This window comes from Bifidobacterium sp. MSK.17.10 (assembly GCF_019129655.1).
In the GTDB taxonomy this organism is placed as follows: domain Bacteria; phylum Actinomycetota; class Actinomycetes; order Actinomycetales; family Bifidobacteriaceae; genus Bifidobacterium; species Bifidobacterium adolescentis.
Genome location: NZ_JAHOJD010000004.1, coordinates 172,592 through 230,262, shown reverse-complemented (window position 1 = coordinate 230,262; position 57,671 = coordinate 172,592). Strand labels below are relative to the sequence as shown.

48 protein-coding genes, 1 pseudogene and 1 riboswitch (1 of these 50 cut by a window edge) are annotated in these 57,671 nt (G+C 59.3%); of the genes and pseudogenes, 42 read left to right on the top strand and 7 right to left on the bottom strand.

Features of this window, described 5'->3' with window-relative positions:
* From KSX58_RS05015 to KSX58_RS04990, 6 genes are all read left to right on the top strand, one after another.
* On the top strand, positions 1-883 hold the 3' portion of the coding sequence (locus KSX58_RS05015; RefSeq protein WP_003809448.1) for an NAD(P) transhydrogenase subunit alpha. It extends 263 nt beyond the left edge of the window; 883 of the gene's 1,146 nt are visible here — the last part of the coding sequence; its start codon lies beyond the left edge, outside the window; the stop codon is at positions 881-883.
* Between the two features lie 4 nt (positions 884-887).
* Complete coding sequence (locus KSX58_RS05010) at positions 888-1,193, top strand: NAD(P) transhydrogenase subunit alpha (RefSeq protein ID WP_003809446.1); 306 nt, start codon at positions 888-890, stop codon at positions 1,191-1,193.
* A gap of 18 nt (positions 1,194-1,211) precedes the next feature.
* Positions 1,212-2,639 carry an NAD(P)(+) transhydrogenase (Re/Si-specific) subunit beta gene (locus tag KSX58_RS05005; protein ID WP_171024944.1) on the top strand — a complete coding sequence of 476 codons (1,428 nt, stop codon included), beginning with the start codon at positions 1,212-1,214 and terminating at the stop codon, positions 2,637-2,639.
* Between the two features lie 206 nt (positions 2,640-2,845).
* A complete protein-coding gene (locus tag KSX58_RS05000) occupies positions 2,846-4,213 on the top strand; it encodes a hypothetical protein (RefSeq protein WP_003809428.1) in 1,368 nt (455 codons plus the stop codon).
* A 145-nt stretch (positions 4,214-4,358) separates the two neighbouring features.
* Positions 4,359-5,681 carry an MATE family efflux transporter gene (locus KSX58_RS04995; protein ID WP_231837109.1) on the top strand — a complete coding sequence of 441 codons (1,323 nt, stop codon included), beginning with the start codon at positions 4,359-4,361 and terminating at the stop codon, positions 5,679-5,681.
* Positions 5,678-6,538, top strand: coding sequence for a MerR family transcriptional regulator (locus KSX58_RS04990; RefSeq protein WP_217735722.1), 861 nt, complete (start codon positions 5,678-5,680; stop codon positions 6,536-6,538). Before KSX58_RS04995 ends, KSX58_RS04990 begins: the two co-directional genes overlap by 4 nt.
* A gap of 23 nt (positions 6,539-6,561) precedes the next feature.
* Here KSX58_RS04990 and KSX58_RS04985 read toward each other — a convergent pair whose 3' ends face one another.
* On the bottom strand, positions 6,562-6,960 hold the full coding sequence (locus tag KSX58_RS04985; RefSeq protein ID WP_003809420.1) for an aldo/keto reductase: 399 nt from the start codon (positions 6,958-6,960) through the stop codon (positions 6,562-6,564).
* A gap of 365 nt (positions 6,961-7,325) precedes the next feature.
* Between KSX58_RS04985 and KSX58_RS04980 the strand changes: the two genes are divergently transcribed.
* From KSX58_RS04980 to KSX58_RS04940, 9 genes are all read left to right on the top strand, one after another.
* Complete coding sequence (locus KSX58_RS04980) at positions 7,326-7,733, top strand: cupin domain-containing protein (RefSeq protein WP_003809418.1); 408 nt, start codon at positions 7,326-7,328, stop codon at positions 7,731-7,733.
* 175 nt (positions 7,734-7,908) lie between these two features.
* A complete protein-coding gene (locus tag KSX58_RS04975) occupies positions 7,909-8,385 on the top strand; it encodes a MarR family winged helix-turn-helix transcriptional regulator (protein WP_003809417.1) in 477 nt (158 codons plus the stop codon).
* Positions 8,382-9,488, top strand: a complete 1,107-nt coding sequence (locus KSX58_RS04970; RefSeq protein WP_237976422.1) for an MFS transporter — start codon at positions 8,382-8,384, stop codon at positions 9,486-9,488. Before KSX58_RS04975 ends, KSX58_RS04970 begins: the two co-directional genes overlap by 4 nt.
* A 331-nt stretch (positions 9,489-9,819) precedes the next feature.
* Positions 9,820-9,897, top strand: a riboswitch (Fluoride riboswitch).
* 94 nt (positions 9,898-9,991) lie between these two features.
* Positions 9,992-10,447, top strand: a complete 456-nt coding sequence (locus KSX58_RS04965; RefSeq protein WP_003809413.1) for a CrcB family protein — start codon at positions 9,992-9,994, stop codon at positions 10,445-10,447.
* A complete protein-coding gene (locus tag KSX58_RS04960; RefSeq protein WP_003809412.1) occupies positions 10,447-10,821 on the top strand; it encodes a CrcB family protein in 375 nt (124 codons plus the stop codon). Before KSX58_RS04965 ends, KSX58_RS04960 begins: the two co-directional genes overlap by 1 nt.
* A gap of 180 nt (positions 10,822-11,001) precedes the next feature.
* A complete protein-coding gene (locus tag KSX58_RS04955; protein ID WP_041777291.1) occupies positions 11,002-11,619 on the top strand; it encodes an MptD family putative ECF transporter S component in 618 nt (205 codons plus the stop codon).
* Between the two features lie 37 nt (positions 11,620-11,656).
* The gene (locus tag KSX58_RS04950) at positions 11,657-12,304 is read left to right on the top strand and encodes an energy-coupling factor transporter transmembrane component T (RefSeq protein WP_229089182.1); all 648 of its coding nucleotides are present in this window, start codon (positions 11,657-11,659) and stop codon (positions 12,302-12,304) included.
* Complete coding sequence (locus tag KSX58_RS04945; protein ID WP_217735723.1) at positions 12,298-13,845, top strand: ABC transporter ATP-binding protein; 1,548 nt, start codon at positions 12,298-12,300, stop codon at positions 13,843-13,845. The genes KSX58_RS04950 and KSX58_RS04945 overlap by 7 nt, the downstream gene beginning before the upstream one ends.
* Positions 13,830-14,498 carry a hypothetical protein gene (locus KSX58_RS04940; RefSeq protein ID WP_003809407.1) on the top strand — a complete coding sequence of 223 codons (669 nt, stop codon included), beginning with the start codon at positions 13,830-13,832 and terminating at the stop codon, positions 14,496-14,498. The genes KSX58_RS04945 and KSX58_RS04940 overlap by 16 nt, the downstream gene beginning before the upstream one ends.
* Before the next feature lie 27 nt (positions 14,499-14,525).
* Here KSX58_RS04940 and KSX58_RS04935 read toward each other — a convergent pair whose 3' ends face one another.
* Positions 14,526-16,724 (bottom strand): excinuclease ABC subunit A, encoded by a 2,199-nt coding sequence (locus KSX58_RS04935; RefSeq protein WP_237976428.1) that lies wholly within the window; start codon positions 16,722-16,724, stop codon positions 14,526-14,528.
* Positions 16,725-17,101: 377 nt separating this feature from the next.
* On the opposite strand from KSX58_RS04935, the gene KSX58_RS04930 reads away from it, so the two are divergent.
* Positions 17,102-17,515: a GNAT family N-acetyltransferase gene (locus KSX58_RS04930; RefSeq protein WP_003809404.1), complete on the top strand. Its 414-nt coding sequence runs from the start codon at positions 17,102-17,104 to the stop codon at positions 17,513-17,515.
* Between the two features lie 103 nt (positions 17,516-17,618).
* Here the strand turns inward: KSX58_RS04930 and KSX58_RS04925 are convergent, their stop codons facing one another.
* A complete protein-coding gene (locus KSX58_RS04925) occupies positions 17,619-18,620 on the bottom strand; it encodes an alpha/beta hydrolase (RefSeq protein WP_003809402.1) in 1,002 nt (333 codons plus the stop codon).
* A gap of 260 nt (positions 18,621-18,880) precedes the next feature.
* Between KSX58_RS04925 and KSX58_RS04920 the strand changes: the two genes are divergently transcribed.
* From KSX58_RS04920 to KSX58_RS04910, 3 genes are all read left to right on the top strand, one after another.
* Positions 18,881-19,489: a 50S ribosomal protein L25/general stress protein Ctc gene (locus KSX58_RS04920; protein ID WP_033499439.1), complete on the top strand. Its 609-nt coding sequence runs from the start codon at positions 18,881-18,883 to the stop codon at positions 19,487-19,489.
* Between the two features lie 233 nt (positions 19,490-19,722).
* A complete protein-coding gene (locus KSX58_RS04915; RefSeq protein ID WP_042990829.1) occupies positions 19,723-20,850 on the top strand; it encodes a branched-chain amino acid aminotransferase in 1,128 nt (375 codons plus the stop codon).
* 194 nt (positions 20,851-21,044) lie between these two features.
* The gene (locus KSX58_RS04910) at positions 21,045-21,785 is read left to right on the top strand and encodes a trimeric intracellular cation channel family protein (RefSeq protein ID WP_003809397.1); all 741 of its coding nucleotides are present in this window, start codon (positions 21,045-21,047) and stop codon (positions 21,783-21,785) included.
* Positions 21,786-21,873: 88 nt separating this feature from the next.
* Here the strand turns inward: KSX58_RS04910 and rpsT are convergent, their stop codons facing one another.
* Complete coding sequence (rpsT, locus tag KSX58_RS04905) at positions 21,874-22,134, bottom strand: 30S ribosomal protein S20 (protein ID WP_003809394.1); 261 nt, start codon at positions 22,132-22,134, stop codon at positions 21,874-21,876.
* A gap of 156 nt (positions 22,135-22,290) precedes the next feature.
* Here rpsT and lepA point away from each other — a divergent pair, with 156 nt between their 5' ends.
* The 20 genes from lepA (at position 22,291) to pyrE (ending at position 50,185) form a co-directional block, all read left to right on the top strand.
* Positions 22,291-24,171, top strand: a complete 1,881-nt coding sequence (gene lepA / locus KSX58_RS04900) for a translation elongation factor 4 (protein ID WP_021912880.1) — start codon at positions 22,291-22,293, stop codon at positions 24,169-24,171.
* A 7-nt stretch (positions 24,172-24,178) separates the two neighbouring features.
* The gene (hemW, locus tag KSX58_RS04895) at positions 24,179-25,342 is read left to right on the top strand and encodes a radical SAM family heme chaperone HemW (RefSeq protein ID WP_021912879.1); all 1,164 of its coding nucleotides are present in this window, start codon (positions 24,179-24,181) and stop codon (positions 25,340-25,342) included.
* A 211-nt stretch (positions 25,343-25,553) separates the two neighbouring features.
* Positions 25,554-30,125, top strand: a complete 4,572-nt coding sequence (gltB, locus tag KSX58_RS04890) for a glutamate synthase large subunit (protein ID WP_217735725.1) — start codon at positions 25,554-25,556, stop codon at positions 30,123-30,125.
* Between the two features lies 1 nt (position 30,126).
* Positions 30,127-31,674 carry a glutamate synthase subunit beta gene (locus tag KSX58_RS04885; RefSeq protein ID WP_217735726.1) on the top strand — a complete coding sequence of 516 codons (1,548 nt, stop codon included), beginning with the start codon at positions 30,127-30,129 and terminating at the stop codon, positions 31,672-31,674.
* A 121-nt stretch (positions 31,675-31,795) separates the two neighbouring features.
* A complete protein-coding gene (locus KSX58_RS04880) occupies positions 31,796-32,257 on the top strand; it encodes a membrane protein (RefSeq protein ID WP_033499444.1) in 462 nt (153 codons plus the stop codon).
* A 247-nt stretch (positions 32,258-32,504) separates the two neighbouring features.
* Positions 32,505-33,749 carry a glycogen synthase gene (gene glgA / locus KSX58_RS04875; protein WP_217735727.1) on the top strand — a complete coding sequence of 415 codons (1,245 nt, stop codon included), beginning with the start codon at positions 32,505-32,507 and terminating at the stop codon, positions 33,747-33,749.
* A 136-nt stretch (positions 33,750-33,885) separates the two neighbouring features.
* Positions 33,886-34,737: an ABC transporter ATP-binding protein gene (locus KSX58_RS04870; RefSeq protein ID WP_085379514.1), complete on the top strand. Its 852-nt coding sequence runs from the start codon at positions 33,886-33,888 to the stop codon at positions 34,735-34,737.
* 160 nt (positions 34,738-34,897) lie between these two features.
* The gene (locus KSX58_RS04865) at positions 34,898-35,953 is read left to right on the top strand and encodes a tRNA (adenine-N1)-methyltransferase (RefSeq protein WP_217735728.1); all 1,056 of its coding nucleotides are present in this window, start codon (positions 34,898-34,900) and stop codon (positions 35,951-35,953) included.
* Positions 35,954-36,051: 98 nt separating this feature from the next.
* Positions 36,052-36,612 carry a histidine phosphatase family protein gene (locus tag KSX58_RS04860; RefSeq protein ID WP_217735729.1) on the top strand — a complete coding sequence of 187 codons (561 nt, stop codon included), beginning with the start codon at positions 36,052-36,054 and terminating at the stop codon, positions 36,610-36,612.
* A gap of 130 nt (positions 36,613-36,742) precedes the next feature.
* Positions 36,743-37,147 carry a cupin domain-containing protein gene (locus KSX58_RS04855; RefSeq protein WP_070122548.1) on the top strand — a complete coding sequence of 135 codons (405 nt, stop codon included), beginning with the start codon at positions 36,743-36,745 and terminating at the stop codon, positions 37,145-37,147.
* A 181-nt stretch (positions 37,148-37,328) separates the two neighbouring features.
* Positions 37,329-39,635 (top strand): 5-methyltetrahydropteroyltriglutamate--homocysteine S-methyltransferase, encoded by a 2,307-nt coding sequence (gene metE / locus KSX58_RS04850; protein ID WP_011743157.1) that lies wholly within the window; start codon positions 37,329-37,331, stop codon positions 39,633-39,635.
* Positions 39,636-39,677: 42 nt separating this feature from the next.
* Positions 39,678-40,517, top strand: coding sequence for a methylenetetrahydrofolate reductase [NAD(P)H] (gene metF, locus KSX58_RS04845; RefSeq protein ID WP_003809372.1), 840 nt, complete (start codon positions 39,678-39,680; stop codon positions 40,515-40,517).
* 100 nt (positions 40,518-40,617) lie between these two features.
* Positions 40,618-43,719, top strand: a complete 3,102-nt coding sequence (locus tag KSX58_RS04840; RefSeq protein ID WP_055054694.1) for a bifunctional [glutamine synthetase] adenylyltransferase/[glutamine synthetase]-adenylyl-L-tyrosine phosphorylase — start codon at positions 40,618-40,620, stop codon at positions 43,717-43,719.
* 159 nt (positions 43,720-43,878) lie between these two features.
* A complete protein-coding gene (gene pyrB, locus KSX58_RS04835; protein WP_171024943.1) occupies positions 43,879-44,841 on the top strand; it encodes an aspartate carbamoyltransferase in 963 nt (320 codons plus the stop codon).
* Positions 44,841-45,260: an aspartate carbamoyltransferase regulatory subunit gene (locus tag KSX58_RS04830; RefSeq protein WP_003809368.1), complete on the top strand. Its 420-nt coding sequence runs from the start codon at positions 44,841-44,843 to the stop codon at positions 45,258-45,260. The genes pyrB and KSX58_RS04830 overlap by 1 nt, the downstream gene beginning before the upstream one ends.
* Positions 45,261-45,264: 4 nt before the next feature.
* Entirely contained in the window at positions 45,265-46,683 is a 1,419-nt protein-coding gene (locus tag KSX58_RS04825; RefSeq protein ID WP_003809366.1) for a dihydroorotase, read from the top strand.
* Complete coding sequence (gene pyrF / locus KSX58_RS04820) at positions 46,683-47,645, top strand: orotidine-5'-phosphate decarboxylase (protein ID WP_021912865.1); 963 nt, start codon at positions 46,683-46,685, stop codon at positions 47,643-47,645. Before KSX58_RS04825 ends, pyrF begins: the two co-directional genes overlap by 1 nt.
* Positions 47,646-47,684: 39 nt before the next feature.
* Complete coding sequence (locus KSX58_RS04815; RefSeq protein ID WP_055054487.1) at positions 47,685-48,503, top strand: dihydroorotate dehydrogenase electron transfer subunit; 819 nt, start codon at positions 47,685-47,687, stop codon at positions 48,501-48,503.
* Positions 48,504-48,505: 2 nt separating this feature from the next.
* A complete protein-coding gene (locus tag KSX58_RS04810; RefSeq protein WP_011743304.1) occupies positions 48,506-49,453 on the top strand; it encodes a dihydroorotate dehydrogenase in 948 nt (315 codons plus the stop codon).
* Between the two features lie 36 nt (positions 49,454-49,489).
* The gene (gene pyrE, locus KSX58_RS04805) at positions 49,490-50,185 is read left to right on the top strand and encodes an orotate phosphoribosyltransferase (protein ID WP_003809359.1); all 696 of its coding nucleotides are present in this window, start codon (positions 49,490-49,492) and stop codon (positions 50,183-50,185) included.
* 119 nt (positions 50,186-50,304) lie between these two features.
* Here the strand turns inward: pyrE and KSX58_RS04800 are convergent, their stop codons facing one another.
* Positions 50,305-51,228: a LysR family transcriptional regulator gene (locus KSX58_RS04800; protein ID WP_033499525.1), complete on the bottom strand. Its 924-nt coding sequence runs from the start codon at positions 51,226-51,228 to the stop codon at positions 50,305-50,307.
* Positions 51,229-51,389: 161 nt separating this feature from the next.
* A complete protein-coding gene (locus KSX58_RS04795; RefSeq protein WP_033499454.1) occupies positions 51,390-52,025 on the bottom strand; it encodes an HAD family phosphatase in 636 nt (211 codons plus the stop codon).
* A 274-nt stretch (positions 52,026-52,299) separates the two neighbouring features.
* On the opposite strand from KSX58_RS04795, the pseudogene KSX58_RS10425 reads away from it, so the two are divergent.
* A pseudogene (locus tag KSX58_RS10425) lies at positions 52,300-52,593 on the top strand (ATP-binding cassette domain-containing protein); the annotation flags it as partial.
* Between the two features lie 79 nt (positions 52,594-52,672).
* Positions 52,673-55,036 (top strand): FtsX-like permease family protein, encoded by a 2,364-nt coding sequence (locus KSX58_RS10600; RefSeq protein WP_369597717.1) that lies wholly within the window; start codon positions 52,673-52,675, stop codon positions 55,034-55,036.
* Positions 55,037-55,051: 15 nt separating this feature from the next.
* On the opposite strand, the gene KSX58_RS04785 is transcribed toward KSX58_RS10600, so the two are convergent.
* Positions 55,052-56,827 carry a bifunctional ADP-dependent NAD(P)H-hydrate dehydratase/NAD(P)H-hydrate epimerase gene (locus tag KSX58_RS04785; protein ID WP_217735730.1) on the bottom strand — a complete coding sequence of 592 codons (1,776 nt, stop codon included), beginning with the start codon at positions 56,825-56,827 and terminating at the stop codon, positions 55,052-55,054.
* Positions 56,828-56,933: 106 nt separating this feature from the next.
* Here KSX58_RS04785 and KSX58_RS04780 point away from each other — a divergent pair, with 106 nt between their 5' ends.
* Positions 56,934-57,635, top strand: a complete 702-nt coding sequence (locus KSX58_RS04780) for an ABC transporter ATP-binding protein (RefSeq protein WP_003809341.1) — start codon at positions 56,934-56,936, stop codon at positions 57,633-57,635.
* The last annotated feature ends 36 nt before the right edge of the window (positions 57,636-57,671 follow it).

Below are 57,671 nucleotides of genomic sequence, written 5' to 3'. Positions count from 1 at the left end.
GCTCGCCCGCGTCAAGCAGGGCACATGGATCATTGGCATGTTGGGATCGTTCACCGATGCCGATTACGTCGCCGCGATCGAGAAGGCCGGTCTGGTCGGCGTCGCCATGGAAAAGCTGCCGCGTCAGCTGAGCTCCGCGCAGTCCATGGACGAAATGACGTCGCAGAACTCCGTGATGGGCTACAAGGCCGCCATCGTGGCAGCCAACGCGTACGGTTCCTTCCTGCCGATGATGACCACCGCCGCTGGCACCATCCGCCCGGCCAAGGTGCTTATTCTGGGCGCCGGTATCGCCGGCCTGCAGGCCATCGGCACCGCCAAGCGTCTCGGCGCCGTCGTCACCGCGTACGACGTGCGTCCGGCATCCAAGGGCGAAGTCGAATCCTTGGGCGCCAAGTTCCTCGACCTTGGTCTTGACTTCTCCAAGGGCCAGGGCGAAGGCGGCTACGCACGCGCGCTGAGCGCCGAAGAGCAGGCCCAGCAACAGGCCGCGGTCGATCAGAAGGCCGCCGGCTTCGACATCGTCATCACCACCGCCAAAGTGCCGGGACGCAAGCCTCCGGTCCTTCTGACCAAGGCCGGTGTGGCCGGTCTGCATCGTGGCGCCGTCATCGTCGATTGCGCGGCAAGCGACCTTGGCGGCAACGTCGAAGGCTCCTCCGTCGGCACCCAGGTCACCGACAACGGCGTGACCATCATCGGCGCCCCGTATCTGGCCAGCGGCGTGTCCACCACCGCATCCAACCTGCTGAGCCGCAACGTGGCCGACGTGCTGGCGCATTTCGTGCGTGACGGCAAGCTCGCCATCGACCTGAACGAAGAGCTCGACAACGCCATGGTCGTGGCCGGCCGCGGCGAGGAAGCCAAGAAGGAAGAGGAGTAAAGCAATGGATATCGTCGTTGCGATCACACTGTTCGTCCTCGCGCTGCTCATCGGCGTCGAGGTCATCGGCAAGGTGCCCGCCACCCTGCACACCCCGCTGATGTCGGGCGCCAACTCCATCCACGGCATCGTCATCGCGGGCGTCGTCATCGTCGCCGCGCACGCCACCAGTCCGCTCGCCTGGGTGTTCATCTTCCTGGCCGCCGTGCTGGGCACGATGAACGTCGTCGGCGGCTACGTCGTCACCGACCGCATGCTGGAGATGTTCAAGTCCGACAAGGGCAAGAAGAAGGAAGAGGAGGCCAAGTAAATGGGTACCCTGGCCGAAATGCTGAGCACGCCGCTCGGCGTCATCGAATGGTTCGTCTATCTGCTGGCCGCAGTGATGTTCGTCATCGGCCTGCACCTGATGAACTCCCCGAAGACCGCCCGCAAGGGCAACATGGTCTCCGCCATCGGCATGGTGTTCGCCGTGGCCATGGCCTTCATCGTGCTGTTCGCAGGTGAGGCCTCCAACGGTTTCAAGCATGGCGTCGCAGTCATCGTGCTGATTGTCGGCATCGTCATCGGCGCCGTGGCGGGCGTGGTCTCCGCCAAGAAGGTCAAGATGACCGACATGCCGCAGCTGGTCTCCGTGTTCAACACCGTGGGCGGTGGCGCCGCCGCGCTCGTGGCATTGAACGACATCCTGACCTCCGCCGAAACCCCATCCATCGTGGTGCTCATCACCGCGGGTCTGGGCATCATGATCGGCTCCGTCACCTTCTCCGGCTCGCTGATCGCAGCCGGCAAGCTGCAGGGCATCAAGTGGGTCAAGAAGCTGAGCCTGCCGGGCAAGGGTTTCTGGAACATCCTGTTCGTCGTGCTCACCATCGTGTCCTTCGTGATGTTGTGCGTGCAGCCGAACCAGCGTCTGCTCTGGTCGATCCTGACCACCGTGTTCGCCCTGTGCTACGGCCTCGTGTTCGTCATCCCGATCGGCGGCGCTGATATGCCGGTCGTCATCTCCGTGTTGAACGCCTGCACCGGCACCGCAGTGGCCATGTCCGGTCTGGCCATCAACAACATCGCCCTGATCGTGGCCGGCGCGCTCGTCGGTGCGGCGGGCGTGACCCTGTCCATCGCCATGTCCAAGGCTATGAACCGTCCGCTGCTGTCCGTCTTGGCTGGTGGCTTCGGCGGCTCCAATTCTGCGGCGGGCGCCGGAGAGGGGCTGGAGGGCACCATGAAGGAAACCTCCGCCGACGATCTGGCCGTCCAGCTCGTCTACGCAGAGAAGGTCATCTTCGTGCCGGGCTTCGGTCTGGCCCAGGCCCAGGCCCAGCGTGAGCTCGCTGACCTTGGCACCCTGCTCAAGGACCATGGTGTCGAAGTCTCCTACGCCATCCATCCGGTGGCAGGCCGTATGCCTGGCCATATGAACGTGCTACTCGCCGAGGCCAACGTCCCGTATGAGGAGCTCGTCGACCTGGATGACATCAATCCGCAGTTCCCGCAGGCCAACGTGGCTCTGGTGGTCGGCGCCAACGACGTGACCAATCCGGCCGCCCGCAAGCCGGGCACCCCGGTTTCCGGCATGCCGATTCTCGACGTCGACAAGGCGCAGAACGTGGTGGTCATGAAGCGTGGCCGTGGCACCGGTTATGCCGGCATCCAGAACGAGCTGTACTTCGAAGACAACACGCAGATGCTGTTTGGTGACGCCAAGGCGAGTCTGCAGGCCGTCATCGCAGCGGTCAAGGAACTCATCAACTGACGGACCGGCTCGTCGCCTACGCGAAGATCAGGCCCTTCCTCTTTTTGGAGGAAGGGCCTTTTGTTATTGCGCAAGTTGTCCACAGACAGGTATGGGGGTGTGGATAGGTGGAAATTGTCCACTTATTCACTTTTTTCAAAGGATTGTGACGGAGAGGTGGACGGATATGCGACAGTAGGTGCATCTCTACGACGAAGGAGTTGCATATGACAGTTGCCGTGGCCACGCCATTCAATATGGACGAACAGGCTTTCCTGCAAACGATGGATCGGCTGATCGAGCGCTTCGACCGGTACAGCTCGGGGCGTTGTTTCGCGGACCTTGATCGGATACGTCTCGAACACGATATGGAAGGTCCGCTTTCCCTGTTCGATGACGTGGTGCACGAGCTTGCGGATGACTTGTTCGGCGGCACGTCATGGCCGGTGAACCTCGACATGGATATGATCATATTGGATCGGTTCCAAATAGGCTATGATGCCGAATTCCTGACCGGATGCCGCAATGTGGTTCGTAAATACGGCATGAGCGCATGGCTGTATGAAATGATTAATGATGCTTCCGTCGCGGTGGCGACGCATCGGCCGAGCAACAGGATGCCGTTCCAGCTTGGTCTGTTCGATACACGTGAGGTGTTCCGAAGGAAAAAGACCAAGGGGAAGAAGAGCGGAGGCGGAAGGAGGAAACGGCTCGAATGCATGATGGAATACCTGCGACAGACCTACCGTCTGGCCGCATACACTCTGTTGCGATGGGGAGGGGGCGAGCCTAGGGCCGCTGATGCGGCGCTGATGGTTCTCGCTTATGGGGGATTGGGTATGTGTATGCTCCGCGATGATCCGAAAGTGGTCGAATTGGGATGTGATCCCGATTTCCGATACAGGCATGTATGCGCCCAGTTGCAGGATATGCGGATCAAGGCGGATCTGGAATATGCCTGTTCTGTGGATCTGAGCGTCACCAGCTCATTGGAATATCCGGCTTGCCTCGATGCCAGATATCTGTATGACGCCGAACACATTGTGGAGGCATATCGGAATCTGTGGGATGAGAACACTAAGCCCGTCGCCCAACTACTGGCCGAGATCGAGGACAATGGCGTATATGAAGTGGAGGATATATGGAAAGACCCGCTCTATCTGCATGACCTTGCCATCTCCCTTATGGGGCCGTCGGCTTCGGGTCTTCTCCAGGAAGGCTTCAGACTGCGTGATCGAACCATGTTCGAGAATGGTGTCAAAGAACTTGACAGCCAGGCACGCAATGTGAGGAAGGCTGGTCTGCTGCTTACCCTTGCCGGATATATCTTTTTCGCCGAACCGGAGGATCGCATGGATGCGATGCTCGCTTCGCACAAGGATCGCAAACGCATGTTGGACAACTATGAAAAGCTTGGCGAAATGGCCGCGACCATCGCCTTGTACCGTCTTCCTCGGGATCGCGAATCGCTTCGGGCAGTGCGGGCCCTGCTCATGCATGAGACGGGCGTGTACGCGGACAAGATGGGAGAGCTCATGGGTCTCGCCGACGAGCCGGACGGGGAAGACGAAGCCACCGCTCCGGTCATGGGGTGAAAGACGGTTTTCCGCATATTGGACATGACAATGCTTTGGGATTGACTCTACAACCATTGTAAGGTTTAGCCTTCCTGCTGGAAGACATAGGCCGAAACGGGAGGATAAGAGACAACCCATGGGAAAGAACCTGACAACGGGAAGCGTGTTCAGAACGATCGTCACCTTCGCGTTGCCGTATCTGCTGTCGTATTTCCTGCAGACGCTGTACGGCATGGCCGATCTGTTCATCGCCGGACAGTTCATCGGCATCGACGGCATCACCGCGGTGGCGAACGGCAGCCAGGTGCTGTACATGCTCACCGTGGTCATCGTGGGTCTTGCCATGGGCGCGACCGTCACCATCGGCCGTGCGGTCGGCGCGAACAGGCTCGACCGTGCGGCCAAGGCCATCGGCAACGTCATCACGCTGTTCGCAGGAATCGCGTTGGCGCTGACGGTCGTTCTGCTGTTGAACGTGCACAACATCATCTCGCTGATCGGCGTGCCAGTCGAAGCCGTCGAGGGAACCGCGCAGTATCTGACCATCTGCTATATCGGCATCCCGTTCATCGTCGCGTACAACATTATCAGCTCGGTGTTCCGTGGGATGGGCGATTCGAAAAGCCCCATGTATTTCATTGCGGTTGCATGCTTCTGCAACATCGTGTTCGACTACCTGTTTATGGGCTGGCTGCGTCTTGGTCCCTCGGGCGCGGCATTGGGCACCACACTGGCGCAGGCCATCAGTGTGACCGTGACATTGGTGGCGATTCGCCGCCGGCGTACGGGCATCAGACTGAAGTTCGGCGATCTTCGCCCCGATAGGGCCATGCTCCGCGGCATTCTCGGCATCGGAGTGCCGACGGCGGTTCAGGACGGCTGCATCCAGATCGCCTTCATCATCATCACGGTCATCGCCAACTACCGTGGCCTGAACGATGCGGCAGCTGTCGGCGTCGTCGAAAAGGTGATCAGCGCGTTGTTCCTGGTACCGTCGTCCATGCTGGCCACGGTATCCGCCGTCTCGGCGCAGAACATCGGTGCCGGCAGGATGGAGCGAGCGACGAAGACACTGCGATACGCCACCGCGATCACCGTCGTCTACGGCATCGTCATATCGATTGTGGTGGAACTGACGGCGGGCTCCATCGTCGGCCTGTTCACCACCGATGCGACGGTAATCCTGCTGGGAACACAGTACATCCGCAGCTACATCGTCGACAGCATCTTCGCGGGCATCCACTTCTGCTTCAGCGGCTTCTTCGCCGCATGCGGGCGCTCCTATATCGGATTCATCCACAATATCGTGGCCATCACCCTGGTCCGTGTGCCCGGGGCGTATCTGGCATCCAAGCTGTTCCCGAACACCTTGTTCCCCATGGGCGTCGCCGCGCCCGCCGGATCGCTGCTTTCCGTGCTGATCTGTCTTGGCTTCTACGCGTGGCTCAAGCGTCACGGCGTAATTTCGGAGAAGGCGCGTGCATGACGGCGAGTGAGCGAAGTGGAGGGCGCGACGCTTTGCCGGGTGACGGCAGACTGTTCCGTATAGGCAAGGTTGCAGATATGTTCAATGTGTCGCTGGGCACGCTTCGGCATTATGAGCGTTGCGGCTTGCTGGAACCCGAATATATCGACCCGCGCACCGGGTACCGGTATTACGGTGCCAAGCAGTTCGAGGTGCTGAACACAATCCGGTACCTGCGTGTGCTGGATATGCCGTTGACGCAGATAGCCGAGTTCCTGCACAATCGCGACGTGCATGTCATCGAGGACAAGCTTGTTGCACAGAAAGCCCTGATCGAGCGCAAACAGCATGGGCTGGAAATGGTCCAGCGGAAGATCGACCATCGCTTGGAGCGGCTGCGGGACGCTGAGCAGTCCGAATTCGACGTGATACGTGTTGTGCGGCAACCCGCCTGCAGGATCGTCTGGATCAGGGATTCACCGAAGGTCGACTCGTATCTCGGCCTGGAATATTCGATCCGCAAGCTGGAGCAGCATCAGAAGGATTCGCTGGTCTTCCTCGGCAAGGTCGGCGTCGGCATTGACAAGGAATCGTTGGAACAGGGCGGATATGCCGATTACGGGTTGGTGTTCCTATTGCTTGACGACGAGGACGAATATGAGGGCGACACCGTGGCATTGCCGGAGACCGATTGCGTGCGCATCCGGTTCCGGGGGAGTCATGGCGATGCCCCCGACCGGTATCGCGAGCTGATATGGTACACCGCAGAGCAGGGTCTCGACATCACCGGGTTCTCACGTGAGATCGCGTTGATCGATGAAGGGTTGACATCGGATCCCGCCCAGTTCGTGACCGAGATCTGCATCCCGGTGCGCTAGCCACTTTCCGGCGACGTGTGGCGCTACTTGGCTTTCTCCTTCAGAGTCGGCGCAAGGGTGCCGGCCAGCGCGCGCTCGCCCGGCCTGGCCAATGGGCCGACCAGTTCATGCGCCGTGTACGGCTCCTCAAGATAGGCGATGTCGGATTCGCTGAGTTTTACTCCAAGTGCTTCGATGACATCATCCACGCGCTCCGTCTTCGAGCAGCCGACGATCGGTGCCGTGACGTCCTTGGCCCAATGCCAGGCGAGGGCGATCCGCGCCATCGGCACGCCGAGCCGTTCCGCGAGCCCGTGCACGCGTTCGATGATCGGCATATCCTGCGCACGTGCCTGATCGTACTTGTTGCGCATGGTGCCGTCGGTGGTGCCGCGTTTGGAATCGGAATCCCAGGACGGATGGGTCAGATGGCCGGATGCCATGGGGAGTATGGGGTGAGCGCCATGTTGTACTGACGGCTGTTCGGTGGCGTCGGCATCGATGGTCCACTGATGGAATTACGGGGAGGTCTTGCCGAAACTCATACCGCCAAGGCAGACCTTGGAAACTTGGATGCCGGACCATCCCAGTGGGGCGTAGCTCATGTCAGTCATACTGAAGCTCTTCTGCCGTTGATGTTCGGAAGGTCAGCATATCCCGTTTCGATTGGCAGAACCAATACCTCGCATGAATGGTTTGATATGCAATCGACGCATGGAACGATATACCATACTCACATTGGACATTCTTTTTCGCCGGGCGTTGAATAGGGAACGGTACAGAGCATAAATGAAAGGACGGGTCGACAATGGAAAATCCGAGCGCATTCCCGATGGGAGAACCGAACGACGGCTTCGCGCAGTACTTCGTGGGACAGAGCTACCTTGCTCCGGTGCTCGAGACTCCGCAGATTGCCATCCATAACGTGACCTTCGAGCCGGGTTGCCGCAACAACTGGCACATCCATCACAACGCGGCGCAGGTACTCATCGCGGTCGGCGGTTGCGGCTACTACCAGATCGAGGGACAGGAGCCAAAGGAGCTCAAGGCCGGGCAGGCCGTCTGCATCCCCGCGGATACGAAGCACTGGCATGGCGCCGCCCCCGGCGAATCATGCTCGCATCTAGCCTTCATGGTCCCTGCGGGCGATCCGGCATCCATGAGCAACGAATGGCTCGAGCCGGTGGATGCCGAAGCCTACGGCAAACTTGCCTGAGGTCTGTTGTTCTTATATGGAGGGCCATCCTGCAAAAGTGGGATGGCCCTTTTTGTTGTTCAGGGCGATAACGGTTTGAAGCCTTGCGGCGAGTGGCGTCATGCGAGGAAATCCGCAAGCAGATTGCACAAGTAGCTTGTGTAAGTGCTATGGTGGCCAGCTGGAGGCAATCGAAATGGATACGAAAGACGAATATTCGACATCGGATGTCGCCATGGAATTGGCGATTGCGGTCAGCAGGCTGCAAGCTCGGATGAAGCATGAGGCCGGCATCGCGGAACGGGGCATCACCGCTTCGCAGCTTGCCATGTTGAAGCGGCTGGATACCGAGGGAGAACTGTCGGTATCGACTTTGGCCGCGTACGAACACGTATCGCAACAAGCCATCACCCAGCGTCTTGAACTACTGAGGTCCACAGGGTATGTCACACAGCATGCCGATTCGAAAGATCGTCGTCGTCGACTGGTCGGCTTGACCGATGAAGGACATGCGTTCCTCGCCCACGTAACCGCTAGCCAAACAACTTGGCTGGCGCATGCCATCGAATATGCATTGGATGACGGCGAGCGCGGGGACCTCGCCGCTGCGACCACATTGATCGAACGCATCGCCGCCACGGAATCGCTGCCGACGGGAGGCGACACGCGATGAAGACGGCTGATAAGACAAGAGAAACTCCCGCGTTTCCCAAGACCTTCATCATGGCGATGATATTTGGGGTCGGTCTCAACCCTGTCAACAGCACGCTTATCTCGACGGCGCTCGCACCGATTTCACATGATTTGCGGATTGATGCCGGAAGGGCGACCCTGCTGATATCTGCGCTGTACCTGACATGTGCCATCGCGCAGCCGACGGCGGGCAAGCTTTCTGAGATCATTGGTCCTCGCTCGGTGTTCATGGCCGGTGCGGCATTGGTCATGATTGGAGGACTACTGGGTGGTTTCGCCCCGAATCTCGGCGTGCTGCTGACGTCGCGTGTGCTTATTGGTGCGGGCACATCCTGTGGCTATCCTGCTGCCATGCTGCTGGTTCGCAGACGGGCTGATCGCATGGGATTGGCGGAACCGCCTTCGTTGGTCCTTTCCATTCTCGCTATGGTGGGACTGGTGCTCATCGCTGTCGGTCCACCGTTGGGCGGCCTGTTGGTCACCTTTTTGGGATGGCGCTCCACCTTCTTCGTCAACGTGTTGGTCGGCATCATCACGATTGTGCTGGGATTGGCAAGCATCGAGCCCGATGCGAAGCATGAACATCGCATGACCGTATCCTTCTTCATCGCGCATCTCGATGTCATGGGTCTGTTGCTATTCTCCATCACAATCAGCGCGCTGCTGATTGTTCTTATGAGTTTGCCTACTTTCGACAAGGTGTCCGGTTGCGTCACTGTCATCGCTTTGTTGGCTTTTGTCGCGTGGGAGTTGCATGCGGCAACGCCTTTCGTCGATGTGCGTTCACTCGCGGCGGATAATGCGATGACGTTGAATTTTCTGCGTGCGATGCTCACCATGCTTGGCGTTTATGTGGTCATGTACGCCTTGCCCCAGTGGTTGGAGGATGCCTGCCATATGAACGCCGGTGTTTCCGGCATGTTCATCATTCCGATGGGGGTGGTGGCGACAGTGGCTTCGTTATCCATCGCGAAGAAGCCGATAGTGCGCCTGCCGTTGATGGTGTGCTGTTCGGCGATGGTGGCGGTGGGCATGTTGTTGGCTTGCACGTCATCCGCTGGCATGGTCGTATTGTGCCGTTGACCGCCTCCGCTGTCGCGGGACTGGTGTTGGGACTCAGCATGTCGACCAGTCAGACCGTGCTATATCGCCGAGCGGCATCCGAGCATATTGGCACGTCGTCTGGTCTGCTGCGCACGTCCATCTATATCGGGTCTATCGGTGCGTCCTCATTGAGTGGCGTGTTCTTCGGTGAGACGGTCACTGATGGAGGGCTCCACGGCATTGGCATCACAGTTGCGGTTTTGGGGGTCGCCGCGCTATTGGCGACGGTTATGGATCGTACGTTGCGGTAGTCCGGGGAAGTTGTCCGCATCGTGAATGATGGTACGGACGGCCTCGCGTGCCGGATATACTGGACTGCGGTGATGGGACTCGCCTGAAGCCGTTACAGGCTTCGAACCGCAAACCCGCTGATGGTTCCTACGACATAGGGTGTGCTGTACCTTATGGCTTTCAGCGGTTGTGGCATCGCCATTCTTCCATGTCTGTCATATTGGTTCGGCACCTCGCTGGAAAGAAGATACATGGCACGACAACATATCATTCGAGTCGATCTCATATGCGTGGTGTTCCTTGGGGGATGCATCGGAACCGCATTACGCTACGCTTGTTCGGTCATTCCCGACTGCGGCGCATTCCATATCGGCACATTCGCGGCGAATATGGCCGCCTGCTTCGTATACGCGGCGCTTTCGGCATGGCTGGGAGGAACCCGCAGAACCGTGGGACGCGCGAAGGAATATGTGAACCGTGGATGTGGCATGGGCATGTGTGGAGGATTGTCCACCATGTCCACTCTCGCCCTCGAGGAATTCACTATGCTGCATGACGGCAAAGCCATGGATTGTGCGGCGTATTGTTGCACGACCTTCATCGTGGGCTGTCTGCTGGCATACGTTGGCGCGCATGTCGGGCTGCGGTTTGCCGGTACTGAGCATAACGATGGTGATCGCCATGCCATGGGCAAGGAGGCGGACTGATGAATAATGCGGTCATCGCCGTATCGGTGTGCCTGTGTGGTGGTCTCGGCGCCGCCGCAAGGTATGTTTGTGATTCCGTTATCAAAGCTTCTTGGCATAAGGCATTTCCTTTGTCGACCTTTGTGATCAACAGTATTGCCGGATTCCTGGCAGGCGTGATTGCAGGTCTGTACTCACGCCGGTTTCTGTCGGATCCCGCGCATGTGATGTTGGCGACCGGCTTCCTTGGTGGATTCTCCACATTCTCCACCATGATGAACGAATCCGTGACGTTGTTGCGCGGTGGGCGGATCACCGTGTTCGTGGGATATGTGCTGACGTCGGTGGTGGTTCCTGTGATGGCCGCGGCATTGGGATATTGCCTTGTCGTCTGAGACTGGAGCGAGGACGTTGACTCGGGGCGTCGTTTCATTGTCTCTGGGTATGGATGGTTTATGGATTACCGCGACGCGGATTGGATAGTTTTCCATGAAAACGAGGAAAAACTATTGTCTTTTCCGTGTTTCCTCGATACATTGGTGGCTGGCCGCCCATGACAATCGAAAGGACTGACCATGACGCAGCAGGGCATGTCGACCAAGTCGAGGCATCTGACCATTCCCGATCTCATCACGATAGGTGTGTTCACTGCCTTGTATTTCGTGCTGGTCGCCGTGGCCACGCTGTTCAGTTCCGTGGCTTTGATGGGATTCGGCATGATTCTTCTGCCTGCGGTCGCCGCATTGATCTGTGGTTGCGTATATATGCTCCTGGTTGCCAAGGTCGGAAAATTCGGCGCGATTAGCGTGATGGGCATCGTCGTCGGATTGTTCTTGTTCGTATCCGGACATTTCATCCTTTCCCTTGCTGCGAGCATCGTGTTTCCGGTCATCGCTGATGCCATCGCTCGCGCCGGGGACTATCGGAGCAAGACAGGTATCCTGGCGAGTTATGTCGTGTTCTGCTATGGGCTGACCGGTCCGATTCTGCCGTTGTGGTTCATGAAGGATGCCTATGTGGCCAGTCTGCAGGCCCGTGGCAAGGACTCGTCCTATATCGATGGTGTGTTCGCACATGTCAATACCGGCACGTTTTTCATTGCCATGATAGCGGTACTGGTATGTGCGTTGCTCGGAGGCTGGTTTGGGCAGCGTATGCTGAAGAAGCATTTTGCGAAGACCGGCATCATCTGATGGCCCTGGACCCAAGAACCAAACTGTACCTAGTGGCATGGCCAACCTGTTGCTGTTTTTCCATGTCGACGTGGTTGTGGAGTCGCTTACGGTGTTGCTGCTTCTTCTGCCACTGCTCGGCGCGGGACGATGGGCGGCTGCGGTACGCTTCGGTTGCATCTATGTATTGCTACTAGTGGGGACTTGGGCATCGACGCTTGACGATGGCGGCAGCTGGTTGCATATGCTTGGTTTGCTTTGTGTCGGCATCCGGATGATGATGCCTTGTCTGATTGCCGGCATATACGCATTCACCACGACTACGGCCAGTCAATTCGTGTGTGCCCTGCGGCGCATGCGCATTCCGGAGACGATTGTGATTCCATGTGTGGTGTGCATCCGGTTCTTCCCGACAATCCATGACGATTACCATCAGATTCGTGACGCGATGGCATTACGTGGCATCGCCCAGGGGACATTCGCCCTGCTCCGTCATCCGGCTCAGTCTTTGGAATACATCCTGATGCCGTTGTTGATGAACGCTACGGGGGTCGCCCAGGATTTGTCCGTAGCCGCACTGGCCAAAGGAATCGGCATTCGCGGGCCTCATACATGTCATACCGAAATCCGCATGCATGGCATTGATTGGGCATGGATGGTCATCTGCACGGTTCCTCTGGCATTGGGCATTGGAGGAGCATGGTGAGTATCGGAAGTGATATCAATCGGATAGTCGCATGGACGCAACGGTGCTCATTCGCATATCATGCTGATGAAGCTGCTGAGGTCGATGCGCTGAATGACATCAGCTGTGCCATACCGCAAGGCGAGATTGCCATCTTATGTGGACAAAGCGGCTGTGGCAAAACCACGTACACACGTTTGCTCAATGGTCTGATACCTGGTTTCTATTCCGGCGATTTGCAGGGCATCCATATGACGTGCGGAATCCGCGCCGGATTGGCTCCTGTGGAAAGCTATGTGGGACAGGTGGGCAGCGTATTCCAGAATCCGAAGACGCAGTATTTCAATGCTGATTCCACCGATGAGCTGGCATTCCCCTGCGAGAATACGGGCATGTCTCCCGCGCGGATTCGGCAACGCGTGCATGATGTCGCGGAGCAGTTTCACATCAGGCATCTATTAGGTCGTAGGATCATGACGCTTTCAGGTGGCCAGAAGCAACAGCTTGCTGTCGCGGCATCGACCATGCTGGCTCCTGGACTCATCGTTATGGATGAGCCGACAAGTAATTTAGATATGGTGGCGATTCGCAGGCTGCATGACATGGTCTCCCGATTGAGAGCTGATGGAATGACCATCGTCATTGCCGAACACCGTCTTGCATGGTGCGCGGATTTAGCGGACCGTTTCATAGTGTTCGATCACGGTACGATTCTCGGTGAATATGAGGCGTCCGATTTTCTGGCGATGTCCGAACAGCGCGTCGCGGCATTAGGATTGCGCGCCCTCGATGACAGACCATACAGGCTTGCCGTGCATCGTAAACTCCAACATGGAGGCATTGCGCCCGACGAGGACAAGCGACAGGTCGTCATTGGTGTGCGCGGCCTGAGTGTAGGCCATACAAAGCGGGGACTTCTAGGCCGCAAGACACCCGTATTCGCACGTGATATTCCCGATTTCGACATTCACGAGGGTGAGATTCTTGGCCTTATGGGGTCGAACGGGGTTGGCAAAAGCACTTTGGCACGTACGCTATGCGGTCTTGCCGCTCCGTTGAACGGCATGGTGCTATTGAATGGGACGAAAGCGAGCCGCGGCGCTTTGACTCGTGCCGGATTTCTCGTCATGCAGGACGTCAATTACCAGCTCTTCTCCGATAGTGTTCGGGAAGAGGCATTACTGGGACTTGATGGGATGGATGACGCTGTGCGTGACCGATGCGATGCTGTGCTACGAGACCTCGACCTATTGGATTCCGTGCAGCGCCACCCGATGAGTTTATCCGGCGGTCAAAAGCAGAGGCTGGCTATAGCCTGCGCTTTGATGAGCGATAAGCGATTCATTGTTTTGGACGAACCGACCAGCGGACTGGACCGGTTGCATATGACCCAAGTCGGCGGACTTCTGCGAAAGCTCGCGGACCGTGGCAAAGCGGTGTTGGTCGTAACACATGATTATGAGCTTGCAGCGCTATGGTGCGACCGCATCATAGCGCTGGAAGACGAACTGCATAACGAACAGGGAGAAGAAGAGGATTGTCTGGCATGGACTTCAATGTGAACGATTGGCTGGGAGACTGGATTAGCTTCGAACATTTGATCAACAATCATGACCCGAACCTTGACCGGGCTTGGAAGGATTCGACGAAAGCCATGCGATCCAAGCCGCTGTTCGCGATCATGATGCTCGGCGATGCGCGACGCTTCTGGGCAAAAGCCTGCAAAACCTCGGGCAAGGAGTGGCGATTCCGCATTGGTGGATGGCATATCGAGCAGCCGTCCGCAGTTGGCGACGATGATGCTGTCGCAGGCTTTAACCTGACTTGGCTGGACGAAAAACGCACCCCCATCACAACACATGAATATCGGCTCGATCATGTGCACGACAAGGGGCTGGAAGGCAAACCCTGCTATGTGTTCCACGCTAGCGATGCCGGTGCCTCCGATCCCTTCGCCGTACTCATCGCGATGGAGCCCATGCCTGAACGCTCCGTGCTCAGACACGGGGGACTGCTCAGTCATCTGCATTTTCAATATGCCTCTGATGAAGGCGAACTCATCAAAGGTACTGGCAAACAAGCCACGCTCCGCCATCGCATGTGGTATCCCACCATGTGCGCCGCTGAAGGGACGTTACTTGATCAATGCAACATCGTACGTGCGCTGCATCATCTTCAAGCATGGCGGGAACTGCCTGTCCCATCATCAGACTGACTGCAGATGCCCGAAGATGGGACAATATCAGCATTGCGACGATTGTAGGTATCGTCCAGTGACGCTTTCCGGACATGCGGCGATCCGAGAAGGCGCTCCCTCGCATACTACGCGTCCGCCTGCTTCACCGCCGCCCGGTCCCATATCCACCACATAGTCCGCATTGGCAATCACGTCCAAATCATGTTCGATGACGACCACCGTCGCGCCATTCGCTACAAGTTCATCAAACACGTGCAGCAGCACGCGAACATCAAGCGGATGCAAGCCGATTGTCGGCTCATCGAACACGAATACCGCATCATGCTGTTTCCGCCCCATCTCGCTGGCCAATTTCAAACGCTGGGCCTCACCGCCCGACAGCGCGGGAGTTGGCTCGCCCAACGCAAGATAGCCCAAACCCAATTCATGCAACGTGGCAAGCTTCGTTTGGATCGGTTTGACATCTCGTAAGACAGGCATGGCATCGTCGACGGTCATTATCATTAACTGCGGCATCGAATACGCCACTCCGTCGGTGCAGGGGAGCTTCAGCTCGGCGATTGCATCGGAATACCGCGAGCCATGGCATGCCGGGCATTCGATATCGACGTCAGGCAGGAACTGCACGTCGAGCGAAATCGATCCCGTGCCGTCGCACGTCGCGCAACGCAGCTTGCCAGTGTTATAGGAGAATGCCCCCGCTTTCAGACCGATGGTCCGCGCAGCATCTGTTTTTGCGAACGCGCGTCGAAGATCGTCATGGACGCCGCAATATGTAGCGACGGTGGAACGTATGTTCGCGCCGATAGGCGTGGCATCGATAAGATGTGCCTTGGACACACCGTCCGCCTCGAGGAGCCGCACCTGCGTCGGCTGCGGCGACCTGTCGATCCGCGACTGCAAAGCGGGCATCAACATCTCCAGTACCATCGTCGTCTTGCCGGAACCGGATACCCCTGTTACGGCGGTCAGCCGTCCACGGGGAATATCTACCGATAACGGGCCGACGGTATGCAGACGGTCGGTTTCCATATGAATTCGTCCTGCGGAGAAGATTTCATGGGCGTCAATGTTGTCACGCACACGGTCATGAACGTTGCCACCCTGGGCAAGGAACGGCGCGATGCGCGATTCGCGGGTATCAATCACCTGCGGCACCGTTCCCTGCGCAATCACCTGACCGCCCTTTGCGCCGGCACCTGGCCCCATCTCGATGAGATAATCGGTTTCGGCCAGCACCCGAGTGTCATGATCGACCACTACCACGGAATTGCCATCAGCCACCAGGTCACGCATGACACCGAGCAGTCCGTCGACATTCGCGGGATGCAACCCAATCGACGGCTCATCCAGCACATATAACACGCCTGTGGTGCGATTGCGCACGGCGCGGGCAAGCTGCACGCGTTGGCGCTCGCCGGTGGACAGCGTGGCTCCGGCGCGGTCCAAGGACAGATACCCGAGACCGAGTTCCAATAAACGCCGTGACGTATTGAGGAACGATTCACAGATGGCGCTCGCCATGGTGTGCATATGTGGTTCCAGCGATTCCGGCACGGACCCTACCCAGGAAACGAGTGCGTCCAGAGACATCGCGGTTGCCTGAGCCAGATTGATGTCTCTGATACGTGGCTGGCGGGCGCGTTCGGAAAGTCTGGTCCCTCCGCAATCGCTGCAGGGACGCTCTTTGAGGAACCTCGCAACACGTTTAAGCCCTTTTTCGTCCTTGGCTTTGGTGAGGGCGTTCTCCACGGTGTATACGGCGTTGTAGTACGTGAAGTCGAGTTCGGCGAAATCGTCGCCTTTTTTCGGCTTGTATAGGATGTGCTTCTTGATGGCTGGGCCGGCGAACACGATATCTCGTTCTTGTTCGGTGAGTTGGTTGAACGGTACGTTGGTACGTACTCCCATGGCCCCGCATACTTGCTTCATCAAATCCCACATCAACGATCCCCACGGCAGCACGGCTCCCTCGTCAATGCTTTTCGACTCATCCGGTACCAAGGCGGAACGGTCGACTTCCCTCATGATTCCGGTGCCTGAGCATGTCGGACACGCGCCCGCGGCGTTGAATGCGAGATCCTCCGCTGATGGCGGATGCATGAGTCCGCCGCAGAACGTGCAATGCATCGGAAGCTCGGCGGCAACGTTCATCGTGGGTTGGTTGCGTGCTCCGCAGTGTTCGCACACGTGCGATCCGATCCGGGAGAACAGGAGGCGCAGACTGTTGAGCAGTTCGCTCATTGTGCCGAACGTGGAACGGACTCCAGGCACTGATGGACGCTGATGCAGTGCCAATGCCGCCGGAATATGACGCACCTCGTCGACGGTTGCGCGGCTTGCCTGGGTCATACGTCTTCTTGTATAGGTCGATAGCGCTTCCAGATAGCGTCGTGATCCCTCCGCGTACAGCACGCCAAGCGCGAGGGAGCTTTTTCCTGAGCCTGAGATTCCGGCTATGCCGACCATGCTGTTGAGCGGGATGTCGATGTCGACGTCTTTCAGATTATGTACGTGGGCTCCGCGCACTTCGATACATGAGGGGAGTGGCCGAGACACTTGTGTTTCGTATGCAAAGATAGAAGGAGACGGTTTCATACCGGCAATTCTATGCTTGCCATATGGTTATCACATATACGGATGAAAAGAAATTCACCAAGGAACAGACCCAGCGACTGTTTCTTTCAGTCGGCTGGGTGTCCGGTCAATATCCTGAACGGTTGCATAAGGCGTTGATGGGGTCATCCACCGTATTCAGCGCATGGGATGGCGAACGTCTGGTGGGTCTGGTGCGAGTGCTTGATGACACGGAGATGGTGGCATACATGCACTATGTGCTGGTCGATCCTGAATACCAAGGGCGCGGCATTGCCGGACATCTTGTCGGCATGGTCAAGCAGCGGTACCACGATTACCTGTATATCGAGGTTATGCCTGAGGAAAGCAAGAATGCCACGTTCTATGAGAAGCATGGATTCCATATTATGGAGGATGGCGTCGCCATGCAGATATGCAATCCGGGAGAACGGCACTGACGGAACGGGCATCGGGCATGTCTTGAGAACTTCGGGCGGTGAGGGGCGCCATCTTTCGCCGGAGGCGTTTCCATTACCGCTTATATTTTTTGGGGTTCGGCTGTCAGATCTTGAATGAACGACGGATGAATCCGTATACGGTGTCCCAGTAGCGTTTCGGATCCACGGCGGAGCTTTCCATATGATCGGCGTCCGGAACCAGCAGACGTTCGCGGTCGATGCTGGAGCAGGCGTTGTAGTTCATGTCGAGGAAACGTGGGCTGACCATGCGGTCCTTTCCTCCATGGATGAACAGCATCGGAATGACCGTATGCCGCAATGACGGTATGCAGGACGCTTCGGTGAAATCATAGCCGGCACGGCGCTTGCAGATCAGACCCGCCGCGTCCACACATGCCGAGGCGAGAAGCTTTGGCATGTGGAACATGCCTCGCGCGCTGTCTATGAATTCCATGCGGGCGGAAGTGTATCCGCTTTCGGCGATTGCCGCGATGACATTGCGTGGCAGTTCCGGCGTGCCGGTCGTCATCATCACCGTCGTGGCTCCCATGGATCCTCCGAATAGGAGAATGCGTGCTTGATCGTCGCTATCCACAATCAGCCGTATCCAATCAAGCAGATCATTGCGCTCCAACCATCCCATGCCTACATATCGTCCTTCGCTCAGATCCTGGGCCCGTTGGGATGGTGCGAGGACGGTGAAGCCCATGCGGGCATAGCGGTGTGCCCATTTGGCTTGTTCTTCAGGGGCTCCGGTATAGCCATGCACGCAGATGGCATATATATGCGGCGTCGGGTCGATGCAATCCGGATCGAAGAGCCAGCCATGCAGCTTAAGCCCATCGCGGCTGGTGATGGATACCGGCTGTTTCGTTTCGGAAAACCATTGCTCGGCCTCTTTGGCCTCGCCTTGGTTCATCTTTCCCTCGCGATCCGGAGCGATCAGCGCCTGATGGAAAATGGAATGCTTCCACTGCGTGTCGATGGCAAAGCGGAACAGCATATGTGCTGACGCCGCGAGCAATCCCGTCGCTGCGACGGTCGTGACGCCAGTCGCGAGCTGAATGTTGCGGATGAGCGCGGAATGGTCATGCGTCGTTGCCATTTTCTGATTCCTTACCACTGGTTGGTGCTTGTCTGACTACGATTGTACGTGGGTTTGCGCATAGTCCGCGTTTTATGCACCTTGCTCCTCTGATTGCAGGGAAATGTCAGCCCACCATGTATACTAGATAACTGTTGTCTTGGCGAGGGAGGTTCCGCCTCCGTTATCGACTTGGCGTATGATATGAAACTCCTTGGGTTTTTTATGCGGCTCGTCGGTGCGCCGAAACATAAGAACGATGTATCAAGGAGATATTGATTATGGCTACCACCATCACTCTTGAAGGTGCTGCTCGTACCGAGTTCGGCAAGGGTGCTGCCCGCCGCATGCGCGTCGCGAACCTCATCCCGGCCACCGTTTACGCCGGCGGCGAGGATCCGACCTTCGTGCAGCTGCCGATGAAGGAGACCACTCTGGCTCTGCGTCACACCAACGCCCTGTTCACCATCAAGTATGGTGACGAGACCAAGATGGCCGTCGTCAAGGACGTCCAGCGCAACCCGGTGAAGCGCATCGTCGAGCACGTCGATTTCTACGAGGTCAAGGCCGGCGAGAAGATCGACGTCGAGGTGCCGGTGTTCGTCGAAGGCACCCCGAAGGGCGCTGCTGTCGCATTCGTCGACATCCAGGAGCTCAAGGTCCGCGCCGATGTCGCCAACCTGCCGGAGAAGATCGTGGTCAACGTTGATGGCCTGACCGATGGTTCCAAGGTCTTCGCCAAGGACGTCGTGCTGCCGGAAGGCGTCGTACTCGATGTCGAGGATCCGGAAGAATCCGTCGTCACCGTCGAGGTGCCGGAAGATGCCGCACCGGTTGAGGCCGCTCCGGCTGCTGACGCCGCTGCCGCTCCGGCTGCTGACGCTGAGTGAGCCGTATCGTTGTCTATACTGGCTGCTCCACAAGCATGAGGTAGCCGGTGAGGAAGGGGTCCGTATGGGCCCCTTCCTGCTTTATGAGGATCGTTATCTCATATCGCGAACGCCGGTTATCGAAAGCGTTTATGGTGTGAGAGAGTACATACCAGAACCCGGCGCCACAAGCGCCGGAGACCAATAACCGCTGGCCGCCTTTGGGTGGCTGATGCAACTAGAAGAAGTAAAGAATGACTGAACAGAATCATCACGATTCGGCGGAGCTTGACAAGCTCGCCGAGAAGTTCACCGTGCTCCCGAACGACAACCCGGCATCCGACGCCAAGCGCGCCGAACTCATCGACAAGCCGGCTTTCGGTCAGGTCTTCTCCGACAACATGGCCCACATGACCTGGACCAAGGGTGAAGGCTGGTCGGACCGCCGCATCGAGCCGTACGCGCCGCTGAAGATGGATCCGGGCGCATCTGTTCTGCATTACGCCCAGGAATGCTTCGAAGGTCTGAAGGCCTATCGTCACGCCGACGGCTCCACTTGGCTGTTCCGTCCGGATGCGAACGCCGAGCGTTTCCAGAACTCCGCCAAGCGTCTGTACCTGCCGGAGCTGCCGATCGACGACTTCATCGGCTCTGTCGCCGCCCTCGTCAAGCGCGATGTGAATTGGGTTCCGTCCCGTCGCGAATACACGCTGTACATGCGTCCGTTCATGTTCGCTTCCGAGCCGTTCCTTGGCGTGCGCGCTCCGCAGGAAGTGGATTATTGCGTGATTGCCTCCCCGTCCGGACCGTACTTCCCGGGCGGTGTGAAGCCGGTCAGCATCTGGGTTGAAGACAAGTGGTTCCGCACCGGCCCTGGCGGCACTGGTTTCGCCAAGTGCGGTGGCAACTACGCCGCATCCCTGCTTGGTGAGTACACCGGCATCGACCACGGCTGCCAGCAGGTGTGCTTCGTCGACGCCGCCACCAAGACCTACCTTGAGGAGCTTGGCGGCATGAACATGATGGTCGTGCACAAGGACGGCCACGTGGAAACCCCGTCCCTGACCGGCAACATCCTGCCGGGCGTGACCCGCCGCTCCCTGATCCAGCTCATCCAGGACAACGGCCACGACGTGGTCGAGACCATGATCGCTCTGGACCAGCTGCTTGAGGACATCAAGTCCGGCGAAGTCACCGAGGTGTTCGCCTGCGGTACCGCCGCCATCATCACCCCGATCGGTCGCTTCAAGTCCGAGAAGTTCGATGTGACCGTCGCCGACGGCGGTTCCGGCGAGTTCACCCTCGCACTGCGCAACCAGCTGCTCGGCATCCAGCTTGGCGAGATCGAAGACCCACACAACTGGATGTGGAAGGTCTGCTGATTTTCCCGTTAGCGATTATTAGCTGACATATAGCTGTAATGGCCGCCGGAGGGTGGCGCGTGCTTCAGGCCAATTCACATGGTCTGACAATGTACGTGCCGCCCTCCGGCTCTTTTATTGCAGCTCTTGCCCCATATTGTGCTATTTTTAACAGCTGGTTGGAAAAGAAAATATGTGAGGGAAGGGGAGTGGCCATGGAAGTGGCGCTGGAAAGCAACGGCTTCTTCATAGGTATCGAATATCTGGCGACCTTCTGCTGCGGCATGGTCGGCGGGCTCGCCGCCGTACGCAAAGGCTATGATATTTTTGCGATTCTCGTCACCACATGGCTCACCGCATTGGGTGGTGGCATCATTCGTGATGTGCTGCTCGGAGCGCTTCCTCCCGCAGGCGTCTCCGACAAAGGGCTGGTGATCACCGCACTGCTCGCAGCTGTGGCCGTAGCCATCATTTATCCCGAAGTCGACAAGCTCAAATGGTCCATGCTGTCATTGGACGCGCTGGCATTGGGCCTTTACGCCGTCAACGGCACATCCAAAGCCATGATGTACCACATGTCCGGCACCACGGCAGTGTTCCTGGGCATGTTCACGGCACTTGGCGGCGGACTCATCCGTGACATGCTCATCAACGAGGTGCCCATGGTGATCCGCGACAAGCATTGGTACGCGGTGCCTTCAGCCGTTGGATGCGTATTGACGGTACTCGTATGTAAAGGAGTGAACGAGGGAATCGTCAGTTTTCCCGCCGAAGTCTTGCTTGATGTGCTGATTGTGGTGCTGATGGTGGCCATGCGGCTTATCTCCGTGTTTTTCGACATTCAATTGCCGGGGGCTTTGGCCAGGCATAACACCTACCTGCCGAGCGAAGCCAAATATCTCAAACGTCCGGTCATCCATCCCGATCGGAATGATGACGATATCAAGCGTAAGTGAGCATTTTCAACAGAGTACGAAATGTAAAAAAGAAGAAGCCCCGCAGGTTTTCCTGCGGGGCTTCTTACAAGCTGTGAGTTACGAAAACTCAGAGAGCGTTGATGGCCACAGCGAGACCGGACTTGCGGTTGGCAGCCTGGTTCTTGTGGATCACGCCAGCGCCGGCGGCCTTGTCGAGCTTCTGGGCTGCGACCTTGTAGGCGGCTTCGGCGGCGGCCTTATCGCCAGCGGCGATGGCTTCGCGGGTGGCGCGAACGGCAGTCTTCAGGCTGGACTTCACGGCCACGTTACGCTTGTGCGCCTTCTCGTTGGTGAGAACGCGCTTCTTCTGCGACTTGATGTTTGCCACTATTTCTCCAAACGACGTTTGCTATAAGGACATACAAACGATGATGATAACATGGCACGCGGATAAATCGCCAATGCGTATAAGAGTGTCGCGGAAGGACATGCCGACACTACCAGTTAGAATCGTTTGCGTCGAATATTTCCAGAGGAGGATGGCGTGGGCCAACAGCATAATCAGCCCGGGTACACCGATCAGTCGTTGATCCGCAACTTTTGCATCATCGCGCATATCGATCACGGCAAATCAACGGTGGCGGACCGTATTCTGCAGTTGAGTGGCATCGTGCCGGAGCGCGAGATGCGCGATCGCTTCCTCGACCGCATGGATATCGAGCAGGAACGCGGCATCACCATCAAATCGCAGGCCGTGCGCGTGCCGTGGACGGTTGACGGCACCGAATACACACTCGGCATGATTGATACCCCCGGCCATGTGGACTTCACATACGAGGTGTCCCGAGCGTTGGCCGCATGCGAGGGTGCGGTGCTGCTTGTCGACGCCACGCAGGGCATTGAAGCGCAGACGCTGTCCAACCTGTATATGGCCATCGACCATGATCTGGCCATTATCCCCGTGCTCAACAAAATCGACCTGCCCAGCGCCGAACCCGACAAGCATGCCGAGGAAATCGCCGGCCTGATTGGTTGTGACCCGTCCGACGTGTTGCGCGTCTCCGGCAAAACCGGAGAAGGCGTCGCCGAACTGCTCGACCGTATCGTCGCCGAAGTGCCCGCGCCGGCGGGCAACCCGGACGCGCCTGCCCGCGCGCTCATTTTCGACTCCGTATACGACTCCTATCGTGGCATCGTCACTTACATTCGTATGGTCGACGGTGAACTGAAATCGCGCGAGAAACTGCACATGATGGGTATCGGCATGACGCATGACCCCATCGAAATCGGCGTGATCAGCCCCGACATGATGCCCACCAAGGCGCTTGGCGCAGGAGAGGTCGGCTATGTGATCACCGGAGCGAAGGACGTCAGCCAGTCCAAGGTGGGCGACACCATCACCTCCGCCATAAATCCGGCTACCGAGCCGCTCGAAGGCTACCGTGATCCGCAACCAATGGTCTACGCCGGCCTGTTCCCAATCGACAACGCGCAATATCCGGAACTGCGCGAGGCGCTTGACAAGCTCAAGCTCAACGACGCGGCCCTCATCTACGAACCGGAAACCTCCGTGGCGTTGGGCTTCGGCTTCCGTTGCGGCTTCCTGGGCTTACTGCACATGGAGATCGTCACCGAACGTTTGAGCCGCGAATTCGACCTTGACCTGATCTCCACCGCGCCGAACGTGCCGTACGAGGTCACCGCGGAAGACAATTCCGTGCATCGCGTCACCAATCCGAGCGAATTCCCCGAAGGCAAGATCAAGAAGATCGTCGAACCGATGGTTGCCGCCGACATCATCACGCCGAAGGATTTCATCGGTGCGGTGATGGACCTGTGCCAAGACCACCGTGGCCAGATGGGCACCATGGAATACATTTCCGCCGACCGTGTGGAAATGCATTACCGTATTCCACTCGCCGAAATCGTCTTCGACTTCTTCGACCAGCTGAAGAGCCGTACCAAGGGGTATGCGTCGCTCGACTACCACGAGGATGGCGAACAGTCCGCCGATCTGGTGAAGGTCGACATCCTTATTCAAGGCGAGAAAGTCGATGCGTTCAGCGCCATCGTGCACCGTGACAAGGCGTACAGCTATGGCGTGATGATGACCAAGAAGCTGCGTGAGCTCATTCCGCGCCAGCAGTTCGAGATTCCCATCCAGGCTGCCATCGGTTCTCGAATCATCGCACGCGAAACCATCCGCGCCCTGCGTAAGGACGTGCTCGCCAAGTGTTACGGCGGCGACATCTCCCGTAAGCGTAAGCTGCTCGAAAAGCAGAAGGCCGGCAAGAAGCGTATGAAGATGCTCGGCCATGTGGAAGTGCCGCAGGAGGCGTTCATCGCAGCCCTGTCCACCGGCGGAGCGGGCAACGACCGCGACACCAAGGACAAGATTCGCGCCGCGCAGAAGTCCGAAGGTTGAGCCTTTCGTGACGTTCGAAATCTACATTCATGTTCCGTTTTGCTTACGTCGCTGCGGCTATTGCGACTTCAACACCTACACGGCCGTGGACATGGGCGCGGGCGCGTCACGCGGCAACTACGCGAACATGGTTATCCGCGAAATGGCGATTGTCCGCGATTGGCAGACAACGCACGGTATCAACGAGCCGAAGGTGGCAACCGTCTTCTTCGGCGGCGGTACGCCGACCACACTCAAGGCAAGCGATTTGGTCGCCATGCTGGATGCGGTACGCGCCACATGGGGCATCGCCGATGACGCGGAAATCACCACCGAAGCGAATCCCGACACGGTGAATGCCGACTATGTGAAAGAACTCGCAGACGGCGGTTTCAATCGTATTTCCTTCGGCATGCAATCCGCGGTACCGCATGTGCTTGCAACGCTCGACCGTACGCATACGCCGGAAAACGTCGCCGCCGGAATCGCAGCGGCCAATGCAGCAGGCATGCGTTCCAGCGTCGATCTGATCTACGGCGCGCCGGGGGAGAGCCTTGACGATTGGCGCACATCCGTCCGCACCGCCATCGATTTGGGCGTCAACCATATTTCCGCATATGCGCTCACCATCGCGCCGAATACGAAAATGGGACGACGGATCGCGGCGGGCACGTTGTCGAGACCGGACGATGACGACGAAGCGAACAAATACGAAATCGCCGACACGATGTTCACCGAAGCCGGCCTCGAATGGTATGAGATTAGCAATTGGGCTCGTCCCGGATACGAGTCGCAACACAACCTTGGCTATTGGAGGAACGTCGATTGGGCCGGTCTCGGTCCCGGTGCGCATTCGCATTATGGCGATTGCGAAGACGGCAAAGGATTGCGCTCCTGGGATATCGCGCATCCGCGATTGTGGGGCACCGCCATCAATGAGGGCAATGTGCCATGGGCCGGCAGTGAACGCATCACTGCCGCCGAGGACATCGAAGAGACCATCATGTTGGGCCTGCGCATTCGTGAAGGACTCGACACCAGACAATTCAGCCACTTGATTCCTGAACAAAAATGGATTGAGCTTGAACACGACGGGCTGATCACAATGCTTGATGGCCGCGCCATACCCACTTTGCGAGGCCGACTGCTCAACGACACCATCATCACGGAGCTGTTGGAAACACTGGACTGACCGGGTTAATGAGCATAAGTGAAGTGCGTGCGCATGAGCATGACATGCGAAGTATGCGTTCATGGGCTAAATCCTCTGCGAGGCATTGACAAAAATAGCCATTCGTTATATGGACACGTGCAACGTTGCTGACATACTGGCGCGGTATTCTAAACCACGCATTAAAGAACCGCAAGACTTTTCTTGCCCAAAAACATTGAAGGTGGTTTCGGTGACTTTCCACGCCCCGTTAGATCTGACGATCCATGATTCCCAAGGTATGTACGATCCTGGAGCCGAGCATGATGCTTGCGGCGTGGGTATGGTCACCACCCTCAACAAGCGTCCGGAACGCAAGATCGTCGATGACGCCATCGAGGTGCTGGTCAATCTGAACCATCGTGGCGCCGTGGGCGCCGAGGAGAACACGGGCGACGGCGCAGGCATTCTCATGAGTATGCCCGACGAATTCATGCGTGCCACCGCCGGTGTGGAGCTTCCTGAAGAAGGCCATTACGCCGCGGGCATCGCCTTCTTGGATCGCGACATCGCCACTTCCGGCCAGCAGGAGCAGGCCATTTCCAAGATCGTGCGCGAAGAGGGCCTCGAAGTGCTCGCATGGCGCGTCGTACCCACCAATCCGGACGGACTCGGCCTGCAGGCGTTGGCCAGCATGCCGGCGTTCAAGACGCTGGTCGTGGCCGATCCGGAAGGCGAACTCGGTGGCATCGAGCTCGATCGCAAGACCTTCCGCATCCGCAAGCGTGTGGAACATGAGGTGGGCATCTACTTCGCGTCCCTGTCCGCACGCACCATCACCTACAAGGGCATGCTCACCACCATGCAGCTCAAGCCCTTCTTCCTGGACCTGTCCGACGAGCGCATGAAGGCGAAAATCGCCATCGTGCATTCCCGCTTCTCCACCAACACGTTCCCAAGCTGGCCGCTGGCACAGCCGTTCCGCCAGCTGGCGCACAACGGCGAGATCAACACCATCCAAGGCAACCGCAACTGGCTGTCCGCACGTGAAGGCCGACTGAGTTCCGAACTGCTCGGTGAATTCAAGCCGCTGCTGCCGATCGCCACCTCCGGCTATTCCGATTCCGGCACTTTCGACGAATGCCTCGAACTGCTGCACCTCGCCGGCCGTTCCATGCCGCACGCCATCTCCATGATGCTGCCGCCGGCATGGGAGAACAACGACCAGCTCGATCCGGACGTCAAGGCTTTCTACGAATACAACAACACGCTGATCGAACCATGGGATGGCCCGGCGCACATCATCTTCACCGACGGCACCCAGGTCGGCGCACTGCTCGACCGCAACGGCTTCCGCCCGGGACGTTGGCAGGTCACCGATGACGGCTACGTCGTGCTCGCGTCCGAAACCGGTGTGCTGCCGGAAGTCGCCGAGGAGCATATCGTCACCAAGGGCCGTCTGGAACCGGGCAAGATGTTCCTCGTCGACACCGACGAGGGTCGCATCATCCCCGACGAGGAAATCAAGAAGACTCTTGCCAGCCAGCACCCCTACCGCAAGTGGGTGGAAGGCAACTCCGTGGAATTGAGTCAGCTGCCCAAGCGCGAGCACGTCAACCACTCCGGTCAGTCCGTGCAGCGTCGTCAGCGCGCCTTCGGCTACACCGAGGAAGATCTGAAGCTGCTGCTCGCCCCAATGGCCAACACCGGCAAGGAGCCGCTCGGCTCCATGGGCAACGATACGCCGCTCGCCGCGCTGTCCAAGCACAGCCGCATGCTGTTCGATTACTTCACCCAGAAGTTCGCGCAAGTCACCAACCCGCCGCTCGACTGGGAACGTGAGAAGATCGTGACCAGCCTCGAATCCGCCATCGGTCCCGAGCCGAACCTGCTGGCCGATTCCGAACTGCACGCCAAGAAGATCCTCATCCCGCTGCCGGTGCTCAACTCCGACGAGATGGCACAGCTCAAGCGCCTCGACCGCGCCAAGATTCTCGGTGGCTATTACAAGCCGTTCATCGTCAAGGGCCTTTACCAGGTGGCCGGCGGCGGACGGGCACTGAAGGACCGTCTTGACGAGATCTTCCAGGAGATCGACGAGGCGATTGAGAACGGTGCCAACTTCCTGGTGCTGTCCGACCGCGATTCCAACTATGCGTGGGGTCCGATTCCATCGTTGCTGCTCACTTCCGCAGTGCAGCACCATCTGCTGCGCCGCCACACGCGTACGCAGATCTCCATGGTGGTCGAAGCCGGCGATGTGCGCGAAATCCACCATGTGGCACTGCTGATCGCCTATGGCGCTGCCGCGGTGAACCCGTATCTGGCATTCGAATCCGTCGAAGACCTCTCCCGCAAGGGCTACCTCAAGGTCGACGCGGAAACCGCCGTGAAGAACCTGACCCGCGCGCTGTCCACCGGCGTGCTCAAGATCATGGCCAAGATGGGCGTTTCCACCATCATGAGCTACCGTGGCGCGCAGCTGTTCGAAGCGGTCGGCCTCAACAAGGACGTCATCGACGAGTACTTCACCGGCACCACGTCCCGCGTGGGCGGCGTCGGCCTCGACGAGCTCGCCGAGGAAGTCGCCAGCCGCCATCGCGTGGCGTATCCGACCCAATGGACCGCCCGCCCGCACCGCAACCTGCGTACCGGCGGCGACTACAAGTGGCGTCGTACCGGCGAGGACCATCTGAACGATCCGGAAGCCATCTTCCTGCTGCAGCAGTCCACCCAGCGCGGCGACTACAACCTGTTCAAGAAGTACTCGAACCACATCAACGACACCTCCAACCGTCTGATGACGCTGCGTGGCCTGATGAAGTTCAAGTCCACTCGCAAGCCGATCGACATTTCCGAAGTCGAGCCGGCCAGCGAAATCGTCAAGCGTTTCTCCACCGGCGCCATGAGCTACGGCTCCATCTCCCAGGAGGCGCATGAGACGCTCGCCATTGCCATGAACACGATTGGCGCACGCTCCAACTCCGGTGAAGGCGGCGAATCCGAGGATCGTATCAACGATCCGCTGCGCTACAGCAAGATCAAGCAGATTGCTTCGGCCCGCTTCGGTGTGACCAGCGACTATCTGGTGCATGCCACCGACCTGCAGATCAAGCTCGCCCAGGGCGCGAAGCCTGGCGAAGGTGGCCACCTGCCGGGAGCCAAGGTTCCGCCGTGGATCGCCAAGGTACGTCACGCCACCCCGGGCGTGGAGCTCATCTCCCCACCGCCGCACCACGACATCTACTCCATCGAGGATCTGAAGCAGCTGATCAACGATGCGAAGATGGCCAATCCGAAGGCCCGCATCCACGTCAAGCTCGTCTCCGAATTCGGCGTCGGCACCATCGCTGCCGGCGTGGCCAAGTGCCATGCCGATGTGGTGCTGATTTCCGGCTATGACGGTGGCACCGGCGCGGCTCCGCTCAACGCCATCAAGCATGCCGGCACCCCGTGGGAGATCGGCCTGTCCGAAACCCAGCAAACGCTGGTTCTGAACGGCCTGCGTTCCCGCATCACCGTGCAGTGCGACGGCGAGCTCAAGACCGGTCGCGACGTGGTGATCGCCGCGCTGCTTGGCGCCGAGGAATTCGGCTTCGCCACCGCCGCGCTGATCGTCGAAGGCTGCGTCATGATGCGCGCCTGCCAGAAGAACACCTGCCCGCAGGGCATCGCCACCCAGGATCCGGAGCTCCGAGCACGCTTCAAGGGCAAGCCGGAACATGTCGTCAACTTCTTCATGTTCATCGCCGAGGAAGTCCGCGAACTGCTCGCGCAGCTCGGCTTCCGCACGCTGGAAGAGGCCGTCGGCCATGTCGAATGCCTCGACCAGGACGAAGCCATCAAGCGTTGGAAGTCCGACGGCATCGACCTGAGCAACGTGCTCATGCAGCCGGGTCCGGTTCCGGGAACCATCCTGCACAAGACGATCGATCAGAACCATGAGCTCGACAAGGCGCTCGACAACAAGCTCATCGAGCTTGCCCAGCCAGCCCTTGACAAGAAGGAGCCCGTGCGTATCGAAATGCCGATCCGCAACGTGTACCGTACGCTCGGCACCATGCTCGGCTATGAGATCACCAAGCGTTACGGCGAGGAAGGTCTGCCGGACGACACCATCGACATGACGTTCCATGGTGCCGGCGGCCAGTCCATCGGCGCGTTCATTCCGCGTGGCGAAACCATCCGCGTCTACGGCGAAGTCAACGACTACGCGGGCAAGGGCCTGTCCGGCGGCCGCATGGTGGTCCGTCCAGAGGACGGCATCACCTTCGATCCGCACGAGAACGTGATCGCAGGCAATGTCACCGGCTTCGGCGCGACTTCCGGCCAAATGTTCGTGGCCGGCCGCGCAGGCGAACGTTTCGCCGTACGTAACGGCGGCGCCACCTTCGTGGTGGAAGGCGTGGGCGACCACGGCTGCGAATACATGACCGGCGGTACGGTCGTGATTCTCGGCTCCACCGGCCGTAACCTCGGCGCGGGCTTCTCCGGCGGCAACGTGTACGTGCTCGACCTCGACATGAAGCAGGTCAACCCGGCGGCCGCCACCAACGGCGCGCTGCTGTTCGAGCCGCTTGACACCGATGCCGACAAGCTGGTGCACGGTCTCGTCAAGCAGCATGCCGAAGAGACCGGCTCCGCCTTCGCGAAGGCCCTGCTTGACGACTGGGAAAACAGCGCCAAGCGATTCACCCACATCGTTCCGAAGCACTTCCTCGCCATGCAGAAGGCGATGAAGGAAGCCGAGGAGAAGAACATCGATTTCAATACGCCCGGCGTCTGGGAACAGGTGTACGAGCAGGTTATGGAAGGAGCGCGCTGACATGGGAGATCCTCGTGGATTCCTGAAGGTCCGTACCCGTCGCGAACTGGCCGAACGCCCCGTTGAAGAGCGAATCAAGGACTGGTTCGACGTTCACACCGAATCCGGCCTGCAGTCCTGGACCACCGAGCAGGCGGCCCGCTGCATGGATTGCGGCACTCCGTTCTGCATGAGCGGATGCCCGCTCGGCAACATCATTCCGGAGTTCAACGATCTGGTCCGTCAGGAGAAGTGGGAGGACGCGTACAACCGTCTGTCCGAAACCAACAACTTCCCCGAAGTGACCGGTCGCATCTGCCCGGCATTGTGCGAAGCCGCCTGCGTGCTTGGCATCCATCAGCCGGCCACGATGATTCAGAACGACGAACGCACCATCATCGATCGGGCATGGAGCCTTGACTACGTCAAGCCTCTGCCGCCGCAGCGTCTGACCGACCAGACCGTTGCCGTGGTCGGTTCCGGCCCATCCGGTCTCGCCTGCGCCCAGCAGCTCACCCGTGCCGGCCACACCGTGGTCGTATACGAGCGTGATGACGCCATCGGTGGTCTGATGCGTTACGGCATTCCGAACTTCAAACTCGACAAGCGCCTCATCGACCGCCGAGTCGAGCAGATGGAAGCCGAAGGCACCGTGTTCCGTACCGGCGTGGAAATCGGCAAGGACATCTCCTGGGATGACCTGCGTTCCCGCTACGACGCAGTGGTGGTTGCCATCGGCTCCACCGTGCCGCGTGACATGAAGATTCCAGGCCGCGAGCTCAAGGGTATCCATTTCGCCATGGAGTTCCTGCCGGACGCCACACGTCGCGTGTACGGTGTCAAGCCGGTCAACGACATCACCGCCGAAGGCAAGCATGTGGTGATCATCGGCGGCGGCGACACCGGTTCCGACTGCCTCGGCACGTCCCTGCGCCAAGGCGCTAAGGACGTCACCGTGCTGCAGATCATGCCGCAGGAACCGAAGGAGCGTCCGGCCAACCAGCCATGGCCGACCTTCGCCCGCCTGTACAAGGAAACCTCCTCCATGGAGGAAGGTTTCGAAACGCAGCGCGCCGAATACGTGTACAACACCGACTCGGTCAACTTCGAGGGCTCCGATGAGGACAAGGCCAAGGTGAAGGTGGAGAACTCTACCGCCACCGAAGGCTTCGTCGCCGACGAGAACGGACATGTCACCGGTCTGAAGGTCGTCAACGTCGCTCCAGGAGAGAACGGGCCGTTCACCCGCCAGCCAGGCACCGAACGAGTGATTCCCGCCGATCTGGTGCTCATCTCCGTGGGCTTCCTGCACCCTGACACCACCACGTTGGTGGATCAGCTGCCGGTCGACCTTGACGGTCGAGGCAATGTGGCGCGTAACGACAAGTTCGCCACCTCCCAGGACGGCGTCTTCGCCTGCGGTGACGCCGGACGTGGCCAGAGCCTCGTCGTGTGGGCCATCTCCGAAGGTCGCTCCTGCGCTGCCGCGGTCGACGAGTACCTTACCGGCTCCACCGAACTGCCGGCACCGATCGTCGCTTCCAAGCGTCCGATGATGCTGCCGCGATAGACAACACTGTTGTAAGGGTATGAACGAGGTAGCCCGGTTCGCGAATAGTGAGCCGGGCTACCTGTTTTTCACCCGAAATGCGGTAAAGTAATCCCAGCACCATGCAACAAAGGAGTGACTAATGCCAAATCGCGCAGAACGACGTGCCCAGGCCAAGCGCAATCGCAGGGGAGTGCCACAGCAATACGACCAAACCCAAGGCCGCGCACGTTCCGGCATGTTGGACGAGTATCAGCTGCAGGAAAAGTCACGTCGTCTGCAGGACGGCACCGATGGGCCATGGAAGCCGAGTGCCAGTACGATCACGGAAACGGAAAACGTGCTGAACACCAATCCTGATTACAAGAATCCGAAGATGTTCAAGGCACCCCATTCCGTCCGCCAATGGTTCCGTGTGGCCAGCTGGGTGCTGATTGCGCTGTCGGCCATCGCCTTCCTCGTGGTCATGTGGCTGCCGTCGCATCCGATGTGGCTCATCTCCACAGTCGCCATCGTCTTCGCAGTCGGTGTGCTGAGCCTGTTCTTCACGGCCGGCAACCCGAAGCACAATCCGAATCTCGACCAAAACGGAACAGCCGTCTGATCACAAAAACGATGGAAAGCGGTGAGACAACCAGAAGCATTTGTCTCACCGCTTTTTCTATCGGATTTTAGGTATGCGCTACTTGACTTCGACTAACCGTAAAGGGTATGCGAGAATGCTGTTTCATCGTTTTTCAGAAAAAGAATGGAACTTTCTGAAAAACGATGAAAACAATGAGTGTTTTTCGTGTCTGATGTTTTACAGTAGAACAGGAAACGCTGGAAGACTCGAGGAGGAGATTACAGACATGAAGGTTGACATTCTATCGCGTGAATACCCGCCCAAGGTGTATGGCGGCGCGGGGGTGCATGCCGAAGAGCTTTCCAAGGTGCTGGCGGAACGTGTCGATGTGACGGTCCGCGCATTCGACGGGCCGCGCACGGCCACCGACATTCCCGCGATTCCCGGAACCGACCCGAAAGGGTCGCTCACGGTCGTCGGCTACGACGTGCCGAAGGAGCTTGAGGATGCGAACGGTGCGCTGAAGGCGTTTGGTGTCGATTTGCAAATCGCCAACGACGTTGATGCCGACATCATCCATGCGCATACATGGTATGCATGTCTTGCCGGCTATCTTGCCAAAATGCTGCATGACACCCCATTGGTCATCACCGCGCACTCGCTTGAACCGTTCCGTCCATGGAAACGTGAACAGTTGGGCGGCGGCTACAATCTGAGCTCTTGGGCTGAGAAAGACGCCTACGAGCATGCCGACCGCGTGATCGCCGTATCCGCGGGCATGCGTGAGGATATCCTCACCGCCTATCCGAACCTTGACCCGGACAAGGTGGTCGTAGTGCACAACGGCATCACCATGAGCCAGTTTGAAACCCCGGCGGATGACGATCCGGGCTGGAAGGTCTTCGAACGTTACAACATCGACCGCAGCAAACCGACCTTGCTGTTCGTCGGACGCATCACCCGTCAAAAGGGTCTGCCGTACCTGCTTCAGGCACTGCACTTCGTGGACCCGAACATCCAGGTCGTTCTGTGCGCCGGCGCTCCCGACACGCCGGAAATCATGGAAGAGGTCAAAACCGCCTTCGCCAAGCTCGACGAGGAACGCGGCAACATCATCTGGATCGAGGAGATGCTGCCGAAGCCGGAGCTCAACGCACTCGAACATGGCTGCGACGCATTCATCTGCCCATCCATCTACGAGCCGCTCGGCATCGTGAATCTGGAAGCCATGGCATGTGGTCTGCCGGTGGTCGCCTCTGCGACCGGTGGCATTCCGGAAGTCGTCGTCGACGGCGAGACCGGATATCTGGTGCCGGTCGACCAACTGCATGACGGCACTGGCACCCCAACCAACCCTGACAAATTCGTGCACGATATGGCCGACGCCATCAACCGCATCATGGCTGACCCTGAAAAGGCGAAGCGGATGGGACAGGCCGGTTACGAGCGCGCCCGCGACCACTTCAGCTGGGAGTCCATCGCAGACAAGACCGTCAAAGTCTACGAGGACGTGCTTGCCGAACGGAAGTAGAACCGAACCTGTCTGATCGCGGATAACCGATCCGGCTGATCGACAGCCAGAATAATCCTGAAATGCCTCCTGCCGACACACTATGCTGGCAGGAGGCATCATCGTATCCAAGTGGTTTGTGAAAATGGAGGATACCATGAACGAACAGAACATCGCGTTGAAACTGGACGATGTGGAATTCCGTCGCCGCAGGCGCGTAATTCTCACCAAAGTCAATCTGGAAGTCAAAAAAGGCGAGAAATGGGTGCTGTTCGGTCCCAACGGCATCGGCAAATCCACGTTGGTGCAGATGATGAGCACCCGTGGATTCCCATCCGAAGGCACAGTCGACATTCTGGGAAACCGTCTGGGCAAAGTGAACGTGTTCTCCTACCGCAACCGCATCGGTTTGAGCTCGGCCGAACTCGGACGCGCGTTCCCACCGCAGGAAGATCCTCTTGACGCCATCGTGACGGCTCTGACCGCAACCACCGGCCGTTGGCGCGACACCTATACTGACGAGGATTACGCCAAAGCCCGCTCATTGATGCGTGAATTCGGCATCGAATACTTGGAAGGCAAGATGATGTTCAAGCTTTCCGAAGGCGAACGCACTCGCGTGCTTATCTGCCGTGCGTTGATGGCGGATCCCGATTTGCTGATTCTTGACGAGCCGACCACGGGTCTTGATTTGGGTGGGCGTGAGATTGCTTTGCGTGCGTTGAGTCGTGTTGGTGCGGAGCAGTCTGACCGCGCCGTGATTCTGGTGACGCACCGTCTTGAGGAGATTCCGCAGGGCTTCGACCATGTGGCGATCATGGGACGTATCACCGGCAACGAGGCGGACGCGTATGCCGATAACGTCGCCGGCAATGATCCGGCGCCGGGCACTATCGTATATACGGGTGATTTGGAGCATGGTTTTACTTCTGAACGGTTGAGCCAGGTGTTTGGATTGGATTTGAAGGTCACGCATGCGAATGGTCGTTGGAACGCGTACGCGGTGTGATGTTGACGTCGCCGTCATATTGCCGTCGCTTCGTGCCGTCTGACAGTATGACGGCGGATACGGTAGCATAGGTTCGTTGCTGTCTGTGGAATGCGGTCTGCAATCGTAAGCCATAGTCGTGAAATCGCATACTGAACGAACGTACGAAGGAGCGTAAACCATGCGTCGAGGGCCGCTTGCCGCCGGTGAAAAAGTGCAGTTCACGGACCGCAGGTCGAATAAAATCACCGATCAGCTGGTGCCGGGTGGTGTGACGCAGACCTCGCATGGCATCATCCTGCATGATGATGTGATTGGCCAGACGGAAGGATCCGTTGTCGTGACGGTGAGTGCGAAACGTGAGGCTCAGGTCAACCAGACGCATCCGGAACGCGACGCGAACAAGCCGTGGAAGGGGACGCGTGCCATCGGTGGTTGGGAGTTCGCCGTCATGCGTCCGCGTTTGGCTGACTATGTGCTGTCCATGCCGCGTGGCGCGCAGATCATGTATCCGAAGGACATCGCGCAGGTCATTCAGCTCGGTGATATTCGTTCCGGTATGAACGTGCTGGAATCCGGAGCCGGTTCGGGCGCGATGAGCATCAATCTGCTGGATGCCGTGGGGGAGGGCGGAAGCCTCACCACCATCGAGATGCGTTCGGAATTCGCGCGCGTCGCCGAAGCCAACGCGACGGTTTACTTTGGCAAACGTCCCGCATGGTGGGATTTGAGGACCGGCGATTTCGATTCGGTCGCGGCTGGTTTGCCGGAACACTCCTTCGACCGCATCATGCTTGACATGCTTGACCCGTGGAACCGTCTCGAACAGGCGTATCGCGTGATCGCGCCTGGCGGCGTGCTCGTCGCGTACGTCACCACCACCACGCAGTTGAGCCGTCTTGCCGAAGCGTTGCGCGAGGTCGGCTGCTGGACCGAGCCGGACATTCAGGAGACTTTGGAACGTAATTGGAAGGCGCAAGGACTGGCCATCCGTCCCGATCACCAGATGATTGGACACACCGGTTTCCTCATGGTTTCTCGCGCGATGGCTCCGGGCTTCCAGGCGTTGCGTAAACACGACCGTGCCACGAAGGACACGACGACCGACATCGATTCGTTGACGCCCGAGGAGCGTGCCGAACAGCTTGAGGATCTGGAATTGCGTGACATTTCCGATCGCAAGCTGCGCAAGGTGCTGCGTGACCTCGACGCGCAGGTCGAAGCCATAAAGGAGTAGATTTAGAGCGTTTCATGCCATGTCCCAGCGGAAAATCTGAGACAATGGACATTAGACATTTGAAATGCGGCGCTGGAACCGGATCGGAGCGTGCGATTATGGGAACGAGCCTGAAGAAGGTCGCTAAAAAGGCCAAGGAATACAAGTATGTGCTGCTGGCGATGCGCCACGCCAAAACCGAGCCGTTCGGCGGCAACGGCAGCGACGTGGGACGTAAGCTCACCGACAAAGGACGTAAGCAGGCCAAAGCCGTGGCCAAAGGATTGGCGGCGTTCAAAATGGTGCCCACTCGCATCGCATGCTCCAGCGCCACCCGCGCCCGTCAGACCTGCGATCGCATGCTCAAGGTGTTCGGCGACGATCCGAAAGTCGACTACCGGCAAAGCCTGTACGAAGGCGGCGTGCAATCCGTGTTCGACGAGCTCGCGCAAACCAAGGAAAAGCATCGCACGCTGCTCGTGCTTGGCCACGAACCGACCATTTCGATCGCCTGCCAATGGCTGGCCAGCACCGAATCCGATCCGACGTTGCTTGACCTGCTGAATCTCGGCATGTCCCCGGCCTCGATCGCCGTATTCGGCTCGAACGAGCCATTCAACCAGTGGCAGCTGCACAGCGGCGAACTCATCGCGCTGCTTACCGCCAAAGACTTCGAGTAGGGCTTGCGTGTTCCGGGCTGATTCGGAACGATGAGCATTCCGCAGAGTGCTGTGATTTGACTTCAAGCGGCTTCAAGGTTGTATGGTGCTTTCTGAACCGATGTTCAGAATGATGGATAGGAGAGCCCATATGAACAATCCCAGTGCGTTCCCTCTTGGGGAACCAAATGACGGTTTCGCCCAGTATTTCGACGGACAGAGCTGGCTTGCGCCGGTACTTGACGCGCCTGAAGTGTCAATCCACAATGTGACGTTCGAACCTGGATGCCGGAACCACTGGCATATCCACCATCACGCGGCCCAGATTCTCATTGCGGTTGGAGGGCGTGGCTACTACCAGCTTGAGGGCGAAGAGCCGAAGGAGCTTGAACCGGGACAGGCCGTCCGTATTCCGCCGGATGTTAAGCATTGGCACGGTGCCGCCCCTCACGAAGCTTTCAGCCATTTGGCGTTCATGATTGCGGATGGCACGGGCGACGTGACGAATGAATGGCTGGAACCCGTAGACCCCGACGCATACGAGACATTGCGTTAAATCCGTTTGCCGGGCTGTTCTGCATTATTGATTCATAAACATAAATGTGTGAATATAGACGGCATACGGACTGCGTTATAAGGACAGTTTATAACGACACTCAAATTTTCTTGATGTCTTATAGCTGGCGGTTTTGTGATAGCTTGAGCGGGTTGCATTGTTCATATCAGATGGAGGATTCATGTCCGCTCTTACTTCCGTCTCCGGTTTCCCGCGCATCGGCCAGAACCGTGAGCTGAAGAAAATCATCGAAGCGTATTGGAAGGGCAACACCACCCTCGATGAGGTGCGTGCCACAGCCAAGGAACTGCGCGCCAAGCATTGGAAGCTGCAGCAGGCCGCCGGCATCGACCTGATTCCGAGCAACGACTTCAGCTATTACGACCAGATGCTCGACACTGCCATCCTGCTCAACGTCATTCCGCAGCGCTACCAGCGTCTCGCCTTCGAGAACCCGGAAGAGACCCTCTTCGCAATGGGTCGCGGCTATCAGGGCGAGAAGGGCGACGTGACCGCCCTGCCGATGAAGAAGTGGTTCACCACCAACTACCACTACCTCGTGCCGGAAATCGACTCCGCCACCGACATCAAGCTCAACAGCACCAAGCCGTTCGACGAATTCAACGAGGCGAAGGCGCTCGGCATCACCACCAAGCCGGTGCTCATCGGCCCGTACACCTTCCTCAAGCTCGCCCGCAATCCGCAGGCCGAGGAGCTCGACTACGACAAGGGCCTCGTCAACGCGGTCGCCGCGGTGTACGCCGAAGTCGTCGCCAAGTTCGCCGAACTGGGCGTGCAGTGGATCCAGATCGACGAACCGTACCTCGTGCTCGACAAGGAGCCGGGCGACGTCGAACTGTTCAAGAGCCTGTACGCCAAGATCCTGCCCGCCCGCGAAGGCAAGGTCAAGGTGCTGCTCAACACCTACTTCGGACACATCGCCGACGTGTACGAAACCGTCAACCTGCTCGGCTTCGACGGCATCGGCCTGGACCTGAACGAAGGCAAGGACGAAAACCTCGCCGCCGTCGAAAAGTACGGCGTGGCAGAAAAAACCACCATCTTCGCCGGCGTGATCAACGGCCGCAACATCTGGCGCAACAACTACGCCGTGAGCCTCGGCCTGGTCGACGCGCTGAAGCAGGTCACCGCCAACGTGGCCGTCTCCACCGCCAGCTCCCTGCTGCACGTGCCGTTCAGCACCGAAGGCGAGGACGGTCTCGCCGACGACGTGCGCAAGCACTTCGCCTTCGCCGTCCAGAAGCTCGACGAACTGCACGAAGTCGCCGTGCTCGCCGACGCTTCCGACGACGAGAAGAAGGCATCCGCCGAACTCGCAGCCAACCAGGCGCTGTTCGACGGCACCCGCGTCGCCGCCGATCCTGCGGTCGCCAAGCGAATCGCAAGCCTTACCGACGCCGACTTCGTACGTCAGCCGGCACGCGCCGAACGCCAGAAGGAGCAGCGTGAGGCGCTGAACCTGCCGCTGCTGCCCACCACCACCATCGGCTCCTTCCCGCAAACCAAGGAAGTGCGCGCCGAACGCGCCAAGCTGCGCAAGGGCGAGATCACCAAGGCCGAATACGACGAATTCATGAAGAACCAGATCGACGCCTGCATCAAGCATCAGGAGGAAATCGGCCTCGACGTGCTCGTCCACGGCGAATTCGAACGCAACGACATGGTCGAATACTTCGGCCAGAACCTCAACGGCTTCCTGTTCACCAAGAACGCGTGGGTGCAGTCCTACGGCACACGTTGCGTCAAGCCTCCGATCGTGTGGGGCGACGTATCCCGCGCCAACCCGATCACCGTGGAATGGAGCGCCTACGCGCAGTCCCGCACCGATCATGTGATGAAGGGCATGCTCACCGGTCCGGTCACCATCCTCAACTGGTCCTGGCCGCGCGAGGACATCACCCACGAGCAGCAGACCCAGCAGCTCGCGCTCGCCATCCGCGACGAAGTGCTCGATTTGGAGAAGGCCGGCATCAAGGTCATCCAGATCGACGAGGCCGCACTGCGCGAGAAGCTGCCGCTGAGGAAGACCGACTGGCACAAGAAGTACCTCGACTGGGCCATTCCGGCGTTCCGTCTGGTGCATTCCGCCGTCAAGCCGACCACGCAGATCCACACGCACATGTGCTATTCGGAGTTCAACGACATCATCAAGGACATCGACGCGATGGACGCCGACGTGATCTCCTTCGAAGCCTCCCGTGGCGACCTTGTGGTGCTCGACGCCATCCACGACGCCAACTTCGAAACCGAAGCCGGCCCGGGCGTGTACGACATCCACTCTCCGCGCATTCCGTCCGAACAGGAGATCGAGGACCGCATCTACGAGATCCTGAAGAAGATGGACGTCGAAAAGGTGTGGATCAACCCGGACTGCGGCCTGAAGACCCGTGGCAACGCCGAAACCTGGCCGAGCCTGGAGAACCTCGTCGCAGCGGCCAAGGCCGTGCGCGCCAAACTCGCCAAGTAAGGCCGGCATAGGCATAAACAGGCAAGATTTCCAAGGAATCACATGCATTCGCCAATCTTCTCGCTGGAGGTGTTCCCTCCCAAGCGCACCAGCCCTGTAGGTACCATCTACGATACGTTGGATGGCCTGCAGGGGCTGGACCCCGACTTCATCTCCGTCACCTACGGCACCGGCAAATCGTCCGACCGCACGCTGACCGCACGCATCGCGCATACGGTGAACGAATACGGCATTCCGGCCGTGGCGCACCTGACCGCGCAATACCTTGACAAAGACGACGTGAACGAGGCGCTCGACCTGTTCGACCAAGCCAAAGTCTCCGGCGTGCTCGCTTTGCGAGGCGACCGTGTGGAAGGAGCCGAACCGGCGGGAGTGTTCGACCATGCGAGCGATCTGGCGGCCTACATCCGCGAGAAGCGTCCTAATCTCAAGATCTACGGCGCCTGCTATCCGGAAAAGCACCCGCAGGCGGCCACGCTTGAGGAGGATATCGACAATCTCAAGAAGAAGGTCGACGCGGGCGTAAGCCACCTCATCTCCCAGCTGTTCTACGACAACGAGGATTTCCTTCGATTCGTGGACAAGGCTCGTGCCGCCGGCATCGACGTTCCGATCGAAGCCGGCATCATGCCGGTGATGAACGCGAAGTCGGTGCTGCGCATGTCGAAGATGTGCGAATCGCGTGTTCCTGAAAAACTTGCCGTCCTACTTGACAAGTGGGGGAGTGACACCGCGCTGCTTAAAGAGGCGGGTATCGCCTACGCGTCCGAACAGATCTGCGACTTGGCGGCACGCGGCGTCGACGGCGTGCACCTGTACACGATGAACCATCCATGCGTCAGCCGGCGCATCTGGTCCAACGTCAAACCATTCTTCGTCTGATTCAGACGATGCAACAAACACGAAAGGGATGATTTCCGGCAACTGTCGGAAACCATCCCTTTCGCCATACTTACGGATATGAACGATTACTATGGGAACCATGGCTTCTTCTACGCATCAGTTTGGGGTGCTCGATCTGATTCGGGCGGGATTGCAGGATCTGGACACGGCACGCACGCTGCTTGACGAGTTGCGCGCCGACGGCATCGACGACGACCGGCTATGCCTGCTGATGAAAACATTGGAACAGACCTGCGAGCCCGACATCGCGCTACGCAACCTCGTCGACATCATCAAAGCGTTGCAAAGCCAAGGCCGCGACTTCCACCAGGTCATCACCGACGACGCCGGACTCGTACGACTCGTCACCGTGCTCGGCGTGTCCGACGAAATGGGCAAGCTCATGCGCTTCCGCCCCGAACTCGTCATGGCCGCAGCCAGCGACTCATGCGAAAGCCATCTGTACAACCACGCGCAACGCCGCGCGCATGTCCTCGAAGCGGTCGGTGCCGACCCGGCCGACAATCGCATGCCAAAAGCCACGAAACCACTCGCCGAAGCGGCGACCGCGCTACGACAGACCTACAGAAAACAGCTCGCCGCCATCATGGCGCAGGACGCCACCGCGGACGACCCAATCGAAATACAACCGAGAATCAGCCAGGAACTGTCCGATCTTGCCGACGCGGCCCTGGAAGGCGCGCTCGCCATCGCCCGCGACGAAGTGGACGGCAGCGAACACGTGCGCTTCGCCATCATCGGCATGGGCAAGCTCGGCGCACGCGAACTCAACTACGTATCCGACGTGGACCTCATCTACGTGGTGGAACCGGCGGACGCGGACACCAACGGCATGACCCTCAACCGTGTCGGCACCAAAATGGCCACCACCTTGCAGCGCGTATGCCAATCCGTCATCATGGGCGTCGCCGAACCTACATTGTGGCAGATCGATGGCGGACTGCGCCCCGAAGGCAAGGACGGCCCGCTCGTACGCAAACTCGAATCGCACGAAGCCTACTACGAACAGTGGGCGGAAAACTGGGAATTCCAAGCCCTGCTCAAGGCCCGCCCCGTGGCCGGTGACCCCGACCTCGGCCAAGCGTACATGGACATGACCCGACCGTTCGTATGGACCGCCTCCAAACGCGACAACTTCGTCTACGACTGCCAGCAGATGCGCAAACGAGTCGAAGACCTCATCCCCGCGCCCCTGAAGGATCGTGAAATCAAACTCGGCCGCGGAGGCCTACGAGACGTGGAATTCACCGTGCAGATGCTCCAACTCGTCCACGGCCGCGCCGACGAGACCCTGCGCACCAGCTCCACCCTCGAATCGTTGCAACGCCTCGCCGAAGGCGGATACGTCTCACGCAGACAAGCCAAGAAGCTCTCCTGGGACTACCGCTTCGAACGCGTCATGGAACACCGCCAGCAAATGTGGGCGCTCAAACGCACCCACCTGTTCCCGGACCTCGGCAAAGCCAGTCTCGGCGGTATCGAACGCAAACGCGACACCAACGACGACGAACTCAACCACAACCTCGAACTGCGCAGACTCGCCCGGGCCTTCCACATGCACCCCGAGGAACTCGTCGACAAATACGACGAAACCCGACGTGAAGTGCGCCACCTGCACATGGACATCTACTACCGGCCCATGCTGCCCATCAACGCCGGCCTCGACGACGAACAAGTGGAACTGTCCGCCAACGCCATGCAGGAACGCTTCGCCTCCATCGGATTCGCCGACCCCGACGCCGCCATGCGCCACGTCACCGCACTGACCGCCGGCATCTCCCGTGCCGCGAAAATCAACCGCATCCTCCTGCCCGCCGCCCTCCAATGGCTCGGCGAAGGGCAGAACCCCGACATGGGACTGCTCAACTGGCGCAAACTCGAAGAACACTTTGGCACGGACAGCGAATACCTCGGCTTCCTGCGCGACTCGCCGTCCGCCGCGCAACGCCTGTGCCACATCCTGTCCAATTCGCGGTTCCTGGGCGACGCGCTCAACAAATCCGTCGAATCCGTCACCTGGCTCGGCAGCGACAACGACCTGCAGCCACGCTCACGCGAAAGCCTCGACGTGCAGACACACGCCTCACTCGAACGCAACGCAGGCAGCATCAACGACTTCGCCAACTCCATCCGCGCCATGCGACGCCACGAAATCGAACGCATCGGACTAGGGTGGATGAGCGGCGTCATCGACGACAAGGCGTCGCTCGCGGGTATGACCGACGTATACGACGCGGCCATCGACGCATCGCTCACCTGGGCCATCCGCCACCAAACGCAGGAAATGGGACTCGACGAAGCGCCGGCGGCAATCGCCGTCATCGGCATGGGACGCTACGGCGGCAGGGAAGTGAACTTCAGCTCCGACGCCGACGTCATCATCATCTACCGGCCGTCCGATAACGCCGACGACAACCAAGCCAACCTCTTCGCACGCAAAGTGCAGGAAGACCTCCGCGCCATCCTGCAAGGACCGACCACGCTCGAACCCAAAATCGAACTCGACATGGACCTGCGGCCCGAAGGCAAAAACGGACCCCTCGTGCGCTCCTACGCGTCCTGCGAGGAATACTACCGTTCCTGGGCGAGCACATGGGAGCACCAGGCGCTCCTGCGTGCGCGTTACGCGGCAGGCGACGCGGCGCTCGCCGAGGATTTCCTGATGAACGTCGCCGACCCGCTGCGCTATCCGAAGATCGATTTGACGGAGGCGCAGGTCGCCGAAATACGCAAGCTCAAGGCGCGTATGGAAGCCGAGCGATTGCCGCGCGGCGTGCGTAGGGACCGTCACCTGAAGCTGGGCAAAGGTGGTCTGTCCGACGTGGAATGGACGATTCAGCTGCTGCAGTTGCAGCATGCCGGCGACAACGCGAACCTGCGAGTCAACGGCACGATGCAGGCGTTGGACGAGTTGGAGCGGCGCAAGCTGGTTTCCGCCGGCGACGCCGTCGTATTGCGACGCGCATGGTGGATGTGCACGGCCGCGCGCAACGGCAGCTACCTGTGGAGCGGGCGCGTCAACCAGGCGGATATCCTGCCGGATGACACGTATTCGCTGGGAGGACTCGCCGTCTATCTCGGATACGACGCGAATCGCGGACAGCATTTCGAAAACGATCTGCTTGCCGTAATGCGCAAGGCGCGCGACGTGACGGAACGTCTGTTCTACGGCCTTTCATGAAACGATTCGAGCGGGCGCTCGGTGAACACGCGGTGAACGCTCCGGGTCAGTGTTTCGGGCTATAGTTGGCTAGGTCACTTTCAGTGGCCACCTTCAACCACAAGTTGCATGAAAGGTGAGCCGTTGTCCTCAGTACTCGAACCGGCGGTCGAAACGCCGATGGTCGGAAAAAGCGTCATCACTCTCGATGATCTTTCCATTCGTCAGATTCAGGAAATGCTGCACAAAGCGCAGTACATCGATTCCCATCGTAAAGAAGTGGCACACACCTGCGAAGGCAGGGTGCTTGCCACTTTGTTTTATGAGCCGAGTACGCGCACGCGTCTGAGTTTCGAAACCGCCATGCTGCGCCTCGGCGGCAAGGTGATCGGTTTCGCCGGCGCCCAGCTCGCCTCCGTCACCAAGGGCGAGACGATCGCCGACACGTTGAAGACGGTGTCCAACTACGTCGACGTGGTGGCCATCCGCCATCCGAAGGAAGGCGCCGCGCTGGTCGCATCCCGCGCCGCCTCCGTGCCGGTCATCAACGCGGGCGACGGCGGACACATGCATCCGACGCAGACGCTCGCCGACCTGGCCACGCTTCAATCGCGCTTCGGCCGTGTCACCAACCTGACCGTCGGCCTGTGCGGCGATTTGACCTTCGGCCGCACCGTGCACTCCCTGATCGAAACACTGTGCCGCTTCGGCAACGTCAACTTCGTGCTGATCAGCCCCGACGAGCTCAAGACCCCGCAGTACGTGCTTGACCGCATCAACGCCACCGAATCCTGCTCCTACACCGAAGTCAAGGATCTGGTCTCCGTCATCGGCGATCTTGACGTGCTGTACATGACCCGCGTGCAGAAAGAACGTTTCTTCAACGAGGACGATTATCTGCGTCTGCGCGACACCTACATCCTCGACGAAGCCAAGATGGCGTACGCCAAGAAGGACATGGCCGTGCTGCACCCGCTGCCGCGCGTCAACGAAATCGCCGTGGAAGTTGACGACGATCCGCGTGCAGCCTACTTCGAACAGGTCAAGAACGGTATGCTCATGCGCATGGCATTGGAAAGCTCGGTGGTCGGTGACGAACTGCCGGGATACGAACCGCTCGCAGCCAAGGAGGTTGAAGCCTGATGGAAGTCACCAGCATTCAGAACGGCATCATCATCGATCACGTGCCCGCCGGAACCGCGCTCAAGGTACTTGAGTATCTGAAGATCGACCCGTCCAAAACCAAGCTCGCGTTGATCATGAACACCGACAGCCACATGTACGGCACGAAGGACATCATCAAAATCGAGGATGAGACCGAATCCATCGACCTCGACGTGCTCGGCCTCGTGGCGCGCACCGCGACCGTCGGCATCGTCCGCGGCGGCAAAATCGTCGAAAAGAAGAAGCCGACCCTGCCGGAACATGTCGTCAACATCATCAAATGCGTGAACCCGCGCTGCGTCACCACCACCGAGCCTGCGGTGCAGATGTTCCATCTGGTGCATTCCGACCGTCAGGAATACCGTTGCGACTACTGCGACGAGGAAGCGAAGTTCTGAAATCATGACCCTCACCCTTCACGACATCAAGGTCTGGAACACCGGCGAAGTCATTGACCTCGTCGTCCCTTCCGACACGGACGCGTCCGTGGACGCCTCGGCGATGACCATCGCCCCCGGATTCGAAGACCCGCACGTGCATTTCCGCGATCCCGGACAGACCTACAAGGAGTCCATGATCTCCGGCTGCGCGGCGGCGGCATCCGGCGGATACACGAACGTGCTCATCATGCCAAACACCGTGCCGGCCATGGATGGCGTGAAGGTGGAGGCCGGCCAGCCGGGTGCCTCCGAAGTGCTCGACGCCGAATACGACACGGTCATCGATTACCTGCAGCATTACGAGGCCGCTCATGGCGTGAAACTGCCGGTGCGCTACGACCTATGCGTATGCGCCTCAAAGGGGCGTGCCGGCCATGAGGCCACCGAAGTGGCCGACTGGATCGGCTACCTGCCCGAACATGGCGACGAGCATAAGGACGCCTACCAGCTGGCGCATCCGGTGACCGCCATCAGCGATGACGGTTCCGCGGTGACCCCCAGCATTCTCGAACAGGTGTTCGAAAACGTCAAGGAGTCGGGACTGTACCTCATCGAGCATTGCGAACACCACGACACCGGCGCGGTCAATGACGGTCCGGTGTCCCGCAAGCTTGGCGTTCCAGGCATTCCGGAGGACACGGAACTCAAAATCGTCGAACGCGACATTGACATGTCCCGCAAAACCGGCGTGCACGTGCATTTCCAGCACGTCAGCACCGCAATCTCCTTCGACGCCATCCGCAAAGCCAAGGCCGAAGGACTTCCGATCACCTGCGAGACCGCGCCGCATTACATCGCATTGAACGACGAGGCGCTGCTTAAGTACGGCACTTTGGCCAAAATGAACCCGCCGCTGCGCTCCGAAGCGGACCGCCAGGCCACCATCGCAGCCGTCGCCGACGGCACGGTCGATTTGTTGGCCACCGACCATGCGCCCCACACCATGGAAGAGAAGGAACTCGGCTTCCTCGACGCGCCCAACGGCATCATCGGGCTGGAATGCGCATACGGCGTCTGCCACAAGGTACTTGTCGACGGCGGATTCATTTCCGACGAACGTCTCATCGAACTCATGTCCACCGGTCCGGCCGAACTCATGGGCCACGACAAAACGGACATCACGGCGGTGCTCGACGACTACGCCGACGCCGTGCCGGGAGACGACGACACCAAGCGCGTGCTTGATCTGGGCCGCGTGCCCGAAAGCGACCAGGTGGATCTCGTGGTGCTGAACACCGGAGAGGAATGGACCGTCGACCCGGAGAAGTTCCACTCCTCGGCACGTAACACCCCATTCGGCGGATGGCAGGTCACCGGCCGGCCGCTCGCCACCATCATCGGCTCGAAGCTGGCCTTCAGCCGCATCGACAAGGAGGACTGATGGACCGTCTGATCGAAGCCATCGAAGACAAGCAGAATCCAAGCGTCGTGGGACTCGACCCCACCGAAGCGCTGGTGCCGAAGCAGGTCGTGGCCAGCTTCGCCGAGGAAATCGCCGAACAGGTGGAGGATCCGACGGAAGCGCCGGCAGCCCAACTGTCCGTCGCCTTCTTCGAATTCAACCGCGCCATCATCGACGCAGTAGCCGACATCGTCCCGGCCGTCAAACCGCAGATCGCCATGTATGAGGCGCTCGGACCAGCCGGCATCGACGCCTACAGCATGACCTGCGAATACGCCAAACAGCAGGGACTGTACGTCCTTGGCGACGTCAAGCGCGGCGACATCGGCTCCACCGCAGCCGCCTACGCCCACCATCTGAGCGGTGTGAACGCGGGGGAGCACGCTTTCGACCCGTGGCATGAGGACGCGGTCACCGTGAACCCCTACCTCGGCACCGACGGCATCACCCCGTTCGTCGAAGCCGCCACTGGTGCCGACAAGGACATCTTCGTACTGGTACGCACCTCCAATCCATCCAGCAGCGAACTGCAGGAACTCGAACTCGCCTCAGGCGAGCGCGTGTACGAGCATGTCGCCGACCTCGTGGAAGGCTGGGGAGCCGAAACCATCGGCGCGAACGGGTATTCCCGTGTCGGCGCGGTGGTCGGAGCCACCCATCCCGAGGAAGGCAAGGCGTTGCGGGCGCGCATGCCGCACACGTTCTTCCTGGTCCCCGGTTACGGCGCGCAGGGCGGTACCGCCCAAGGCGTGGCCGGCATGTTCGACAAAGACGGCATGGGCGCGCTCGTCAATTCGTCGCGTGGCATCATCGGAGCCTGGAAGAAGTCCGGCAAATACAGCGAATCCATGAGCGCAGACGATGCGCTCGACTTGGTCGCCGAATCGGCGCGCGAGGCCGCGAAGGACATGCGCGACAATCTGCGCGCGGTACTGCCGTAAGCTACCAGAACAATCGAACGAAACACAGGAAAGGGAGTCATGACCGCCGTAGCAACGTTCATGCCGACCGTCGGCCAGGCGAGGGAAGCGGGATTCTTCCCCAGCAGGCACACGGTCGAAATCGTCGACAACCGCATGCTGGCCGATGGCGTGTACCGATTGACATTCCGCGACGAATTCATCGCGGGACATGCCAAGCCGGCGCAGTTCGTCGACGTGTATTCCAACAATCCGAGCAGACTGATGCCCCGTCCGTTCGGCGTGGCCGAAGTGGATGGCGATGAGGTGAGCCTTATCTTCGCCGTCGTCGGCAAAGGCACCGCCGAATTCTCCGAATTGCGTGCGGGCGACACCATTCGGGTGATGGGTCCTCTCGGCAACTCCTTCAACACCAAGGAGAACGCGAACTACGTGCTGGTGGCCGGCGGTCTCGGCGTGCCGCCGCTGGTGCGCGCCGCGCAGGCCATCGCCGAATCGGAGGGATCGACGAGCACCGCGGTGTTCGGATACCGCAACGTGCGTTTCGGAGACGAATACGTCGGCCGGTACGCGGACAAGACATACAGCATCGACGAATCCGAAGGCAATGTCGTAACGCTCCTTGACCGTATTGAAAATGAACTGGTGAACGGCGAGCTGAAGCCGGTCATCCTCTCATGCGGGCCGTTGCCGATGATGAAGGCCGTCGCCGCATGGGCGGCGAAACGCGGCATCGAGGCACAGCTGAGCTTGGAACAGCGCATGGGCTGCGGATACGGCACATGCGTGCTGTGCACCGTCGACACCGCCGAAGGACGATTGAAGGTCTGCTCGGACGGACCTGTGTTCACCCGCGAACAATTGGGATGGGGGGAGTGAGCATGACCGCAGAACAACATGCGAACCTGTACGAACAGCACGAATGGAAGCATCCCACCCAGGTGGCTGGTATCCCGTGGAAGAATCCGGTGGCGACCGCTTCCGGCACGTTCCAATATGCTGCCGTGCGCTGGTTCTATGACGTGAGCCAGCTGGGCGCCGTCACCACCAAAGGCGTGTCTCCGGTGCCATGGGAAGGCAATCCTGGCATCCGTACTGCGGAAGGCCCCTCCAGCAACATCAACGCCGTCGGCCTGCAGAATCCCGGCGTGGACCATTACCTTGAGGACGATCTGCCGAAACTCAAGGCCATCAACGCCACCGTCATCGCCAACGTCGCCGGACACTGCGACGACGACTACGCGGAAGTCGTGTCCAAACTCGACGATTCCCCGGCCGACATGCTGGAAATCAACGTGAGCTGTCCGAACGTGTCCGCAGGCGGCATGAGCGTCGGCACCGACCCAGTGGCTTTGAGCCGCCTCATCACCAGACTGCGCAAGCTCACCGACAAGAAGATGATTGTCAAACTCACCCCGAACGTCACCGATATCACCGTGCCGGCACGAGCCGCGGTGGAAAGCGGAGCCGACGCATTGAGCCTGATCAACACGCTGCTCGGCATGCGCATCAACATCCGCACCGGCGAGCCGGTCATCACGCACGTCACCGGCGGCGTGTCCGGCCCGGCCGTCCTGCCGGTCGGACTGGCCGCGGTATGGCGCGTGCGCGCCGCATTGCCAGAAATACCGATCATCGGCATCGGAGGCATCGACTCCGGCGAGACCGCGCTCGAATACCTGTATGCCGGCGCCAACGCCGTCGAAGTCGGCGCGGCCGCATTGTTCGAGCCGACCGCGCCGCTGCGCGTGGCCCGCGAACTCGACGATCTGCTCGACGAACGTCCCGAACTCGCCGACAAGCTCGCCAAAGGCGAGACCTGGCGCTGAAATTTCGTAATCGATCAATGTAAGGAGAACAAGCAAATGACCGCATCGCTCGACCATCGTTTCACCGAGTTCCTGCTGGAATCGCAGGCGTTGAAATTCGGCGAGTTCACATTGAAGTCCGGCCGCAAGTCGCCGTACTTCATCAACGCCGGCGCATTCAACGACGGACGCAAGATCGCCCGTCTCGGCGCGTTCTACGCCGAGAAGATTGTCGAGGAGATCGAGGCGGGCAACCTGCCCAAGGACATCGACACCGTGTTCGGCCCTGCCTACAAGGGCATCCCGCTGGGCGTGTCCACCGCCATCGCGCTGACGTCCGCCCATGGCATGGAGGTCGGCTACACCTTCGACCGCAAGGAGAAGAAGGACCATGGCGACGGCGGCATGATGGTCGGCACGCAGCTTGCGGACGGCATGAAGGTCCTGCTCGTCGACGACGTGATGACCGCCGGCACCGCTGTGCGCGAGGTCATCCCGAAGCTCAAGGCCGAGGCGAACGTCGAGGTCATCGGCCTGGTACTGAGCGTGGACCGCATGGAGAAGACCAAGGATTCCGACACGTCCGCGGTGAAGGCCGTCGAAGCCGAATTTGGCTTCCCGGTGTTCGCCATCGCCAACGTGAAGGAGATCTTCGAAGCCGGCCAGCACATCCAGAACGCCGACGGCACCCCGTACGTCACACCGGAGATCAAGGCCGCCGCCGACGCGTACCTGGAACAGTACGGCGCCTGACTGCGGCGTTCGCGCTGAACCGCGCTCATCGGCTGTTATAATCTCGGATATGACAGAAAGGCACTGTGCTGCTTTCGGGCAGTACAGTGCCTTTTCGTTGTGGTTCCTCTGTTCCGGGGTCAGTCGATGAGCGTGTAGCCGTGGCTGGCGACCACCGACTTGAGCTTCTCCAAGTACGTTTCGGCGGCCTTGGACAGCTTCGCGCGCTCATTGGTGATCCATCCGACAAGCATCGTCTCATCGGTGTCGAGCGGCACGGTGACGATCTTCTCGTTGTTGAGATCGCCGTTGTCGATGCCGGTGCACACCGTGTAGCCGTTCAGGCCGATGATGAAGTTCAGAATCGTGGCGCGGTCGGTCACGTTGATCTGCTTGGGGGAGTACTCCGGCCAGACGGCCTCCTCCGCGAAGAAGAAGCTGCCTTCCTCGCCCTGCTCGTATTGGATGAACGGGAACGGCTTCAGATCGTCCATGGTGACCTTCTTCTTGCCGGCCAGCGGATTGTCGCGCGAGATGAACACGTGCAACGGCGCGCGGAACAGCGGATGGAACTCGAGATGCTTCTCGCGCAGCAGCTTGCCGATCACGTCCTTGTTGAAGTCGGACAGGTAGATGATGCCGATCTCCGAAAGCATGTTCGCCACCTGGTTGATGATGTCCTTCGTGCGGGTCTCGCGGATGGTGAACTCGTATTCGTCGGACTTGGTGGAGTCGATCATCTCCACGAACGCCTCCACGGCGAACATGTAATGCTGCGTGGACACGGAGCACAGCTGTTTGCGGGGTTTCGCGTTCTTGTACCGTTCCTCCAGCAGCGACGCCTGATCGAGGACCTGACGCGCGTAGGTGAGGAATTCCGCGCCGTCCACGGTCAACGCGATGCCTTGGGAGGAACGGGTGAAGATCTCGATGCCGAGCTCGTTCTCAAGCTCCTTCACCGAGGAGCTCAACGCGGGCTGGGATACGTACAGCTCGTGCGAGGCCTCGTTCATGGAGCCGCATTCCACTATTTTGACGATGTATTTCAGCTGAAGGAGGGTCATAACGCCCATTTATACCAGCGTCGCTTTACGAAACGACGATTTATAGCGCTTCGTTTTGCATAGTGGACACGCGGTCGGTGGATGCGCGGCCTACAGCGGACGATGATATGGGCGCATGGCCGAGGCCCGTTCCGCGGGACGCAGGCGTACGTCCGCCGCGCTCACACGCGCACGCCCAAGGATTCCAGGTCCCTGCGCGCCTGGTCGGCGTCGACGAAACGGAAGGCGTGCATGCCGGCCGACCGCGCCCCGGCGACGTTCTTCGCGGTGTCGTCGAGGAACACGCTGCTCTCGGGGCTTAGGCCGAAACGGCTCATCGCCAGTTCGTAGATGTCGGCGTTCGGCTTGTGCATCTTCTCCACGCCGGAGACGATGGTGCCCTGCAGCAGTTCGGCAAGCTGCGGGAACTTCTCGAATGCGAAATGGAACGTCTCATGGGACCAATTCGTCAATCCCCACACGCCATAGCCGGCCGCCTTCAGATCGCGCAGCAGCCGCTCCATGCCGGGCAGCATGCGTGGCAGCGCGTCGTCGTAATGCGCGATGTAATAACGGAAGATCCCGGCGACGCGTTCTCCCTGCTCGGCCACCACATCGGGCCATATCGAATCGAAGTCCTCCCCGGCGTCCATACGGTCCTCGTATCCGAAGAAGCCGCAGGGGTCGTCGTCGGCGCAGATGCGGTCGACGGTCGCGTCGTCGAATCTGCCTTCAAGGCATGCCCGTGTCCGCCAATCCAGCAACACTCCGCAGAAATCGAAAACGACGTCGGTGATGGTCGGAACTGCAACGGTCATCGGGAAACCCTTCTTGTAGCGTGCGTCTGTCTTCCGCCAGTGTACCGTACCCATGTTCGTGAAGGACGTTTTCGTCTTCGCGTGCGGCGTTTCCTGAAAGTCATTGGGGCGGAAAGGCTCGCTTGGGTTTTGAAAAAGGCTAATCTAGACGTTTTCGGCGATTGCGATGATTGTCATGCCGACCATTTCGAACATACAATCAATCCGAAATTAAATCAACATGTTGTCTGAATAGACGGGTGTCCTAGTGGAAAGCATTAGGAAGGGGCCGACGATGGCATATATCGAAATGGTGCACAGCTTCAAGCGCTACCATATGGGCGACATCATAATCACCGCCAACAACGATGTGAGTTTCGACATCGAACGCGGCGAGCTTGCGATCATTCTGGGATCATCCGGAGCCGGCAAATCGACGGTGCTCAACATCCTGAGCGGCATGGACACGAATTCCGAAGGCAAGGTCATCATCGACGGCGTCGACATCTCGGACTTCAACGCGAAGCAACTGACCGATTACCGGCGCAACAACATCGGATTCGTATTCCAGTTCTACAATCTGGTGGCCAACCTCACCGCCAAGGAGAACGTGGAACTCGCCTCCGAACTCGTCAAGAACGCGGCCGATCCAGTGCAGACGCTGGTCGATGTGGGACTTGGCGGCCGCGGCCCAGCTGGCCACGGCGCAAGCGCAACTGGCCTCGGCCAACGCGTCGGTCGCCTCCGGACAGACGCAACTGCAGGCGGCACAGACGCAATTGGCTCAAGGACAGAACCAGCTCTCCGATTCATGGAACCGGCTGGCGAACGGCAAAACGCAGCTGGACGCGGCGCGAGAACAACTCGAAACAAGCAAAACCGTGCTCGACAAAGTCGGCGCGACGCTCGGCAAATGGGAACAGACCGGCATCACCGGCAAACTCTACGAACAAATACGCGGCAAATACGACATGGCGATCAACCAGTACAACGAAGCCTGCGCCGAATACAACAGACAGCTGAACGCCTACAATGCGGGACTGCAACAATACCAGAACGCCGTAGCGCGGCTCGACCAAGGCTCGCAGGCGTATCGGAGCAATGCGGACAATCTCGCACAGGCATCCAAACAGATAGCCGAAAAACAAAACGAGCTCGGCAAAGCGGTGTCGCAGGCCGGCAAGCAAGTCGCAGACGGCGTCACGCAGCTTATCCAAGGCCAGAGGGACATCGACAAGGCCGAAACGGAATACCAGAGCAAACTCGCCGAATTCAACGCGCAGAAGCCCGAAGCCGAACGGCAGATAACCCTCGCCGAGGAGAAGATCGACAATCTCACCGTCCCGGCCTATTCCGTCAGCGGCCGCCGCGAAGGCCTGACCTCGCAAGGCTACCGCGTGTACATGGTCATCGAAGGCATCGTGGCGAAACTGGCGGACATCTTCCCGATCTTCCTCTACTTCGTCGCGGCGCTCGTCACCTTCAGCACCATGGGACGCATGGTGGACGAGGAACGCACCAATTCCGGAACGTTGAAGGCGCTCGGCTACGGCAACGCGGATGTGATGCTCAAATTCACCGTATACGGATTCGCCGCATCCACCCTGGGCACATGCACCGGCGTGCTCGCCGGCCACACGCTGCTGCCGCTTATCGTCGCCCACGCATACAGCGCGGGATTCACCATGCCGGACATCATGCTCAAATTCCACCCCTGGATCACCATGGCCGCATTCGCACTTGCATGGATAAGCGCCGTCGTGCCGGCATGGCTGGCCGCGTCCAAGGAACTGCGCGAAAAACCGGCGAGCCTACTGCTGCCCAAGCCGCCGGCCAAAGGCTCGAAAATTCTTTTGGAACATTTCCCACCACTATGGAACCGTCTGAATTTCACACACAAAGTGACCGCCCGTAACATCTTCCGATATAAAACACGCATGTTCATGACGATCTTCGGCGTATGCGGAGCGGTATCCCTGCTGACGGCCGGCCTCGCCGTCCAATCCTCGATCGGACAGATAGGAAACCGACAGTTCGAGGAACTCATCCACTACGACCTGATCGTCGCCGAGGAATCCGACACCAACAGCGCGCAACGCGAGGAAATCGCCACGACGCTGAAGGGCAAAACCGTCCAATCCTCGACAGCGGTGCGCTACGAGGAACTGTCGAAAACCGCAGGCAAGGAGAACGATAAGCAGTCGATCACCCTGCTGGCCACCGACGACGCATACAACTTCAACGAATACCTGACATTACGCGACCGCAAAACACACCAACCACAGATACTGGTCAACAATGGCGCGGTAATCTCCGAACGGCTCGCCGAAATGCTCAACGTCTCGGTCGGCGACACCTTCACGGTAAACGACGAAAACGGCGCGCAACGCACCATCAAAGTCGCCGGCATCAGCGAAATGTACATCGGCCATTTCATATTCATGAACGCGCAATGCTACGAACACGTGTTCGGCGACCAGTACAGCACAAACGCATACATGGTCAGACTGAAAGACCACAGCAACGCCAACACGGAACGCCAAGGCGCCAAATTCATGAAACTGGCCGCCGTGCGCGGCGTCGTGCAGAACACGACGCAGAAGAACATGGTGTCCACAATCGTGGGATCGCTCAACCAGATCATGGAAGTGCTGATTCTCGTGGCCGTGCTGCTGGCCGTGGTGATCCTCTACGACCTGACCAACCTCAACGTGTCGGAACGCATACGCGAGCTATCCACGATCAAAGTGCTCGGCTTCCACACCAGCGAGACCACGATGTACATCTACCGCGAAACGATCCTGCTGTCACTGCTGGGCATACTCGCCGGATACGGCTTCGGAGAATGGCTGCACCGATACATCATCACCGAAGTGCCACCCGACGAAGTCATGTTCGACCCCGCCATCAGCTGGATCGCATTGGCGGCCCCGGCCATCGTCGTGGCCGTGGTACTAGCCGTGCTCGGCTGGATCGTATACCGCCAGCTCGAAACGGTGGACATGCTCGAAGCATTGAAATCAGTGGAATGACCCTCCACGAAACGGTCAGCGGAGCAGCTCGCCAAAAGCCCGGGGAACAGCCGCGACGACATCACCGGCAACAATCGGATGCCCGATCACGCTCGCCGGAGTCTTGCCCGCATGCCCATACAGATGCGGACGATGCCATCCGCGCTGCTCCGACCCGCTGGCCATCGCGCCGGCAAGCCCATGCATATACGCGGCGGCCGCGGCGACCTCCGGAACCAAAGCCGGATCGTCGGACAGCATGTCGTCCTGCTGCGCCAGCAACGCGCCCAACACGCCGGCCAACACATCGCCCGAACCGGCGGTGGCCATCCAGGCAGGCGCGCGCCCGGACAGGATGATCCGCGTGTTCCCATCTCCATCAGCTCCAACCACAATGGTGACCGCGCCCTTAAGCAGCACCGTGGCCCCCGTAAGCTCATGCGCGCGCAACGCCGCCCGCAATGGCCGGGCCTCCACCCACTGCCTGGAAACAACATCGGCCATATCGGCATCCAACCGATTCAGCAATGCGGCCAATTCGCCGGCATGCGGAGTGATAACGACCTGCGGCACAACATGGCACGGCAGCAAATCCAACGCGCCGGCATCAACCACAATGGGAGGCATGCCCTCCGCCCGCTCGTTCCGCGAGCCATCGCCATCCTCCAACGCGTAATGATCCAGCAGCGCGGCAATGGTCGCACGCTGCATGTCATCACCGGAAGCAACGTCACCCTCGGCGGGCACACCGGATCCAACCACCCACGACTGCACCCGACCCTTGCCCAACACAGCCTCCGGCAACACGGCCAATATCATATCCTGCGCACGCTGCGGCCCCAGATAACGCACCATGCCCACATTCGCACACGCCGCGGCCCTCGCCGACAACACGGCAGCACCCGGATACCGCGCCGAACCAGTCACCAAACCAACCACTCCACGCGAATACTTGCCATCCGCAAGAGACGGAAGACGAACCGAATCCGCCACAAAATCGCCATCCGTCATCTCGGCAAACGGAACAGCATCATCGACATCGAAACCGAAATCGACCAACGTGATCCGTCCGCAAGCATACGAAGCCGGCGGCACCATCGCACACGGCTTCATCGCACCGAACGTCACCGTCACATCCGCAGGAATATACGGCCCCGGCAACGAACCATCATCAACACCCACACCCGACGGCGCATCGACGGCCACCACCAACGGCAAATCAGCGGAAGGGTCATTGTTCGGCAACACAGGCTTGTCCGGCAACACGCCATCCATACCCAAAGACGAAGCCAACGTGCCAGCGACACCACGCAACGCGCCGGCCACGCCAATCCCCGTCATAGCATCAAGCACCACATGCGAACCCCGCGCACACTCGACCGCAGCCTGCAGCCGCTCACCAGCCTCACCCGCGGAAAAACCAGACGTGCACCCAGGAATATCAGCCGCCGGATCCAACACCAACACACGCCCACCCGCACGAACAAACGCCCTAAACGCATCCTCATGCAACGAACGGCCAACAGCAACCGCGGTAACCTGCGCACCCTCACGCGCCAACTCAGCCCCCGCATACAAGCCATCGCCACCATTGTCCCCAGCGCCAGCCAACACCGTGACCCGCGCATCCTCAACATCCAAATCCTCATCATCAAGCAACGACAACGTCACACGAGCTACCGCAGAAGCAGCCATACGCATCAACGGCACACCATCATCCAACAAAGGACGCTCCAACTGCCGGACAACATCGGCGGAATAGGAACTATACAACAACGTCTGCAAACGGTCGGCATCATCGGAGACATCCATGGAAAATCCTTCCCCTCGGCGTGGAACCACAAACACCACTTTAGTCGTATATTAAAAACAACAAACAAAAACGGCATGGACGCCAAACAAGAAAACGGAGCGGAACATGGCATACATCGAAATGAAAAACAGCACCAAGCTCTACCACATGGGATCCACCACCATCACCGCCAACGACAACGTCTCCTTCACCATCGAACAAGGCGAACTCGCCATCATCCTCGGCGCATCCGGCGCAGGCAAATCAACAGTGCTCAACATCCTAGGAGGCATGGACGCCAACACCTCAGGACAAGTAATCATCGACGGCAAAGACATCTCCAACTACACACCCAAACAACTCACCGCATACCGCCGCACCGACATCGGCTTCGTATTCCAGTTCTACAACCTCGTCGCCAACCTCACCGCACGCGAAAACGTAGAACTCGCCTCACAAATCGTTCCCGACGCACAAGACGCCCGACAGGCGCTCGCCGACGTAGGGCTTGCGGACCGCGTCGACAATTTTCCCGCGCAGTTGTCGGGCGGCGAGCAGCAGCGTGTGGCGATCGCTCGAGCGGTGGCGAAGAATCCGAAGATTCTGCTGTGTGACGAACCGACCGGCGCGCTTGACTACAACACCGGCAAGCAAGTGCTCCGCATTCTGCAGGACATGAGCCGCAAGAAGGGCGCGACAGTGGTGATCGTGACGCATAATTCTGCGATTGCGCCGATTGCGGACCGTGTAATTCGCATGCATGATGGACGTGTGTCATCGATTGAGGTCAACGAGCATCCGATGGATATCGAAGAGCTTGAATGGTGACGTTGCGACACGCTGTGATACGTATGATTTGCGTAA

Excerpts from the sequence above, each read along its gene's own strand:
- KSX58_RS05010 (WP_003809446.1), top strand. The coding sequence starts at position 888 with ATGGATATCGTCGTTGCGATCACACTGTTCGTCCTCGCGCTGCTCATC.
- KSX58_RS05005 (WP_171024944.1), top strand. The coding sequence starts at position 1,212 with ATGCTGAGCACGCCGCTCGGCGTCATCGAATGGTTCGTCTATCTGCTG.
- KSX58_RS05000 (WP_003809428.1), top strand. The coding sequence starts at position 2,846 with ATGACAGTTGCCGTGGCCACGCCATTCAATATGGACGAACAGGCTTTC.
- KSX58_RS04990 (WP_217735722.1), top strand. The coding sequence starts at position 5,678 with ATGACGGCGAGTGAGCGAAGTGGAGGGCGCGACGCTTTGCCGGGTGAC.
- KSX58_RS04985 (WP_003809420.1), bottom strand. The coding sequence starts at position 6,960 with ATGGCATCCGGCCATCTGACCCATCCGTCCTGGGATTCCGATTCCAAA.
- KSX58_RS04980 (WP_003809418.1), top strand. The coding sequence starts at position 7,326 with ATGGAAAATCCGAGCGCATTCCCGATGGGAGAACCGAACGACGGCTTC.
- KSX58_RS04975 (WP_003809417.1), top strand. The coding sequence starts at position 7,909 with ATGGATACGAAAGACGAATATTCGACATCGGATGTCGCCATGGAATTG.
- KSX58_RS04970 (WP_237976422.1), top strand. The coding sequence starts at position 8,382 with ATGAAGACGGCTGATAAGACAAGAGAAACTCCCGCGTTTCCCAAGACC.
- KSX58_RS04965 (WP_003809413.1), top strand. The coding sequence starts at position 9,992 with ATGGCACGACAACATATCATTCGAGTCGATCTCATATGCGTGGTGTTC.
- KSX58_RS04960 (WP_003809412.1), top strand. The coding sequence starts at position 10,447 with ATGAATAATGCGGTCATCGCCGTATCGGTGTGCCTGTGTGGTGGTCTC.
- KSX58_RS04955 (WP_041777291.1), top strand. The coding sequence starts at position 11,002 with ATGACGCAGCAGGGCATGTCGACCAAGTCGAGGCATCTGACCATTCCC.
- KSX58_RS04950 (WP_229089182.1), top strand. The coding sequence starts at position 11,657 with ATGGCCAACCTGTTGCTGTTTTTCCATGTCGACGTGGTTGTGGAGTCG.
- KSX58_RS04945 (WP_217735723.1), top strand. The coding sequence starts at position 12,298 with ATGGTGAGTATCGGAAGTGATATCAATCGGATAGTCGCATGGACGCAA.
- KSX58_RS04940 (WP_003809407.1), top strand. The coding sequence starts at position 13,830 with ATGGACTTCAATGTGAACGATTGGCTGGGAGACTGGATTAGCTTCGAA.
- KSX58_RS04935 (WP_237976428.1), bottom strand. The coding sequence starts at position 16,724 with ATGAGCGAACTGCTCAACAGTCTGCGCCTCCTGTTCTCCCGGATCGGA.
- KSX58_RS04930 (WP_003809404.1), top strand. The coding sequence starts at position 17,102 with ATGGTTATCACATATACGGATGAAAAGAAATTCACCAAGGAACAGACC.
- KSX58_RS04925 (WP_003809402.1), bottom strand. The coding sequence starts at position 18,620 with ATGGCAACGACGCATGACCATTCCGCGCTCATCCGCAACATTCAGCTC.
- KSX58_RS04920 (WP_033499439.1), top strand. The coding sequence starts at position 18,881 with ATGGCTACCACCATCACTCTTGAAGGTGCTGCTCGTACCGAGTTCGGC.
- KSX58_RS04915 (WP_042990829.1), top strand. The coding sequence starts at position 19,723 with ATGACTGAACAGAATCATCACGATTCGGCGGAGCTTGACAAGCTCGCC.
- KSX58_RS04910 (WP_003809397.1), top strand. The coding sequence starts at position 21,045 with ATGGAAGTGGCGCTGGAAAGCAACGGCTTCTTCATAGGTATCGAATAT.
- KSX58_RS04885 (WP_217735726.1), top strand. The coding sequence starts at position 30,127 with ATGGGAGATCCTCGTGGATTCCTGAAGGTCCGTACCCGTCGCGAACTG.
- KSX58_RS04880 (WP_033499444.1), top strand. The coding sequence starts at position 31,796 with ATGCCAAATCGCGCAGAACGACGTGCCCAGGCCAAGCGCAATCGCAGG.
- glgA (WP_217735727.1), top strand. The coding sequence starts at position 32,505 with ATGAAGGTTGACATTCTATCGCGTGAATACCCGCCCAAGGTGTATGGC.
- KSX58_RS04870 (WP_085379514.1), top strand. The coding sequence starts at position 33,886 with ATGAACGAACAGAACATCGCGTTGAAACTGGACGATGTGGAATTCCGT.
- KSX58_RS04865 (WP_217735728.1), top strand. The coding sequence starts at position 34,898 with ATGCGTCGAGGGCCGCTTGCCGCCGGTGAAAAAGTGCAGTTCACGGAC.
- KSX58_RS04860 (WP_217735729.1), top strand. The coding sequence starts at position 36,052 with ATGGGAACGAGCCTGAAGAAGGTCGCTAAAAAGGCCAAGGAATACAAG.
- KSX58_RS04855 (WP_070122548.1), top strand. The coding sequence starts at position 36,743 with ATGAACAATCCCAGTGCGTTCCCTCTTGGGGAACCAAATGACGGTTTC.
- metE (WP_011743157.1), top strand. The coding sequence starts at position 37,329 with ATGTCCGCTCTTACTTCCGTCTCCGGTTTCCCGCGCATCGGCCAGAAC.
- metF (WP_003809372.1), top strand. The coding sequence starts at position 39,678 with ATGCATTCGCCAATCTTCTCGCTGGAGGTGTTCCCTCCCAAGCGCACC.
- KSX58_RS04840 (WP_055054694.1), top strand. The coding sequence starts at position 40,618 with ATGGCTTCTTCTACGCATCAGTTTGGGGTGCTCGATCTGATTCGGGCG.
- pyrB (WP_171024943.1), top strand. The coding sequence starts at position 43,879 with ATGGTCGGAAAAAGCGTCATCACTCTCGATGATCTTTCCATTCGTCAG.
- KSX58_RS04830 (WP_003809368.1), top strand. The coding sequence starts at position 44,841 with ATGGAAGTCACCAGCATTCAGAACGGCATCATCATCGATCACGTGCCC.
- KSX58_RS04825 (WP_003809366.1), top strand. The coding sequence starts at position 45,265 with ATGACCCTCACCCTTCACGACATCAAGGTCTGGAACACCGGCGAAGTC.
- pyrF (WP_021912865.1), top strand. The coding sequence starts at position 46,683 with ATGGACCGTCTGATCGAAGCCATCGAAGACAAGCAGAATCCAAGCGTC.
- KSX58_RS04815 (WP_055054487.1), top strand. The coding sequence starts at position 47,685 with ATGACCGCCGTAGCAACGTTCATGCCGACCGTCGGCCAGGCGAGGGAA.
- KSX58_RS04810 (WP_011743304.1), top strand. The coding sequence starts at position 48,506 with ATGACCGCAGAACAACATGCGAACCTGTACGAACAGCACGAATGGAAG.
- pyrE (WP_003809359.1), top strand. The coding sequence starts at position 49,490 with ATGACCGCATCGCTCGACCATCGTTTCACCGAGTTCCTGCTGGAATCG.
- KSX58_RS04800 (WP_033499525.1), bottom strand. The coding sequence starts at position 51,228 with ATGACCCTCCTTCAGCTGAAATACATCGTCAAAATAGTGGAATGCGGC.
- KSX58_RS04795 (WP_033499454.1), bottom strand. The coding sequence starts at position 52,025 with ATGACCGTTGCAGTTCCGACCATCACCGACGTCGTTTTCGATTTCTGC.
- KSX58_RS10600 (WP_369597717.1), top strand. The coding sequence starts at position 52,673 with ATGTGGGACTTGGCGGCCGCGGCCCAGCTGGCCACGGCGCAAGCGCAA.
- KSX58_RS04785 (WP_217735730.1), bottom strand. The coding sequence starts at position 56,827 with ATGGATGTCTCCGATGATGCCGACCGTTTGCAGACGTTGTTGTATAGT.
- KSX58_RS04780 (WP_003809341.1), top strand. The coding sequence starts at position 56,934 with ATGGCATACATCGAAATGAAAAACAGCACCAAGCTCTACCACATGGGA.